Annotated in this window: 49 protein-coding genes and 3 pseudogenes; 31 read left to right on the top strand and 21 right to left on the bottom strand. The window is 72.1% G+C overall.

What is annotated here, in order from left to right:
* A partial coding sequence (locus ACYQ77_RS44270; protein ID WP_459723500.1) for a transposase occupies window positions 1-155 on the bottom strand: 155 nt, incomplete at its 3' end.
* 1340 nt (window positions 156-1495) lie between these two features.
* Window positions 1496-2323, bottom strand: a complete 828-nt coding sequence (locus ACYQ77_RS44265) for a metallophosphoesterase family protein (RefSeq protein WP_459723497.1) — start codon at window positions 2321-2323, stop codon at window positions 1496-1498.
* A gap of 137 nt (window positions 2324-2460) precedes the next feature.
* Between ACYQ77_RS44265 and ACYQ77_RS44260 the strand changes: the two genes are divergently transcribed.
* Window positions 2461-3477 carry a C40 family peptidase gene (locus ACYQ77_RS44260; RefSeq protein ID WP_459723496.1) on the top strand — a complete coding sequence of 339 codons (1017 nt, stop codon included), beginning with the start codon at window positions 2461-2463 and terminating at the stop codon, window positions 3475-3477.
* A gap of 41 nt (window positions 3478-3518) precedes the next feature.
* Here the strand turns inward: ACYQ77_RS44260 and ACYQ77_RS44255 are convergent, their stop codons facing one another.
* Window positions 3519-5285 carry a BCCT family transporter gene (locus tag ACYQ77_RS44255; protein WP_459723495.1) on the bottom strand — a complete coding sequence of 589 codons (1767 nt, stop codon included), beginning with the start codon at window positions 5283-5285 and terminating at the stop codon, window positions 3519-3521.
* A 39-nt stretch (window positions 5286-5324) separates the two neighbouring features.
* Window positions 5325-6566 carry an MFS transporter gene (locus tag ACYQ77_RS44250; RefSeq protein WP_459723493.1) on the bottom strand — a complete coding sequence of 414 codons (1242 nt, stop codon included), beginning with the start codon at window positions 6564-6566 and terminating at the stop codon, window positions 5325-5327.
* Window positions 6567-6646: 80 nt separating this feature from the next.
* Between ACYQ77_RS44250 and pdxR the strand changes: the two genes are divergently transcribed.
* Window positions 6647-8059: a MocR-like pyridoxine biosynthesis transcription factor PdxR gene (gene pdxR, locus ACYQ77_RS44245; protein ID WP_459723491.1), complete on the top strand. Its 1413-nt coding sequence runs from the start codon at window positions 6647-6649 to the stop codon at window positions 8057-8059.
* Window positions 8046-9527, top strand: a complete 1482-nt coding sequence (locus tag ACYQ77_RS44240) for an aldehyde dehydrogenase (NADP(+)) (protein ID WP_459723489.1) — start codon at window positions 8046-8048, stop codon at window positions 9525-9527. Before pdxR ends, ACYQ77_RS44240 begins: the two co-directional genes overlap by 14 nt.
* Here ACYQ77_RS44240 and ACYQ77_RS44235 read toward each other — a convergent pair.
* On the bottom strand, window positions 9524-11269 hold the full coding sequence (locus ACYQ77_RS44235; RefSeq protein WP_459723487.1) for a gamma-glutamyltransferase family protein: 1746 nt from the start codon (window positions 11267-11269) through the stop codon (window positions 9524-9526). The genes ACYQ77_RS44240 and ACYQ77_RS44235 overlap by 4 nt on opposite strands.
* Window positions 11270-11439: 170 nt before the next feature.
* Between ACYQ77_RS44235 and ACYQ77_RS44230 the strand changes: the two genes are divergently transcribed.
* Together ACYQ77_RS44230 and ACYQ77_RS44225 are read left to right on the top strand one after the other, a co-directional pair.
* Window positions 11440-11721 carry a metal-sensitive transcriptional regulator gene (locus ACYQ77_RS44230; protein WP_396105390.1) on the top strand — a complete coding sequence of 94 codons (282 nt, stop codon included), beginning with the start codon at window positions 11440-11442 and terminating at the stop codon, window positions 11719-11721.
* 200 nt (window positions 11722-11921) lie between these two features.
* Window positions 11922-12128 carry a hypothetical protein gene (locus ACYQ77_RS44225; protein WP_459723485.1) on the top strand — a complete coding sequence of 69 codons (207 nt, stop codon included), beginning with the start codon at window positions 11922-11924 and terminating at the stop codon, window positions 12126-12128.
* Between the two features lie 64 nt (window positions 12129-12192).
* Here ACYQ77_RS44225 and ACYQ77_RS44220 read toward each other — a convergent pair whose 3' ends face one another.
* Complete coding sequence (locus ACYQ77_RS44220) at window positions 12193-12816, bottom strand: alpha-ketoglutarate-dependent dioxygenase AlkB (protein WP_459723483.1); 624 nt, start codon at window positions 12814-12816, stop codon at window positions 12193-12195.
* Window positions 12817-12924: 108 nt separating this feature from the next.
* Here ACYQ77_RS44220 and ACYQ77_RS44215 point away from each other — a divergent pair, with 108 nt between their 5' ends.
* The gene (locus ACYQ77_RS44215; protein WP_459723481.1) at window positions 12925-13473 is read left to right on the top strand and encodes a type 1 glutamine amidotransferase domain-containing protein; all 549 of its coding nucleotides are present in this window, start codon (window positions 12925-12927) and stop codon (window positions 13471-13473) included.
* Window positions 13473-14441, top strand: coding sequence for a TIGR03557 family F420-dependent LLM class oxidoreductase (locus ACYQ77_RS44210; RefSeq protein ID WP_459723480.1), 969 nt, complete (start codon window positions 13473-13475; stop codon window positions 14439-14441). The genes ACYQ77_RS44215 and ACYQ77_RS44210 overlap by 1 nt, the downstream gene beginning before the upstream one ends.
* Here the strand turns inward: ACYQ77_RS44210 and ACYQ77_RS44205 are convergent.
* Window positions 14438-15571, bottom strand: a complete 1134-nt coding sequence (locus ACYQ77_RS44205) for an L-talarate/galactarate dehydratase (protein WP_459723479.1) — start codon at window positions 15569-15571, stop codon at window positions 14438-14440. The genes ACYQ77_RS44210 and ACYQ77_RS44205 overlap by 4 nt on opposite strands.
* A 65-nt stretch (window positions 15572-15636) precedes the next feature.
* Here ACYQ77_RS44205 and ACYQ77_RS44200 point away from each other — a divergent pair, with 65 nt between their 5' ends.
* Window positions 15637-15960: a DMT family transporter gene (locus ACYQ77_RS44200; protein WP_459723477.1), complete on the top strand. Its 324-nt coding sequence runs from the start codon at window positions 15637-15639 to the stop codon at window positions 15958-15960.
* Window positions 15957-16502, top strand: coding sequence for a TetR/AcrR family transcriptional regulator (locus tag ACYQ77_RS44195; RefSeq protein ID WP_459723475.1), 546 nt, complete (start codon window positions 15957-15959; stop codon window positions 16500-16502). The genes ACYQ77_RS44200 and ACYQ77_RS44195 overlap by 4 nt, the downstream gene beginning before the upstream one ends.
* On the opposite strand, the gene ACYQ77_RS44190 is transcribed toward ACYQ77_RS44195, so the two are convergent.
* The 3 genes from ACYQ77_RS44190 to ACYQ77_RS44180 all read right to left on the bottom strand — a co-directional run bounded on the left by ACYQ77_RS44190 (window position 16499) and on the right by ACYQ77_RS44180 (window position 19066).
* Complete coding sequence (locus ACYQ77_RS44190) at window positions 16499-16618, bottom strand: MFS transporter small subunit (protein ID WP_459723474.1); 120 nt, start codon at window positions 16616-16618, stop codon at window positions 16499-16501. The two genes, ACYQ77_RS44195 and ACYQ77_RS44190, sit on opposite strands and share 4 nt — an antisense overlap.
* Before the next feature lie 27 nt (window positions 16619-16645).
* Window positions 16646-18043, bottom strand: coding sequence for an OFA family MFS transporter (locus tag ACYQ77_RS44185; RefSeq protein WP_459723472.1), 1398 nt, complete (start codon window positions 18041-18043; stop codon window positions 16646-16648).
* Between the two features lie 99 nt (window positions 18044-18142).
* Window positions 18143-19066 carry a LysR family transcriptional regulator gene (locus tag ACYQ77_RS44180; protein ID WP_459723470.1) on the bottom strand — a complete coding sequence of 308 codons (924 nt, stop codon included), beginning with the start codon at window positions 19064-19066 and terminating at the stop codon, window positions 18143-18145.
* A gap of 110 nt (window positions 19067-19176) precedes the next feature.
* Between ACYQ77_RS44180 and ACYQ77_RS44175 the strand changes: the two genes are divergently transcribed.
* The 4 genes and pseudogenes from ACYQ77_RS44175 to ACYQ77_RS44160 all read left to right on the top strand — a co-directional run.
* Window positions 19177-19452, top strand: a complete 276-nt coding sequence (locus tag ACYQ77_RS44175; protein ID WP_459723469.1) for an SAV_915 family protein — start codon at window positions 19177-19179, stop codon at window positions 19450-19452.
* Between the two features lie 3 nt (window positions 19453-19455).
* Complete coding sequence (locus tag ACYQ77_RS44170) at window positions 19456-19728, top strand: hypothetical protein (protein ID WP_459723467.1); 273 nt, start codon at window positions 19456-19458, stop codon at window positions 19726-19728.
* 9 nt (window positions 19729-19737) lie between these two features.
* Complete coding sequence (locus ACYQ77_RS44165; RefSeq protein ID WP_459723466.1) at window positions 19738-20844, top strand: hypothetical protein; 1107 nt, start codon at window positions 19738-19740, stop codon at window positions 20842-20844.
* Between the two features lie 117 nt (window positions 20845-20961).
* A pseudogene (locus ACYQ77_RS44160) lies at window positions 20962-21117 on the top strand (isoaspartyl peptidase/L-asparaginase); the annotation flags it as partial.
* Between the two features lie 219 nt (window positions 21118-21336).
* Here the strand turns inward: ACYQ77_RS44160 and ACYQ77_RS44155 are convergent.
* The 4 genes from ACYQ77_RS44155 to ACYQ77_RS44140 are packed head-to-tail and all read right to left on the bottom strand — an operon-like array spanning window position 21337 to window position 26057.
* Window positions 21337-22554 carry a M50 family metallopeptidase gene (locus ACYQ77_RS44155; RefSeq protein ID WP_459723499.1) on the bottom strand — a complete coding sequence of 406 codons (1218 nt, stop codon included), beginning with the start codon at window positions 22552-22554 and terminating at the stop codon, window positions 21337-21339.
* 58 nt (window positions 22555-22612) lie between these two features.
* Complete coding sequence (locus tag ACYQ77_RS44150) at window positions 22613-23071, bottom strand: GNAT family N-acetyltransferase (protein WP_459723464.1); 459 nt, start codon at window positions 23069-23071, stop codon at window positions 22613-22615.
* Complete coding sequence (gene recQ / locus ACYQ77_RS44145; protein ID WP_459723462.1) at window positions 23068-24891, bottom strand: DNA helicase RecQ; 1824 nt, start codon at window positions 24889-24891, stop codon at window positions 23068-23070. The genes ACYQ77_RS44150 and recQ overlap by 4 nt, the downstream gene beginning before the upstream one ends.
* 50 nt (window positions 24892-24941) lie before the next feature.
* The gene (locus ACYQ77_RS44140) at window positions 24942-26057 is read right to left on the bottom strand and encodes a winged helix DNA-binding domain-containing protein (protein WP_459723460.1); all 1116 of its coding nucleotides are present in this window, start codon (window positions 26055-26057) and stop codon (window positions 24942-24944) included.
* Between the two features lie 52 nt (window positions 26058-26109).
* Between ACYQ77_RS44140 and ACYQ77_RS44135 the strand changes: the two genes are divergently transcribed.
* The 7 genes from ACYQ77_RS44135 to ACYQ77_RS44105 all read left to right on the top strand — a co-directional run bounded on the left by ACYQ77_RS44135 (window position 26110) and on the right by ACYQ77_RS44105 (window position 33709).
* A complete protein-coding gene (locus ACYQ77_RS44135; RefSeq protein WP_459723458.1) occupies window positions 26110-27054 on the top strand; it encodes a helix-turn-helix transcriptional regulator in 945 nt (314 codons plus the stop codon).
* A gap of 90 nt (window positions 27055-27144) precedes the next feature.
* Window positions 27145-27582 (top strand): YciI family protein, encoded by a 438-nt coding sequence (locus tag ACYQ77_RS44130; RefSeq protein ID WP_459723456.1) that lies wholly within the window; start codon window positions 27145-27147, stop codon window positions 27580-27582.
* Between the two features lie 4 nt (window positions 27583-27586).
* On the top strand, window positions 27587-27973 hold the full coding sequence (locus ACYQ77_RS44125; RefSeq protein WP_459723454.1) for a YciI family protein: 387 nt from the start codon (window positions 27587-27589) through the stop codon (window positions 27971-27973).
* Window positions 27974-27989: 16 nt separating this feature from the next.
* Window positions 27990-29243 carry an RNA polymerase sigma factor gene (locus ACYQ77_RS44120; protein WP_459723453.1) on the top strand — a complete coding sequence of 418 codons (1254 nt, stop codon included), beginning with the start codon at window positions 27990-27992 and terminating at the stop codon, window positions 29241-29243.
* Entirely contained in the window at window positions 29240-30262 is a 1023-nt protein-coding gene (locus ACYQ77_RS44115) for a LacI family DNA-binding transcriptional regulator (protein WP_459723451.1), read from the top strand. Before ACYQ77_RS44120 ends, ACYQ77_RS44115 begins: the two co-directional genes overlap by 4 nt.
* Window positions 30263-30338: 76 nt before the next feature.
* Complete coding sequence (locus ACYQ77_RS44110) at window positions 30339-32360, top strand: bifunctional aldolase/short-chain dehydrogenase (RefSeq protein ID WP_459723450.1); 2022 nt, start codon at window positions 30339-30341, stop codon at window positions 32358-32360.
* Complete coding sequence (locus tag ACYQ77_RS44105; protein ID WP_459723449.1) at window positions 32357-33709, top strand: rhamnulokinase; 1353 nt, start codon at window positions 32357-32359, stop codon at window positions 33707-33709. The genes ACYQ77_RS44110 and ACYQ77_RS44105 overlap by 4 nt, the downstream gene beginning before the upstream one ends.
* A 45-nt stretch (window positions 33710-33754) precedes the next feature.
* On the opposite strand, the gene ACYQ77_RS44100 is transcribed toward ACYQ77_RS44105, so the two are convergent.
* Window positions 33755-36739, bottom strand: a complete 2985-nt coding sequence (locus tag ACYQ77_RS44100) for an AfsR/SARP family transcriptional regulator (RefSeq protein ID WP_459723448.1) — start codon at window positions 36737-36739, stop codon at window positions 33755-33757.
* A 56-nt stretch (window positions 36740-36795) separates the two neighbouring features.
* Window positions 36796-37662 (bottom strand): aldo/keto reductase, encoded by an 867-nt coding sequence (locus ACYQ77_RS44095; RefSeq protein ID WP_459723447.1) that lies wholly within the window; start codon window positions 37660-37662, stop codon window positions 36796-36798.
* 106 nt (window positions 37663-37768) lie between these two features.
* Between ACYQ77_RS44095 and ACYQ77_RS44090 the strand changes: the two genes are divergently transcribed.
* The 3 genes and pseudogenes from ACYQ77_RS44090 to ACYQ77_RS44080 all read left to right on the top strand — a co-directional run bounded on the left by ACYQ77_RS44090 (window position 37769) and on the right by ACYQ77_RS44080 (window position 39482).
* Window positions 37769-38641: a LysR family transcriptional regulator gene (locus ACYQ77_RS44090; RefSeq protein WP_459723445.1), complete on the top strand. Its 873-nt coding sequence runs from the start codon at window positions 37769-37771 to the stop codon at window positions 38639-38641.
* A gap of 36 nt (window positions 38642-38677) precedes the next feature.
* Window positions 38678-38953, top strand: a pseudogene (locus ACYQ77_RS44085) (SDR family oxidoreductase); the annotation flags it as partial.
* Between the two features lie 64 nt (window positions 38954-39017).
* Entirely contained in the window at window positions 39018-39482 is a 465-nt protein-coding gene (locus tag ACYQ77_RS44080) for a Rossmann-fold NAD(P)-binding domain-containing protein (RefSeq protein WP_459723443.1), read from the top strand.
* Here the strand turns inward: ACYQ77_RS44080 and ACYQ77_RS44075 are convergent.
* Together ACYQ77_RS44075 and ACYQ77_RS44070 are read right to left on the bottom strand one after the other, a co-directional pair.
* The gene (locus ACYQ77_RS44075; RefSeq protein WP_459723441.1) at window positions 39469-40338 is read right to left on the bottom strand and encodes an NAD(P)-dependent oxidoreductase; all 870 of its coding nucleotides are present in this window, start codon (window positions 40336-40338) and stop codon (window positions 39469-39471) included. The genes ACYQ77_RS44080 and ACYQ77_RS44075 overlap by 14 nt on opposite strands.
* Window positions 40339-40388: 50 nt before the next feature.
* Window positions 40389-40691, bottom strand: a complete 303-nt coding sequence (locus ACYQ77_RS44070; RefSeq protein ID WP_459723439.1) for a putative quinol monooxygenase — start codon at window positions 40689-40691, stop codon at window positions 40389-40391.
* 129 nt (window positions 40692-40820) lie between these two features.
* Between ACYQ77_RS44070 and ACYQ77_RS44065 the strand changes: the two genes are divergently transcribed.
* From ACYQ77_RS44065 to ACYQ77_RS44045, 5 genes are all read left to right on the top strand, one after another.
* On the top strand, window positions 40821-41285 hold the full coding sequence (locus ACYQ77_RS44065; protein WP_459723438.1) for an RNA polymerase sigma factor: 465 nt from the start codon (window positions 40821-40823) through the stop codon (window positions 41283-41285).
* Window positions 41282-41863, top strand: a complete 582-nt coding sequence (locus ACYQ77_RS44060; RefSeq protein ID WP_459723436.1) for a methylated-DNA--[protein]-cysteine S-methyltransferase — start codon at window positions 41282-41284, stop codon at window positions 41861-41863. The genes ACYQ77_RS44065 and ACYQ77_RS44060 overlap by 4 nt, the downstream gene beginning before the upstream one ends.
* Window positions 41860-42546: a 2OG-Fe(II) oxygenase gene (locus ACYQ77_RS44055; RefSeq protein WP_459723435.1), complete on the top strand. Its 687-nt coding sequence runs from the start codon at window positions 41860-41862 to the stop codon at window positions 42544-42546. The genes ACYQ77_RS44060 and ACYQ77_RS44055 overlap by 4 nt, the downstream gene beginning before the upstream one ends.
* A 22-nt stretch (window positions 42547-42568) precedes the next feature.
* Window positions 42569-43642 (top strand): zinc-binding dehydrogenase, encoded by a 1074-nt coding sequence (locus ACYQ77_RS44050; protein ID WP_459723433.1) that lies wholly within the window; start codon window positions 42569-42571, stop codon window positions 43640-43642.
* Window positions 43643-43777: 135 nt separating this feature from the next.
* Entirely contained in the window at window positions 43778-44308 is a 531-nt protein-coding gene (locus ACYQ77_RS44045) for a hypothetical protein (RefSeq protein WP_459723432.1), read from the top strand.
* On the opposite strand, the gene ACYQ77_RS44040 is transcribed toward ACYQ77_RS44045, so the two are convergent.
* The gene (locus ACYQ77_RS44040; protein WP_459723431.1) at window positions 44298-45482 is read right to left on the bottom strand and encodes a cytochrome P450; all 1185 of its coding nucleotides are present in this window, start codon (window positions 45480-45482) and stop codon (window positions 44298-44300) included. The two genes, ACYQ77_RS44045 and ACYQ77_RS44040, sit on opposite strands and share 11 nt — an antisense overlap.
* 105 nt (window positions 45483-45587) lie before the next feature.
* Between ACYQ77_RS44040 and ACYQ77_RS44035 the strand changes: the two genes are divergently transcribed.
* From ACYQ77_RS44035 to ACYQ77_RS44025, 3 genes are all read left to right on the top strand, one after another.
* The gene (locus ACYQ77_RS44035) at window positions 45588-46208 is read left to right on the top strand and encodes a TetR/AcrR family transcriptional regulator (protein ID WP_459723430.1); all 621 of its coding nucleotides are present in this window, start codon (window positions 45588-45590) and stop codon (window positions 46206-46208) included.
* 196 nt (window positions 46209-46404) lie between these two features.
* Window positions 46405-47043, top strand: a complete 639-nt coding sequence (locus ACYQ77_RS44030) for a CBS domain-containing protein (protein WP_459723428.1) — start codon at window positions 46405-46407, stop codon at window positions 47041-47043.
* Window positions 47044-47130: 87 nt separating this feature from the next.
* On the top strand, window positions 47131-48855 hold the full coding sequence (locus ACYQ77_RS44025; protein WP_459723427.1) for a GAF domain-containing sensor histidine kinase: 1725 nt from the start codon (window positions 47131-47133) through the stop codon (window positions 48853-48855).
* A gap of 609 nt (window positions 48856-49464) precedes the next feature.
* On the opposite strand, the gene ACYQ77_RS44020 is transcribed toward ACYQ77_RS44025, so the two are convergent.
* Window positions 49465-50112, bottom strand: coding sequence for a response regulator (locus ACYQ77_RS44020; RefSeq protein ID WP_459723425.1), 648 nt, complete (start codon window positions 50110-50112; stop codon window positions 49465-49467).
* A gap of 76 nt (window positions 50113-50188) precedes the next feature.
* A pseudogene (locus tag ACYQ77_RS44015) lies at window positions 50189-50675 on the bottom strand (acetate/propionate family kinase); the annotation flags it as partial.

The raw sequence follows: 50675 nt of genomic DNA, 5'->3' as shown, positions 1-50675 counted from the left end.
AGATCCCGCCAGGCGATCCCGGTCTTGGCCTTGTAAAGCATCCCGTTGATCACCCGACGGTCATCTACCCGAGGACGCCCCTTCACACCTGAGAGCGGCAACAACGGCTCGATCACAGCCCACTGCTCATCGGTTAACTCATGCCTGCGCACCACGGCTGAAGATCAAACCAGGTTATCCTCACCAACTTTGAGGACGCTCCCTAGTGCCACCATCACGCCGGAGGCGTGTGGGAACCTGGGCGAGCATGTTGCGCGGAAGTGCACCCGGCAACGTTCCCAGGCCGCCGCCGAGCGCCAGGCTGGCCATGGCCTGCTTGAGGCCGGTGTGCGCGTCGGAGACAACCAGCCGTCCTCCACCCAGCCAGCTGCGGAGTCGCCCCGCGACCAGGTCGCGAAGCCGCCAGGACTCCACACGATCGGCACGGCTCGCGACACCTTCGCCAGCGATGCACCGGGAGGCGCTGCGTATCACGGCCGCGGGCGCATCCATCGGAGCACGTCCGCCCACGCCTAGAACCTGTTTCATTGGCGTAGCCACTCGTTGATGGCGGCCCTATGGATTGGACTGTGAGTTTGTCGAACCTGGTGGCCACGGCCCGGTTGTGTTGAGTCGGTTGATCTCGCACTTGACCGCGTGTCGCAGCTGGTAGGGAGTTGAACGCTGGTGGTCGCCCGCCGGTTCGGACGCCCCGAATCGCGGCTGGCGCTGTCTGGAACTGTGGTGAGTCGCCGCGTTGCCCGGCGGTGATCAGCAACGGCAACGGTCTGTGGCCTTGCTCGGTGGCCAGATGCAGCTTGGTGGTTCAGCCACCCCGCGACCGCCCTCACGTGTGATCGGCCGGTCTGGGTTCGCCAACACCACCCGGTGGTTGTTTCTGCCCTCTGCTGTCGTTGCGGGCACCAGCCGCGTTCTGATGCACCCGGTTGATCGTGGAATCCACACCCACCTCCCAGGTGATCAACCCCGCGATCTGTTACTCGATCAGCTTGGTCGTTGATCGCTCCACCGGAGACCTCATCCCATTTTGATCCACGACACGCCGAGCCCGCAGTCTCGACGTCCCTAGGCGGTGACCAGCAGCGACCATCAGTGGCAACGTCGGCGTCCTTGCTCGCAGGCCCGGTGCAGCTTGCTGGTCCACCCGCCCGCAACTGCCCCAAAAGCGTGATTCGACGCGCACCAGCGGCATGCTGATGCGCGGGCCTCCATCCGGTCAGGATCGCTCGCCACGTTCTGGTGCGCTGCCAACGGCGGAACCGGAGGCCCCGGCGATGCGGTGGATCAGGCGTGGGCCAGGGCCGAACCGTAAAGCCGGGTGCCTGTGCCGGTGGTGATGCTCGCTTCGCCCCAGGTGGCCGAGTCGCCGAACTCGTCTCCGTGACGGCGAGGCCGTTCCATGACGCCGGGCGGTCCAGGAGCTGTGTCCTGTCTCCAACGCCACCACGATCGAAAAGGGCGGGCACCGTGACGAGTGTCGGAGCCGACCCGCTGGTCAGGCGCTCGGCAGGATGCGGCGGGGGAGGCCGTGCGGACGGGTCCTGGGCTGCCACTCCCTCGGGTAACCCAGGGACACCTCCTCGAACGGCACGCCGTCGTACACCGTGCTCCTCGGGATGTGCAGGTGCCCGTACACCATGGCGGCGGTGTTGAACCGGGTGTGCCAGTCGGCGGTCAGCTCGGTGCCGCACCACTGGGCGAACTCCGGGTACCGCAGGACGCGCGTCGGTTCGCGGACCAGGGGGTAGTGGTTGACCATGACCAGCGGCACCGCCGGGTCGCACTCCTTGAGGCGCTGCTCGGTCTCCGCGACGCGGGCGCGGCACCAGTCGTCGCGGGTGGGGTACGGGTCCGGGTGCAGCATGTACTCGTCGGTGCACACGACGCCGGTCTTGTGCGCGTAGGCGAGGCCGGCCTCCTTGGTGTCGCAGCCGTCCGGGCGCCAGGTGTAGTCGTAGCCGAGGAACAGCGGGGCCACCGTCACCGGGCCTGCCGGGCCGTGCCACGTCGGGTACGGGTCCTCGGGCGTCAGCACGCCGAGGCCGCGGCACATCTCGACCAGTGCCTCGTACCGGGCGACGCCGCGGCGGGTGTCCGGGTCGTCGGGCATCGTCCACAGTTCGTGGTTGCCGGGGACCCACACGACCTGCGCGAAGCGCTCCTTGAGCACCGACAGGGCCCACTCCACGTCGGTGACGCGTTCGCCCACGTCACCGGCCACGAGCAGCCAGTCCTGGGGCGTCCGCGGCTGTAGTTGCTCCACGACCTCGCGGTTCTCCTTGTAGGACACGTGCAGGTCGGAGGCGGCCACGAGGTTGCTCACGTGATCCACCCTAACGGTCGTGTTATGTCCGCTGCCCTAGCGTGCAGACGTTGGTGCCCGCTTCGCGGGATTCGGGTGGTGATCCGCGATCTTTGTTGAACAATGGACACCGACGACCGAACGAGAGGGGAGCTCGGGTGCGTGCACTGCCCGCATCGCTGGCCGGCATCGGGGCCGCGGTGCTGCTGACCGCGACGCTCGTCGTCGCGCCCGCGTCCGCGCAGCCGACGACCGTCGCGGGGCTCCTCGCGCACTACTACGACCTCTCCGCCGAGGCCGAGCTCGTCAACGAGGAGCTGCTGGTCGTCCAGGAGGAGCTCGCCGCCCACAAGAAGGCGTCCGCCGCCGCCGTCAAGGCCGCCGCCGACGCCAAGGCGGCCGCGGACGCGCTCCGTGACAAGGCCACCGCCGCGCAGGACCTCGACCGGGTCGCCGACGCGCTCTCCGCCCGCCGCGACCTCGACGGGCTCACCGCGCTCGCCACCAGCACCAGCCCCGACGACCTGGTCGGCAAGCTGGAGGCGGCGACCCTCGCCGCGCACCTCACCGGCGGGCCCCGCCAGGGCGACGCCGCCCTCGAGGCCGCCGAGGCGGCCGAGGACAAGGCGGTCGCCGCCGAGTCACGCGCCCACACCCTCGAGGCGAAGGCCGCGAGCACCGCCTCCGAGGTGCGGCAGCGCCGCTCCGCGCTCGACGCCCAGATCGCGGAGGTGCGGGCCGCGCTCGACAACCTCACCCCCGAACAGCGGTCCCTGCTCGAGGGCATCGAGGACTACGACAGCGACGTCGTCCTCCCCGGCGGCAACGCGGGGGAGATGCTGCGGTTCGCGCTCACGCAGATGGGCAAGCCGTACCTGTGGGGCGCGGTCGGCCCCAGCGCCTACGACTGCTCCGGGCTCGTGCAGACCGCGTTCCGGACCATCGGCGTCGCCATGCCGAGGGTGTCCCGCCAGCAGGCGCTCGTCGGCAGGCAGGTCGCGCGTGCCAACGTGCGGGCAGGCGACCTGATCTTCTACGGCAACCCGGTCCACCACGTGGCCATCGCCGTCGACGGTGTGCGCGCGGTGCACGCGCCGAGCTTCGGCGAGACCGTCAAGATCAGCGGCATCGACAGCATCGGCACGATCGCGGTCATCCGGCGCGTCGTCGAGTGAACCAAGGGGGTGCGGCCCCGGAGAAGCCGCACCCCGGCCGGTCACCTGCGGCCGATGCGGAACCCGTGACGGCGCAGCTCGCCGACGTCGGCCGCCCGCAGGGCCTTCAACATCTCGTTCTCCTGGACGATCAGCGGGTCGGTCCGCAGGTCCTTCCACAGCGACCAGCACAGCCCCACCATGACGAGCGCGAACGGCGCCGCCACGATGATCGTCAGGTTCTGCAAGCCGGACAACGCGTTCCCGCCGCCGTCACCCACCAACAGCATCACGATCGCGACCGCGCCCATCAGCACGCCCCAGAAGATCACCACCGGCTTCCTCGGGTGCACCGAGCCGCCCTGGGACAGCGTGCCCATCACGACCGACGCCGCGTCCGCACCGGACACGAAGAAGATCGACACCAGCACGATCACCAGTATCGCGGCCACTGTGGACAGTGGCAGGTGGGTGAGGAACGAGAACGTCATCGCCTCGGACGTCGCCGCCGGGTCGTAGACCCACCTGCTCGCGTCGAAGAAGTCCGCGAGCGACCCGCCCGCCAGGTCCTGCGACGAGACCCCTTGCGCGGCAAGGGCTTCCCGCTGCGTCTGGATCGCCGCACCACCGAAGATCGCGAACCAGAACAGGCTCACCACGCTCGGCACGAGGATCACGCCCGCCACGAACTGCCGGATCGACCGGCCGCGGCTGATCCGCGCGATGAACATGCCGACGAACGGCGTCCACGAGATCCACCACGCCCAGTAGAAGATCGTCCAGCTGCCGAGCCAGCCGCGCATCTCGTCGCCGCCGGTCGCGCCGGTGCGGCCGGACATCTCCGCGAACTCCCGCACGTAGTCGCCGATCGCGCCCGGCACGAGGTTCAGGATCAGCACGGTCGGGCCGACGATGAAGACGAACGCGGCCAGCACGAGCGCGAGCACCATGTTGATGTTCGACAGCCACTGGATGCCCTTGGCCACCCCCGACACGGCCGAGGCCACGAACGCGATCGTCAGCACCGCGATCACCGCCACCAGCAGGACCGTGCCCGCCTCACCGACCCACCCGACGTAGGCCATGCCCTCACCGACCTGCAGCGCGCCGAGCCCCAGCGACGCCGCCGACCCGAACAGCGTGGCGAAGATCGCCATGATGTCGATCGCCCGGCCGATCGGGCCCTCGCTGCGGCGCTTGCCGAGCAGCGGCGCGAACACCGAGCTGAACAGCTGCGTGCGGCCGCGGCGGAACGTGCTGTACGCGATCGCGAGGCCCACCACCGCGTAGATCGCCCACGGGTGCACGGTCCAGTGGAACAACGTGGTCGCCATCGCCTGGTGCACGGCCTCGTCCGACGCGGGACCGGCGGTCCCCGGCGGCGGCGACATGAAATGCGTGAGCGGTTCGACGACCCCGAAGAACATCAGGCCGATGCCCATGCCCGCGCTGAACATCATCGCGACCCACGACGCGGTGCGGAACTCCGGTTTCTCCTTGTCCGCACCCAGCGGGATCCGGCCGTAGCGGCTGATCGCGAGACCGATGGCGAACAACACGAACCCGCTCGCCACGAGCACGAACGCCCAGCCGCCGTAGGGGATGACCCCCTCGTTGAGCACCGTGCTCGCGACCGTGATCATCGAGTCGGTGCCGAACACGCCCCAGCCGAGGAAAGCGACCGTCAGCGCCGCCGAGATACCGAAGACCCACTTGTCGGTCCGAGGTGGCCGGTCAGCGGCCACCTCGATTCTTTCTCCCGTGTCTTTCAGGACTTCCGTATCTTGCCGCGGACCTGTCTCCGCCAATTCTCGAGCGTCCGTATCCATACCAGCGCATGCTAACCGCTTGGTCAATGTGGACACGCGTCACGGGACGCCCGCGAGCAACGGTTCGGTATCGACTCGGTCGCTCCGGGTGCGCTCCGCCCAGCGCACGGCCGGTCCGAACGCGACGCCCGCCGTGACGAAGACACCACCGAGGAGCAGCCAGCCCGCGGTGCCCCAGCCGAGCACGACGGTGGTCACGAGCAGCGGGCCGAGCATCCTGGCCACGGTGAAACCGGACCCGAAGAACCCCTGGTACTGGCCGTGCTTGCCCTCCGGCGCGAGCCCGAAGCTCAGTTCCCACGCGCCGCTCGCCTGCATCATCTCGGCGGCGGCCTGCAGAGCGGCCGCCACGACGAGCACCGCGATGGCGGCCCACGCGGGCGCACCGAGGCCGGACAAGGCGAACACGACGCACGCCGCGAGGAGCGTCACACCCGCGAACCGCATGAATCGTAAGGCGCTCGCAAGGTTGGTGACCTTGCCCGCCACCCGCACCTGGAACAGCACGACGGACACGGTGTTGAGCACCAGCAGCAGCGAGACCGTCCACCCGGGCGCGTTCGTCCGCTCGACGATCCACAGTGGAATGGCGAGCGTGATCAGCGGGATGTGCAGCTGCAGCACCATGTTCAGCGTGGCGACGAGCGCGTAGGGTCGGTCGCGCAGCACCGACAGCATCGGCTCGCCGCGACCGGTGGCCGTGCTCGGCGCGACAGCGGGCAGGCGCAGCAGCACGAGCGCCGAGAGCACGAGGCTGAGCGCGTCGAAGGCGAGCACGGTGAGGTATGCCACCTCGGTGTCGACCTGCAGCGCGAGCCCGCCCATCCCGGCGCCCACCGCGATGCCGCCGTTGATCGCCGTCGCCAGCACGGCACGGACCGTCGTCCGCTCCGCCGCGGACACCAGCCCGGCGAGCAGCGCCTGCCGCGCGGCGGTGAGTCCACAGAGGGCACTCGAGTACAGGCACGCGACGACCACGAACGGCACGAAGTCACGCACGAACAGGAACAGCACGAGCGCGGCCGCCGTGCACAACGCCAGCAGCACCGCGATCCCGCGCGGCCCGCGCCGGTCCGCCAGGTGTCCCAGCGGCACCCCGGCGAGGAACCCGGCCGCCCAGCCGACCGTGAGGCCCAGCCCGACCTGCGCGGGCGACAGACCGACCACGCGGGTGAAGTACAGGGCGGAGCACACGAGGTACCCGCCGAGTCCGATCGAGTCGGCCAGCTGCGCCGCGGCCAGGCCGCGAGCCGGGCCGGGTGGTGGGACGAAGCGTGTCATGACCTCAACCTAGGAAGCGGATTGGCCGCATGGAAGAGCCAATGGTGACCAGTTTGATTGGGCCAATGTAGGGTGGACCGGTGGAGTTCCACGTCAGCCTGGCCGGGCGCGGCGACCTGTCCGCCCGGATCTACCGGCAGCTGCACGACGCGGTCATCGACGGCCGCCTGCGCTCCGGTGAGAAACTGCCGCCGACCAGGGAACTCGCCCGCCAGCTCGCCGTCTCCCGCAACACCGTCGCGCTGGCCTACGAGCGGCTGACCGCGGAGGGCTTCCTCGTCGGCCGGGTCGGCGCGGGCACGTTCGTGTGCGCCACGCCGCCCGCGCCCGCCACCGCGACGACGACCGGCGCGGGCGCGGTGCCGCCGAGGCCGGTGTGGCAGGAACTGGCCACCCCACCCGCCCGGGCCGCGGAACCGCCGCCGTACGACTTCGGTGTCGGCGTGCCGGACACGAGCCGCTTCCCGATGGCCGCGTGGCGCAGGCAGGTCACCCGCCAGCTCCGCGACCTCACCGCCGCCGACACGCTGTACGGCGACCCGGCCGGGCACCCCGGGCTGCGCGCCGAGATCGCGCGGCACATCGGCCTGTCCCGGTCCGTGCGCGTGCCCGCCGAGCAGGTGCTGATCACGAACGGCACCCAGCAGGCGCTCGACCTCGTCGCGCGCGTGCTCCTCGCGCCGGGCGACCGGGTGGCGGTCGAGGAGCCGGGCTACGCACCCGCGCGCGAGCTGTTCGCGTCGCACGGCGCACGGTTGACCGGCGTACCCGTCGACGCCGAAGGCCTTGTGGTGCGGGCACTTCCGGCAGACACCCGCCTGGTGTACACGACGCCGTCGCACCAGTTCCCGCTCGGCCCGCCGATGTCGCTCGACCGGCGGACGGCGCTGCTCGAGTGGGCCCGCGACGCGGGTGCGGTGGTCATCGAGGACGACTACGACAGCGAGTTCCGCTTCGCCGACCGGCCACTCGAACCCCTGCACAGCCTCGACCGCGGCGACCGCGTGCTCTACGTGGGGTCGTTCTCCAAGACCATGCTGCCCATGCTGCGGCTCGGCTTCCTGGTCGCACCGCCCGCACTGCTCGACGCGCTGCGTGCGGCGAAACGGCTCTCGGACCTGCAGACCGAAACCACGAGCCAGGGCGCCATGGCGGGGTTCATGGCGGAAGGGCTGTTCGTGCGCCACCTGAGGCGCGCGACCCGCGAGTACGCTGCCCGGCGCGCGCGGATCCTGACCGTGCTGCGGCGCGACTTCGCGGACCGGCTCGAGGTGGTGCCGTCGACGGCCGGGCTGCACCTCGCGGCGTGGCCGAAGGGCGACGTGGACGTGGCGGGCCTGGTCGACCGGGCCGCCGCGGCCGGGGTCGGGATGGCGGACCTGGCCGAGTACCACGGTTTCGGCCCCGGCAGACCGGGTATCGCGCTCGGCTACGGCCGGATCGGCCAGGACCGGATCGACGAAGGCTTGCGATTGCTGGATGAGGTGTGGTGAGCGGAGCGTGCGGAGCGAACAGGAAAACACAGGGAACGTGGCAGTGGAGACCGTGCTGAGCGGAGCGGCGGCCGCGCGGGCGCCGTTCGCGGCGACGTCGGCGGAGCTGCGCGCCACGGCGCTGCGGCGCGTGGCCGACGTGCTGGACGCGGCGGCGGGTGAGCTGGTGGCGCTCGCGCACCGGGAGACGAACCTGCCCGAGAAACCCCGGCTGTACGCCGAGCTGGAGCGCACCACGTTCCAGCTCCGGCTGTTCGCGGAGACGATCGTCGAGGGCGGCTACCTGTCGGTCACCCTCGACTCGCCCGACACCTGCTGGCCCGCAGGCGGGCGCCCCGACCTGCGGCGAATGCTGGTCCCGGTCGGGCCGGTCGCGGTGTTCGCCGCGTCGAACTTCCCGTTCGCGTTCAGCGTCGCCGGTGGCGACACGGCCGCCGCGCTCGCCGTCGGCTGCCCGGTCGTGCTCAAGGCCAACCCCGGGCACCCGCTGCTGAGCGACCGGGTCGGCGAGCTGGTGACCGACGCGCTGGCCGCGGCGGGCCTGCCGGACGGCGTGTTCGGGGTGGTGCACGGGCTGGCGGAGGGCCGCGCGCTCGTGCTCGACCCGCGGATCAAGGCGGGCGCCTTCACGGGCTCGCTGGAGGGTGGCCGCGCCCTGTACGACCTGGCCTGCTCGCGGCCGGAACCCATCCCGTTCCACGCGGAGATGGGCAGCGTGAACCCGGTGTTCGTGACCGCGTCGGCGGCGCGGGAGCGGGTCGAGGGGATCGCGGAGGGCTACGTCGCCTCCTACACGCTCGGCGCGGGCCAGTTCTGCACGAAGCCGGGCCTGGTGTTCGTGCCCACGTCCGCCGCGGCGGACTTCGAGGCGTGGGTCGTGCAGGCGTTGTCCGGGTACGTCGCCGAGCCGCTGCTGAACGACGCCGTCGCTGCCAGGTACGCGTCGAGTCTCGACACGCTGCGGTCCCACCCGGCGGTGCGGGTGATGGAGGCGGGGTCGGGCGTCGCGCCGACACTGCTCGGCTGTGCCGCGGCGGACTTCCTCGCCGCGCGGGACGAACTGCTCGTCGAGTGCTTCGGGCCGACGTCGATGATGGTGTGGTATTCGTCGATTGAGGAGCTGATGGCGTGCGCGGCGGCGTTCACCGGCGAGCTGGCCGCCGCCGTGCACGGCTCGCTCGAGGACGAGGAGGTCGAGCCGCTGATCGCGCTGCTGACCGAACGCGTCGGCCGGGTGCTGTGGAACGGCTGGCCGACGGGCGTGTCCGTGACCTACGCGATGCAGCACGGCGGCCCGTACCCGGCGACCACCATGCCGGGCCACACGTCGGTGGGCACCACGTCGCTGCGGCGGTTCCTGCGGCCGGTCGTCTACCAGAACATGCCGCAGGCGCTGCTGCCCGAGGTGCTGCGCGACGGCAACCCGCTCGGCGTGCCGCGCCGCGTCGACGGGGTGCTGGGCCGCTAGCGGCCCACCGCGTAGCCCTGCATGCCGCGCGGGTTGGCGGCCGCGCGGAGCAGGCCGGTCTCGGTGTCGCGGGCGATCGCGGACATGCGGCCGAGCGACCAGCCGTCGACGACCTCGACGTCGTGGCCGCGCCGCCGCAGCTCGTCGGCCGCACCGGCGGCACGCGCCTCCAGCAGCAGCTGGGTGCCGGTCTGCCGCGGGTAGAACGACGACGCGAACGACGAGGTGTGCCAGCTCGGCGAGTCGATCGCGGCCTGCAGGTCCATCCCGTGCACGGCGTGGTTGAGGAAGAACACCAGCTGCCACTGGTCCTGCTGGTCACCGCCCGGGGTGCCGAACGACAGCTGCACGCCGTCCCGCGTCGCGAACGACGGGGACAGGGTGGTGCGCGGCCGCTTGCCGGGCGCGAGCGTGGCGGACAGGCCGTCCTCCAGCCAGAACATCTGGGCGCGGGTGCCCAGGCAGAAGCCCAGCTCGGGGATGGTCGGCGAACTCTGCAGCCAGCCGCCGGACGGGGTCGCGGAGATGATGTTGCCCCACCGGTCGGCCACGTCGAGGTGGCACGTGTCGCCGCGGGTCGTGCCCTGCGGGGAGACCGCGAGCGTGGGTTCACCGATGCCGGCGCCGGCCGGGGCGGCGGGTTCGGCGCGGTCGAGGACGTAGCGGGGGAGCCGCCCGAGACCGTTGCGCCCGGCGGCACCGGCCTGGCCGGTGACGAGCCGGGCCCGCTCGGCGACGTACGCGGGGTCGAGCAGTGCGGTGAGGTCGGCGCCGTCGCCGAAGTTGGCGTCCCGGTCGGCGAAGGCGAGTTTGGCGACCTCGACGACGCGGTGGATCTCGTCGGCGGAGGCCGCGTCCGGGTGGTCGCCGAACGACTCCAGCATCGCGAGCTGCTGCAACAGGACCGGTCCCTGGCTCCAGGCGCCGACCTTGTGCACCTGCCAGCCGAACACGTCGTGGCTCACGGTCGGCTCGTAGCTCGGGCGCCACGCGGCGAGATCGGCGCCCGTGAGCAGCCCGCTGTGCGGCCTGCCGGACTCGTCGACGACCGCGGTGCGGCAGAACGCGTCGATGGCCTCGGCGACGAACCCCTCGTACCAGGCGGTGATGGCGGCGTCGAGCTGTCGTTCGCGGTCCCCGCCCGCGGCCTCGGCCTCCTCGACCAGGCGCCGGTAGGTGGCGGCGAGCGCCGGGTTGCGGATCAGCCCGCCCGCGGTGGGCACGGGCAGCCACAGGTCGGCGGAGGTGGGCCAGTGGGTGCGGAACAGCTGCTCGACGACGGTGATCACGTCGACGACCGCGGGGGCCACGGGGTGCCCGTGCTCGGCGTACCCGATGGCGTAGCTGAGGACGTCGCGCAGCGGCATGGTGCCGTGGTCGCGCAGCAGCGTCAGCCAGGCCCCGACCGCACCCGGCACGGTGGCGGCGAGCAGCCCCGTGCCCGGCACGAGGTCCAGCCCCAGCTCACGGAACCGCTCCGGCGTCGCCGCCCCCGGCGCGACCCCCTGTCCACACAGGACGCGCGGGGTGGGGTCGGCGGCGGTGGCGAAGATCGCGGGGACCTCGCCGCCGGGCCCGTTCATGTGCGGTTCGCAGACGTGCAGCGTGAAGGCGGCGGCCGCGGCCGCGTCGAAGGCGTTGCCGCCGCGCTCGAGGACCGCCATGCCCGAGGAGGACGCGAGCCAGTGGGTGGAGGCAACCATGCCGAAGGTGCCGGCGAGCTCCGGCCGCGTGGTGAACACGGGGCCACGGTAGCGGGGCCCCGGGGGCGGAAGGCAAGGACGTGCGAGTGCGATTCATGCCTCGCGTGGGACTCTGCGCAGGTTAGGCTGACGAGCGACACATCGACGCCGGTACCCCCTGCGGGTATGCTTGGTGGTCGGACCGGGTCACAGCGGAAAGGGTACGGCGGATGCGGGGCTACACCAGCGACAAGGACGGCTACCTCAAGCGCCTCCGCCGCATCGAGGGCCAGATCCGCGGCCTGCAGCGCATGGTCGAGAACGACGAGTACTGCATCGACGTGCTGACCCAGATCTCGGCCGCCACGAAGGCCCTGCAGGCGGTCTCGCTGGGCCTGATGGACGAGCACCTCAAGCACTGCGTGGCCCAGGCACTGGCCGACGGCGGCAAGGACGCGGACGAGAAGGTCCGCGAAGCGAGTGAGGCCATCGCCCGCCTGGTCCGCTCGTAGCGGCCGCGTCGAATCCGCTGCGCCGACGACCCGTCAGGACCAACCGGCGGCGAGGATGATCGCGGTGCCGACGGCGTGGAACTCCACATCGGACGGCGGATCGCCGGTCATGCCCCCCGAGCGCGTAGCAGGCCCGGTAGCGGGTGCACGCGCACATCGCGTCATCGGCGCGGTTCTACCACCAGAAAGTGCACGCGGACATGACGGCCGAACCGGCCACCGTGCCGCTCGGGCTCGTCACGTTCGCCGACACGTCCGTCCGCCGGTTCGTCGACCGTGACCACAAGAACGTGGTGTGGTGGCACGGATACACCGTCGACGGGCACCACGTGCCGCGCCAGGCGACGGACGTGCTCGTCGCCGACCTGCGCGGGTTCTGCGGAGACCTGCGCGCCGGAACCCCGTGACGGGGCGCGTGGTTCCGGGACGCCAGCGCCACACGTCAGCGGTGGGACGTGGCCCACCCGCGCGTCAGCGGACGCCACGTGGCCGGAACTGGATGCTGATCCTCGGCCCGACCGGTTTGGCCGTTTTCGGCACCGCGTGTTCCCACGTGCGCTGGCACGAGCCGCCCATGACGATCAGGTCGCCGAGCCCGAGCGCGTAGCGGAGGGTCTTGCCGCCTCCGCGCGGCCGGAGTAACAGCGCCCTGGGCGCGCCGACGGAGACGATCGCGACCATCGTGTCCTCGGTGCTCCCGCGGCCGATCCGGTCGCCGTGCCACGCGACGGAATCCCGGCCGTCGCGGTAGTAGCACAGGCCGGCGGTGCGGAACGGCTCGCCGAGTTCGGCCGCGTAGTGCCTGCTCAGCTCGGCCCGGGCCCTGGTCAGCACCGGATCGGGCAGCGTGGCGTCCTCGTCGTAGAAGCAGAGCAGCCGCGGCACGTCGACGCGCCGGTCGTACATGCGCCTGCGCTCCGCCCGCCACGGCACGCCGGCGGCCAGCCGCTCGAACAACGTCCCCGCGCCCGTCAACCACCCCGGCCGCACGTCCACCCACGCACCGTCGGACAGTTCGGTGCGGCGGATCGGGGACAGGGAGCGGAGCCCGACCTCGTCGAGGTCGTCGAGCAGAGAGCCTTGGAGCGCGGACATGCCGACCACAGTACACCGCTTTCGAACACGTGAGCGAGATGATTAACCCGAAGGTGGCGGGGTAGCCGCGTGGTCGGGGACGAACACCGGACGAAAGGGTGAGTGAGCATGCCTGCGATAGAAGGCAAGAGGGTTGCCTTCCTGGCCACTGACGGCGTCGAACAGGTCGAACTGGACCGGCCCTGGCAGGCGATCACCGAGGCGGGCGGGCAGCCTGAGCTGGTGTCGCTCGCGGCGGGTGACATCCAGGCCTTCAACCACCTCGACAAGGGCGACAAGAAGCACGTGGACAAGGTCGTCGACGACGCGAGCCCGGACGCCTACGACGCGCTCGTGCTGCCCGGCGGTGTCGCCAACGGCGACTTCGTCCGCGGCGACGAGCGGGCCGTGCGGTTCGTCCGCCAGTTCGTCGACGCGGGCAAGCCGATCGCGGTGATCTGCCACGGTGGGTGGGTCCTGGCCGAGGCCGACGCGGTGCGCGGGAAGACCATGACCTCGTGGCCGTCGCTGAAGACCGACCTGCGCAACGCGGGCGCCACGTGGGTCGACCAGGAGGTCGTGACCGACAACGGCCTGGTCTCCAGCCGCAAGCCCGACGACCTCGACGCGTTCTGCGCCAAGGCCGTCGAGGAGATCGCCGAGGGTGTGCACGTCTGATGGCCCGCTTCGGCTACACGCTCATGACCGAGCAGGCCGGGCCCCGTGCGCTGGTGCGCCACGCGCACGGGGCCGAGCGGGCCGGCTTCGACTTCGAGGTGATGAGCGACCACTACTTCCCGTGGCTGGACGAACAGGGCCACGCCCCGAACGCGTGGGCGACGCTCGGGGCTGTCACCCAGTCGACGGAACGGGTCGAGCTCATGACCTACGTGACGTGCCCGATCATGCGTTACCACCCGGCCGTGGTCGCCCAGCAGGCGGCGACCGTGCAGCTGTTGTCGGACGGGCGGTTCACGCTCGGGCTCGGCGCGGGGGAGAACCTGAACGAGCACGTCGTCGGCCGTGGCTGGCCGCCCGTGAACATCCGGCACGAGATGCTCACCGAGGCCGTGGAGATCATCTCCGCGCTGTTCGACGGCGGGTACGTCAACTTCACGGGTGACCACTTCCGGGTGGACTCCGCGAAGCTGTGGGACCTGCCGGAGGTGCGCGTGCCGATCGCGGTCGCGGTGTCCGGCGACCAGTCCGTGCACCGGTTCGCGCCGCTCGCCGACGCGATGATCGCCGTCGAGCCGGCCGCCGAGCTGTGCGAGGAGTGGGACCGCACGGCCTCGGAGGGCACGCGCAAGATCGCTCAGCTGCCGGTCTGCTGGGACGAGGACCGGGACGCCGCCATCACCCGCGCGCACGAGCAGTTCCGCTGGTTCGCGGGTGGCTGGAAGGTCAATGCCGAGCTGCCGGGGCCCGCGGGCTTCGCCGCGGCCACCCAGTTCGTGACCAAGGACGACGTCGCGGAGAACATCCCGTGCGGCGCCGACCCGGACGCGGTCGCGTCGGCCGTGAAGCCCTTCCTCGACGCCGGGTTCACCGACGTCGCGCTGGTCCAGATCGGCGGCGAGCACCAGGAACCGTTCCTCGCCGCGGCGAAGGAACGGATCCTGCCCGCGCTGCGTGCCCTCGGTTAGACCGACTCGGCGAACTCGATCCGGTCGGTGGTCCACACGCGGGAGCGCTCGCTCAGCGTGAGGCCGATGCCGGGCTGGCCGGGGACGAGCACCGCGCCGTTCTCGACGGTCAGGTTCTCGTTGAACAGCGGCGCCACCCAGTCGACGTGCTCGACCCACGCGGGGCCGGGGTAGGCGGCGGCGAGGTGGACGTGCAGCTCCGTCGTGAAGTGCGGGGCGAGCGTCAGGTGGTGCTGGTCGGCGAGCGCCGCGACGCGCAGGAACGGCGTGATGCCGCCGACCGCGGCCGCGTCGGGCTGGAGCACGCCCGCGGCCCCGGCCGACATCAGCTGCCAGTGCTCGTCGACGCCGGTGAGCGCGGCGCCCGCCGCGACCGGGGTGGCGAGCGCGGCGGCGAGCGCCGCGTGGCCCCGGGTGTCCCGCGGGTCGAGCGGGTCGGCGAGCCACGCCAGGCCCACCTCGTCGAGGAGGCGACCTGCCCGGGCGGCCTGGCCGCGGGTCCAGTGGTGGTCCGCGCTCGCCATGAGCGGCACCTCGTCACCCACCGCGTCGCGGACCGCGCGGACCTTCTCGACGTCCGAGGCCGCGCCGGGGGCGCCGACGGCGATCCGCAGGCCGCCCGCGCCCTGCGCGAGCAAGCGCCGCGCGTTCTCGACGACCTGGTCGACCGGCACCGAAAGAGATCCGCCGGTCGTGGCATAACACGGCACGGCGTCGCGGTGCGTGCCCAGCAGCTTGGCCAGCGACAGGTTGGCGCGCTTGGCCTTCAGGTCCCACAGGCCGACGTCGACGGCGCCGATCGCCTGCGCGGCGAGCCCGGTGCGGCCCGCCGACGACCCGGCGGCGACGAGCTTCTCCCGCACGCGGCCGATGTCGTTCGGGTCCTCGCCCAGCAGCAGCGGCACGATCTCCTTGGCGTGCGCGTACAGGCCGGGCCCGCCCGCCCGGGTGGCGTAGCTGAAGCCGAGGCCGGCGTGACCGTCGGTGGTCCCCAGCTCGGCGAAGAGGAACGCCACCTCGGTCACCGGCTGGCGGCGGCCCGACGGCACGTGCTCGTCGCTGATGGGGGAGGACAGCGGCAGATACACCAGTGATAGGCGGACTCGATCTATTCGGTCTCCTGTGCGCACCCGGCTAAGCCTATCGTGGTGTACATTCGTACTAGTACAGATGTACACCACTGGGAGTAGCACCGATGCCGTACGTGTTCCTGCTCGCCGCGATCAGCTTCGAGGTCGTCGCGACGAGCCTGCTCAAGTCCACCGAGGGGTTCACGAGGCTGTGGCCCACCGTGCTGTGCCTGACCGGCTACGCGGCCTCGTTCGCGTCGCTGGCGTGGGCGGTCAAGCAGGAGCTGCCGGTCGGCGTCGCCTACGCCATGTGGTCCGGCCTGGGCACCGCCGCGATCGTGGCGATCGGCGCGGTGTTCCTGAACGAGCCGGTCACGGTGCAGAAGATCGCGGGCGTGCTGCTCGTCGTCGGCGGTGTCGTGGTGCTCAACCTGGGTGGTGCGCAGTGACCGCGCGGCGCGACCCGGAGGCGCGGCGCCGCACGATCGTGACCGCAGCGGTGCGGGCGATCGCGGAGGTCGGCGTCGGCAACGTGACCCACCGCAGGATCGCCCAGCTCGCCGGGGTGCCGCTCGGGTCGACCACCTACTACTTCCCGACCCTCGACGACCTCGTCGCCGCCGCCCTGCGGGAGGCGATCGAGTACGCGCGGGCCGACCTCGAGGCGTGGGCCGAGGAACTGACCGTGAGCGGGGACGTGACCGGCACGTTCGTCGACCTGACCGCCCGCTGCCTGGACGACCGGGAGCAGGTGCTGCTCGCGTACGAGCTCTACCTCGCGGCGGCCCGTTCGCCGGAGCTGCTGCCGGTGGCCCGGCTGTGGATCGACGGGCTGCGCGGCATCTGCGCCCGGTTCGCGGGCAAGGACCGCGGGTTCGCACTCGCCGCCCTGATCGACGGCCACCTCATGCAGGCGCTCGTGACCGGGGAACCGCTCGACGCCGTGGCGTTGCGCGCCGGCGTCGAGCGGCTCGTCGGCTCGGTGCGCTAGCCGCCGAACAGGGGCAGGATCGACTTGATGGTCTGGTACAGGGCGTAGACGATCGGGATCCCCACCACCAGCCAGGAGATCACCAGGCGCGGGGTCTGGTTCTGTGCCTCGGGCATCGCGTCATCCCTTCGGTTCCGGGGGAGTCACTTGTCCGCCTCCGCGAACGCGTCGGTGTGCTCGGCCTCGTGGAACCTCGCCGCCACCGGGCGGACCAGCAGGTTGGCGACGAAGCCGACCGCGAGCACGCCGATCATGGTGAACAGTGCGGGCCGGTAGTCGCTGTAGACCAGCTCGCCCGGTTTGCCCTGCGCGTCGAGGAAGCCGTTGATGATGAGCGGCCCCGCGATGCCCGCGGCCGACCACGCGGTCAGCAGCCTGCCGTGGATGGCGCCGACCTGGTAGGTGCCGAACAGGTCGCGCAGGTACGCCGGGACGGTGGCGAAACCGCCGCCGTAGAAGGAGATGATGACGCCGGCCAGCAGGACGAACACGGCGGTGGCGCTGTGCCCGGCCACGGCGAGCAGGAAGTACAGGACCATGCCGACGCCGAGGTACATCACGTACGTCGGCTTGCGGCCGATGAAGTCCGATGTGGACGACCACGCGAACCGGCCGGCCATGTTGAAGATGGAGAGCAGGCCGACGAACGCGGTCGCCGCCGTCGTGGCCACCGAGGACGTGCCGCCCTCGCGGAAGAAGTCCTGGATCATCGGGCTGGCCTGCTCGAGGATGCCGATGCCCGCGGTCACGTTGCAGAACAGGACCGTCCACAGGAGCCAGAACTGCGGGGTCTTGATCGCGTTGGCCGCCGACACGTGCGAGGTGGTGACGAGCGGCTTCGCCTTGAGCTTCGACGGGTCGAAGCCCTCCGGCCGCCAGCCCGGCGCCGGCACGCGCACGTTGAAGACGCCGAACATCATCACGATGAAGTAGACGATGCCGAGCGTCAGGAACAGCAGCGCCACCGCGCTGCCGGAGGCCACCGACTTCGAGTCGGACGGGTGGTAACCGCTGTCGTACAACGACATCAGCTGCCGCGACAGCGGGGACGCGACGAGCGCGCCACCGCCGAAGCCCATGATCGCCATGCCGGTCGCGAGGCCGGGGCGGTCCGGGAACCACTTGATCAGTGTGGACACCGGCGAGATGTAGCCGATGCCCAGGCCGATGCCGCCGATGAAGCCGTAGCCGACGTACACCAGCCACAGCTGCGTGGTGGCGATGCCGAGCGAGCCGATGAGGAAGCCGGACGCCCAGAAGCAGGCGGACGTGAACATCGCGGCGCGCGGGCCGACCCGCTCCACCCACGTGCCCATGACCGCGGCGGAAACGCCGAGCATCACGATCGCGATGGAGAAGATGATGCCGACGGCCGTCAGGCTCGTGTCGAAGTGCTTGACGAGGGCGGTCTTGTAGACGCTGGTCGCGTAGGCCTGCCCGATGCAGAGGTGGATCGCCAGCGCAGCGGGCGGGATCAGCCATCTGCTGTAGCCGGGCTTCGCCACGGTGTGTTCGCGGTCGAGGAACGACAAGGCAGCCAAGACGCACCTCCGTGTGCCGTCTGGACGATCGTGGCGAAACCTACTGACGAAAGTGATTGAAGGTCAAAGTAATCTGATTGATGGGCCGATAATTCACATCTATCGAACGTACCTGGTGAGTAGTTGGTCCAATTTGTCCTGGAGGTCGACGCGGCTCGTGGCGTCGAGCAGCGCGCGGGCCAGCATCGGTTCCGGGTCGCGGTCGGCCAGCACGAGCCCGACCTGGTTGGTGACGTGAGGTCGGTCGAGCGGCACCACCTTCAGTCCTTCGGGGACCCCGAACAGGTGAAGCCACGCGTGCGCGATCACGCTCGACCACCGGCCGGTGGCGACGTGCCCGTAGATCGCCGAGACCGTGTCCGCCTCCACCGACGGGGTCACCGCCACCCCCGCCTCCGCGAAGTTGCGGTCGAGGATCCGCCGGTTCTGCATCACCGACGACAGCAGGCACAGCGGGGTCTCGACCAGCTCGCCCCACCCGACCGAGTCCCGCCCGGCGAACGGCCCGTCGGCGGGGGTCAGCAGCAGGTAGCGCTCGCGGTAGAGCGGCACCACGCGCACCGTGCCGAGCGGTTCACCGTCCACATAGGTCAGGCCGATGTCGAGGTCGAACTCCGCGAGCCGGTGCACGATCTCCCGCGACGACAGCGACTCGATCGACACCCGCACCTGCGGGTGGTCCTCGAACATCGGTGTGGTCAGCAGGGACGCGATGGTCTGCGCGGTCGGGATCGCGCCGATGCGCAGCACGCCGGACAGGCCGCCGCGCATGCTGGCGAGCTCGTGGCGCAGCGCGTCCTGCTCGGCGAGGATGCGGTGCGCCCAGAGCAGCACCTGCTTGCCCTCGGGCGTGAACCCCTCGAACCGCTGGCCGCGCTGCACGATCTGGACGTCCAGCTCGGCCTCCAGCTTGCGGATCGCCGCCGACAACGCGGGCTGGGACACGTGGCACGCCTCCGCCGCCCGCCCGAAGTGCCCTTCGCGTGCGAGCGCGCTCAGGTACTCCAGCTGGCGCAGCAACATGACCAAAGCGTAGCCGTGTCCGTTGTGGGTTGAACGACCGTCGTGACCGGATGCGGTGCCGTCCTAGCGTGGTCGCACGGACGGGAAATCGTGGACCAGGGGAGATCGCCATGGAGCCGGACCTGCTCATACCACCGGTCGTCTACGTCGCGTGCGACATCGCCGACGAGAAGTCGTTCGTCCCGGATCTGCTGCGCACCGCGGACGGGCGCGTCGCGATCCTGGCGTACTCGGCGCTCGACCGGCTGATCGAGTGCTGCGGAGAACACCAGCCGTGGGCGGTGATGCCGACGTCGGGGCTCGAGGCGGTACGTGCCGAGGTGGCGTTCGACGTCGTCGCGCTCGACGTGGCGATGCCGGAGGCGCGTCGCAGGACGGTGGTGTGAGCCATGCCGGACGGCTTCCGGATCGACCCGGAGACGGTGGCGCAGGCGGGTTCCGCGCTGACCAAGGCGGGCACCGAGCTCTCCACCGCGAAGGCGGGGCCCGAAGGGGTCGACGCGGGCAACCTGACCGATGTGTTCCAGCGCCTGGCCGGGAAGCTCGCCGTCGACGCCAACCAGGTGGCCATCGGGCTCGAAGCGGCGGGCGCGGAGCTCGCGAAGACGAGCAGGGACTACGTCACCCAGGACCAGCGCGAGAAGAACCGGTACCCGGACTAGGGGGAGACGATGCTCGACACGAAGATCAAGGGGAACCCGGGCAGCCTCCACGCGCTCGCGGACTGGCTCCGGGACACGCTCGCCGACGAGGTGCACACCGCCGTCACCCAGGCCTTCCGCGCCCGCACCAACACCGAGGCCGACTGGACGGGGCCCGCCGCGGAGGCGTTCCGGGGCCGGATGACCACCGGCGGCAAGAAGGCGGACGAGGTCGCCGACGACGCCAAGACCGGGTTCAAGTGGGCCGAGCGGGCGGCGGCGGACCTCGAGTCGCACAAGCGGCGGATGGACGCCGTCCGCGCCGACGCGCAGAAGGCCGGTCTCACCGTCGTCGCCGACGGCATCGTCGAGCCCGGCGCGGCGCCTGCCAAGCCGCAGGCGGGCGCCACGCAGCAACAGGTGCAGGACTACAACACCGCGGCCGCCGCGCACGGCAGGCAGGTCGCCGCCTACAATAAGGCCAAGGCCGACATCGACAAGATCAGGAACGACATGTCCGCCAAGGAGATGACCGTCCGCAACTTCCTCGACGACCTGATCGGCAAGGCCCCGTTCAACGCCGCCGCGCTCGCCAACGACAGCTACATCGGTTACGTCATGGGCAAGCGGGCGCAGAAGTACCTCGGCAGGCAGCAGAGCCTCATGAACATGGCCGAGAAGTACGCGCGGTCGCACCCGACCAACGGCAGCACATACCGCGGCCACGGCGGCGACCTGCAGCGCGACATCCGCGTCAAGCAGGGGCTCGCCCACCAGGTGCGGAACGCGGGGGGCAAGGCCATCCGGGCGGGCCGGGTCGTGCCGGTCGTCGGCGCGGCCATCAGCGCGGGCGTGCTGTGGTGGGACCTCGAACACGGCAAGCCGCCCACCAAGGCGATCACCTCGGCCGTGGTGAGCACCGCGGCCGGGATGGGCGGCGGCGCCATCATCGGCGGCGCGGTCGGCGGCACCTTCGGCAACGTCCCCGGCGCCATCGCAGGCGGCGTCGGCGGCATGGTCGTCGGCCTCGGCGCCGGCGCTCTCTACGACACGTGGTGGGACAAGAACGTCAAGGGCAGCGACTTCGAGAAGTCGTCGGACAAGTGGATCAAGGACACGTGGCACAAGATCTTCTGAGGGCGGCGCGGTCGCGGCCGTGCACAACACGAAGAACCCGACCTCGTTGGCGCGCATGGTGATGAGCGGTCCCGGCGTGCCCTACACGACCCAGGACTACTTCTTCACCCAGCGGCGGTGGGACGCGTTGATCGACGCCAAGGAGAACGCGACCGTGGACAGCGGTGGCACGGTCGGGGCCGTCGCCGTCGATCGCGGTCGTGGGTCACCGCCGCCACCTCCACCGGTGGGCTCACCGACAAACTCGTCGGCCGGGTCGGGGACTCGCCGGTCGTGAGTGCGGGCACGTACGCGAACAACCGGACCGTCGCCGTGTCCTGCACCGGCGCCGGTGCAGCGGGCCGCGGCCACCGTGATCAACGAGAAGATCCCCGCGCTGGGCGCCACCGGCGGCACGATCGCCCTGGACCCCAAGGGGGAACCTCGCCACGCCGCACAGCACGGCCGGGCTCATCAACGGTTACGTCACCCATCTGTACAACGACGAGACACCTACTGGGTGAGTCTGATCGGGTTCACGATGTCGGCGGTGACGGTCAGCAGGAGGACCGCGCCGCCGATAATCACCAGTACCATCGTGATGCCGGAGAGCCTGGTGTAGTCGACCGGTGCGGCGGCGGTCTTGCCGCGCCGGTCGCGCAGGCGGTTGCGGACGTGCTCGAACCACGTGACCGCGATGTGCCCGCCGTCCAGTGGCAGCAGTGGCAGCAGGTTGAACACGCCCATGAAGAAGTTCAGGCCCGCCAGCAGCAGCAGGAACACCTGCCACAGCCCGGCCTCGACCGCCTCGCCGCCGATGCGGCTCGCGCCGACCACGCTCACCGGGGTGTCCGGGTCGCGTTCGCCGCCGAAGATCGCTTCCACGACCGACGGGATGCGTTGCGGGAACTCGATCAGCTTCTGGAAGGTCTGGGCGAACATGTCACCGGCGAACGTGGCCGTGCCGCCGACCGCCGACCACGCGCCGTACTCGAACGACCGGGTCGCCATCACCCCGGCCACGCCGACCTGTGCCACGGCCGCCTCGCCGTCGGTGTTCGTGACCGGCCGGTCCACGCGGGGCACGTCGACGGTCAGCCGCACGGTCTCGTCACCGCGCTGCACCACGAACGGTGTCGGCCCGTCGGCGCGCTGGATCTCCTCGACCATCGCGGTCCACGTCGGTGTCGGCACCCCGCCGACGGACAGCACCTCGTCGCCGGGCCGCAGCCCCGCCGCCTGCGCGGGGCCGGTCTCGCCCGGGGCGCACGCCGGGTTCGCGAGCTGTTCGGTGGTCGTCGCGTCGTGCACGCAGGACGACACCTGCGACACCACCGGCTTCTCGGCGAGGTTCGGCAGCCCGAACGTCACCGCCATGACGTACAGCACGACGAAGCCGAGCAGGAAGTGCGTGAACGGGCCGGTCGCCATCACGACCGTCCGCTGCCACGTCTTCTGCCGCCACATGGCGCGCGGCTCGTCCTCGGGGTCGACCTCGTCGAGCGCGGTCATGCCCGCGATCTCGCAGAACCCGCCGACGGGGATGGCCTTGAGCCCGTACTCGGTCTCACCACGGCGGAACGACCAGATGCGGGGACCCATGCCGACGAAGTAGCGGCGCACCTTCATGCCGAACGCCTTCGCGGTCAGCAGGTGCCCGGCCTCGTGCAAGGCCAGCGAAACGCCCACGCACAACGCGAAGAGCACCACGCCGATGATGTACGCGAGCACATCAGCCCCTCTCACCTGTCGTTCCGGCGACTCTACGCAGGACAGGTAAAGCGGCCGTTCAGGCCGGGCGCCGCAGGCAGACCAGCCCTGGGCGGGGGTCCCACGGCTCGACCTCGGCGAACCCGAGCCGCGCGTACAGCGCCAGCGCGGCGGTGCGCCACCGCCACACCGACAGGCGGACCGGGCGGCCACCCGCCTCGGCGACGGCCGCGAGCACGAGCGCCCTGGCGATGCCACGGCCGCGGTGCGCCGGGCCGACCCACAGGCGCTTCAGCTCGACCTCGTCGTCGCGCCGGGTGAGCACGGCGCAGCCCGCGAGCGCGCCGGCGACCGGCGCCACCAGCACGACGTCGTCCGCGAACGCGGTCTGCGGGTCGTCGACCTCCGCGCGGTAGCGGTCCGGCAGCTCGGCCGCGGTGGCGACCGGTGCGCCCTTCTCCGCTTCCGTCGCGAGGTGGTACGCGGTGAGCAGAGCGGCCAGCTCCGGCTCACCCGCCCACCGGGTCACCGTGGTCATCCGGCGAGGGTGTCCAGCACCTGCTGGCCGAACTTCGCGAGCTTGTTCTCGCCGACGCCGCTGATGCGGCCCAGTTCCGCCAGCGTGGCCGGGCCTTCCGTGGCGATCTGCCGCAGCGTGGCGTCGTGGAAGATGACGTAGGCGGGGACGCCCTGTTCCTTCGCCGTCGCCGCGCGCCAGGCGCGGAGCTTCTCGAAGACCGGCTGGGTCTCCGGCGACAGTTCCTGTTGCGGTGCCTTGGCCTTGGTGGTCCTGGGGGCTGCCGCCCGCTTGGGTTCCTGGCGCAGCCGGACCTCGCGCCTGCGGGCCAGCACCTCGCCGCTCGCCTCCGTGAGCACCAGCGTGCCGTGGTCGCCCTCCACGGTCAGCAGTCCCTGGGCCAGCAGCTGGCGGATGACACCGCGCCACACCGGCTCGGCGAGGTCGGTGCCGACCCCGAACACGGACAGCGAGTCGTGGCCGAACTGCTGGACCTTCGCCGTCTGCTTGCCGAGCAGGATGTCCACGATGTGGCCGACGCCGAACTTCTGGCGGCGTTCGCGGTCCAGCCGGTACACCGCGGACAGCACCTTCTGCGCCGGGATCGTGCCGTCCCACGCCTCCGGCGGGCTCAGGCACGTGTCGCAGTTGCCGCACGGCTGAGCTTCCTGACCGAAGTAGTTGAGCAGCTGCACCCGGCGGCACTCGACCGTCTCACACAGCGCCAGCATCGCGTCGAGGTGGATGCCGAGGCGGCGGCGGTGCGCGTCGTCGCCCTCCGACGTCTGGATCATCTTGCGCTGCTGCACCACGTCCTGCAGCCCGTAGGCGAGCCACGCCGTCGACGGCAGGCCGTCGCGACCGGCACGCCCGGTCTCCTGGTAGTAGCCCTCCACCGACTTCGGCAGGTCGAGGTGCGCGACGAACCGCACGTCCGGCTTGTCGATGCCCATGCCGAACGCGATCGTCGCGACCACCACGAGGCCGTCCTCGCGCAGGAACCGCGCCTGGTTGCGGGCGCGGGTGCCCGCGTCGAGGCCGGCGTGGTACGGCAGCGCCTCGATCCCGTTGCTGCTCAGGAACTGCGCGGTGCGTTCCGTCGACGCCCGCGACAGGCAGTAGACGATGCCCGCGTCGCCCTTGTGCTCGGTGGTGAGCAGTTCCAGCAACTGCTGTTCCGGGCGGTTCTTCGCCACGATCCGGTACTGGATGTTGGGCCGGTCGAAGCTCGACACGAAGTGCCGGGCGTCCTCGAGGTTCAGCCGGTGCGCGATCTCCCTGCGGGTCGCGGCCGTCGCGGTCGCGGTCAGCGCGATCCTCGGCACGTCGGGCCACCGCTCGTGCAGCCGCGACAGTTCCAGGTAGTCCGGGCGGAAGTCGTGGCCCCACTGCGCGACACAGTGCGCCTCGTCGATGGCGAACAGGGCGATCTTCCCCCGGTCCAGCAGCCGCAGCGTGGACTCGACCTTCAGCCGTTCCGGCGCCAGGTACAGCAGGTCGAGGTCGCCCGACAGGAACGCCTCCTCGACCTCGTGGCGCTGGCCGAAGTCCTGCGTCGAGTTGAGGAAACCGGCGCGCACGCCGAGCGCCCTGAGCGCGTCGACCTGGTCCTGCATCAGGGCGATCAGCGGCGACACCACGATGCCGGTGCCGGAGCGCACCAGCGCGGGGATCTGGTAGCACAGCGACTTGCCGCCGCCGGTCGGCATCAGCACGAGCGCGTCCCCGCCCGCGACGACGTGCTCGATGATGTCCTGCTGGTTCCCCCGGAACGCGTCGTAGCCGAACACGCGGCGCAGCGTGTCCAGCGCGGGCTGGGTGGCGGTCTCCGGGAGGGTCACGCGGCGATTCTAGGGGCGACGGCCGACAACGCCGGGGAGTTGTCCACAGGCTAGGCGTGTCCACCCACCGTGACCTCGCCGATCGTGAGGTCCGGCGTGGCGCCGAGGATCGTGCCGACCCGCTCGGCCTGCTCGTCGAGTTCCGCGCGCCGGGCCCGCGTCATGCGGACGAACGGCTCCACGGTCAGCACCACGCGCCTGCCCGACCGCTTCTGGTGCCACAGGCCGCCGACCACCCCGTCGGCGAGCAGCACCTGGAAGTTGCCCTTGGCGCGGGTGGCCGCGACGCCGGGGTTGAGGCGGGCGCGGTCGTTGCCGACGGCGTAGGCGTAGGTGTCGAAGTAGGGGAGGAGCCGCAGGCCGCTCGGCGGCTCCTCGGGCACCGCGGTGTCGCCCGCCGAGACCCACGCCTCCTCGCCGTCGACCACCACCGGTGACAAGTCAGCTGACTGGAAAACCTGGCGGGCCCACGCGTCGGGGACGTTCAGCCAGTTCGCGAACCGCGCGGGGGTCGACGGGCCGAACGCGTGCAGGTAGCGGCCCAGCAGCCACGTGACCGGGTCGGCGGGTGGGCGGCCCCCGGGCGGCGGTGCGGTGTAGGTGACCGTCCTGCCGCGGTTGGGGCCGAAGCAGACGAGGCCGCGCATCCCGGCGAGCGGCAGCGCCTGCCGCCACCGCGGCCACTTCCCCTGGAACGCCTCCATCACCGGGTCACCCGCCCACGACCCGGTCGCGGCGACCACCGCGTCCGACAGCTCGTCGATCGTCAGCTCCGCGGCGCGGACCGCGTCCTCGACGGCGGCGAGCACCTGCTCGGTCTGTTCGCAGGTCATGTGTATGGGATCCGACGCCGCGGGTGACCGCACCGGTACCGCCGTCAGCGCCGCGGTCCACGCGGGCAGTTCGGCGGCGGGCAGCAGGTGCACGGTGCCGCGCGGACCGAACGTCTTCACCAGCTCACGGGTCTCCCACAGGGCGGACTGGACGGTCGCGCGGGTCGCGTCCGGCAGCCGCAGCGCGATCGACAGCTCCGCCGCCGACAGCACCTGCCCGTGCGTGCCCGCCACCGCCGACACGACGTCCGCCGGGCCACCGGCCAGGGGTGCCGAGAGGCCGTGCCGGCCGAGTCGTCGTGCGCACACCTGCGCCCAGGTCATCTCCGTCATGCCACCACGCTAACGACGAACTAGGTCAGGATTGGTCCCATATGCTCGCGGCATGAGCGCCGCCCGTCTCCTCGCGTTGCTGTCCCTGCTCCAGACCCCGAGGGAGTGGCCGGGCAGCGAGCTGGCCCGCAGGCTGGAGGTCAGCCCGAGGACGGTCCGGCGCGACGTGGAGCGGCTCCGCGACCTCGGTTACCCGGTCGAGGCGACGATGGGCGCCGAGGGCGGCTACCGCCTCGTGGCGGGCTCCGCGATCCCGCCGCTCCTGCTCGACGACGACGAGGCCGTCGCCATGGCGGTCGGGCTGCGCGCCGCCGCGGGCCAGGCCGTCCAGGGCATCGAGGAGGCGGCGGTCCGCGCGCTCACCAAGCTCGAACGGGTCCTGCCGTCGCGGCTGCGGTACCGCGTCGGCGCGCTCTCCTCGGCGACCGTCCCGCTCGTCACCGGTGTGCAGGACACCGTGGATCCAGGTCAGCTGACCGGCCTTGCGGGCGCGATCACCAACACCGAGCGCCTGCGGTTCGTGTACCGGGACGGCGCGGACGCGGAGACCAGGCGGCACGTCGAGCCGTACCGCCTCGTCGCGGCGGGCAGGCGGTGGTACCTCGCGGCGTTCGACCTCGACCGCGACGACTGGCGGCTGTTCCGGGTCGACCGTATTGCCAACGCCCAGGCGACCGGTGCCCGGTACCGGCCGCGGGAACTGCCGGAAGGCGACCCGGCGGCGTTCACCACCAGTAGGCTCTACTCCCTCGCGCCCACCTACGAGGCCGTGGTCGTCGTCGACCTGCCCGCCGACCGGGTGCCGCCGCACCTCGGTGCGGTCGAACCGGTCGACGACCACCGCAGCCGCGTCCGCGCGGGTGCGGACACCCTCGAATGGCTCGCGTTCCGGTTCGCCACCGCGGGCTGCGAGTTCACCGTCGAGGAACCACCGGAACTGATCGACTACCTGGGGAGGATGGCGGGCCGGGTGGCGCGGGCGACGGGAGCCGGATGAGATGTCGAATCCCGGCGCCGTCGTTCGACGCGTAGTCGGCGGCCGGCCCCGGCACGAGCTCGACCAGCGAGGAACGGAAGGACTGCAGGGATGCGTTTCATGCTCATCCGCAAAGCCGACGAGGAAACCGAGGCAGGCGTGCTGCCGAGCCCCGAGCTCGTCGAAGCCATGGGCCGCTACAACGAAGAACTGGTCAGGGCGGGCGTCATGGTAACTGGCGCCGGGCTGATGGCCTCGGCCAAGGGGGCCCGGGTGCACTTCTCGGGCACCGGCAGGACCACGGTCGTCGACGGTCCCTTCACCGAGGCGAAGGAGCTCATCGCGGGGTTCACGATGATCGAGGTCGACTCGCTCGCGGACGCCATCGAATGGGTGAAGAAGTGGCCGGTCGAGGACGGCCACGGCAACGCCGAGATCGAGATCCGCCAGATCGCCGAGGTCGACGACTTCGGCGACGCGATGACGGACGAGAACCGCGAGCACACCGTGCGCCTCCGCGAACTGACCGACAGCACTGCGAAGGAGTGACGAGATGCGTTTCATGGTGTTGGTCAAGACCGACGGGGCGTCGGAGGAGGACGCCAGCCCGTCGGCGGAGGCGCTGGCGGAGATGGGCCGCTACAACGACGAGCTGATCAAGGCGGGCGTGCTGCTCGCCGGTGAGGGCCTGCTCCCGTCGGCGAACGGCGCGCGGGTGAAGTTCACCGGCGGCGAGCCGACCGTCATCGACGGCCCGTTCACCGAGGCCAAGGAGCTGGTCGCCGGGTTCTGGCTGCTCGACGTCAAATCCAAGGAGGAGGCGGTCGAGTGGGTGAAGCGGGTCCCGTGCACCGAGGGGGCCGAGTCGCACATCGAGATCCGCCAGGTCTTCGAACCCGGCGACTTCACCGCGTCCGCGACGGCGGAGGCGCGGGAGTAGCTGCTTTGATAGGCGCATGCCGACGCTGGAGACCCACCGCGCGATAGACGCCGTATGGCGCATCGAGTCGGCCCGGCTCATCGCCGGGCTGACCAGGATGGTGCACGACGTCGGTCTCGCCGAGGAGCTCGCGCAGGACGCGCTGGTCGCCGCGCTGGAACAGTGGCCGGAGTCGGGCGTCCCGGAGAACCCGGGCGCCTGGCTCATGGCCATCGCCAAGCGCCGTGCCATCGACATGTTCCGCCGCCGCGAGACGCTCGACCGCAAGGTCACCGAGATCGGCCGCGACCTGGAGACGCGCGAGCTGCCGACCGCGGAGCCCGACTTCGACGCGATCCACTCCAACATCTCCGACGACCTGCTGCGCCTGGTCTTCATCTCCTGCCACCCGGTCCTGTCCACCGAGGCCAGGGTGGCGCTCACGCTGCGCCTGCTCGGCGGGCTGACCACCGAGGAGATCGCCCGCGCGTTCCTCACCCCAGAGCCCACGATCGCGCAGCGGATCGTGCGGGCCAAGAAGACCCTCGCCCAGAAGAAGATCCCGTTCGAGGTGCCTGCGGCGAGCGAGCTGAAGGAGCGGCTGGAGTCCGTGCTCGAGGTCGTCTACCTCGTCTTCAACGAGGGCTACGCGGCCACCGGCGGCGACGACTGGATGCGCCCCGCGCTGTGCGAGGACGCGATGCGGCTCGGCCGGATCCTCGCCGAGCTGGTGCCGGACGAGCCGGAGGCGCACGGGCTGATCGCGCTGATGGAGATCCAGGCGTCCCGGTCCCGGGCCAGGACCGCGCCGGACGGTACACCTGTATTGCTCTACGACCAGGACCGCGGGAAGTGGGACCAGCTGCTGATCCGGCGGGGTCTCGCGGCGCTGGCGCGGGCGGCCCGTCTCGAGCAGCCGATGGGCCCCTACGTCCTCCAGGCGGAGATCGCCGCCTGCCACGCACGGGCGCGCACACCCGAGGACACCGACTGGGTGCGGATCGCGGCGCTGTACGCCCGGCTCGTGCAGCTCGTGCCGTCGCCGGTCATCGAGCTGAACCGGGGGGTCGCGGTGTCGATGGCGTTCGGCCCGCGGGCCGGGCTCGAGATCGTCGACGAACTCCTCGACGAGCCGTCGCTGAAGAAGTACCACCTGCTGCCGAGCGTGCGCGGTGACCTGCTCGCCAAGCTCGGCCGGACCGAGGAGGCGCGCGCGGAGTTCGAACGGGCCGCCGACCTGACCCGCAACGAGCGGGAGCGGGCCCTGCTGCTGAAGCGGGCGGCGGAATGACCGACAGCACCCCCGGGATGAAGGACGTCGCCGCGGTCGCCGGCGTGTCCATCGGCACCGTGTCCAACGTGCTGAACCGCCCGCACCTGGTCAGCGAGGCGACCCGGCTGCGGGTGCAGGCCGCGATCGTCGAGCTGGGCTTCGTCCGCAACGAGACCGCCCGCCAGCTGCGTGCCGGGCAGAGCAGGACCATCGCGTACGTGGTCATGGACGCGGCGAACCCGTTCTTCAACGACGTCGCGCGCGGCGTGGAGGAGGCGGCCCGCGCCGAGGGCATGGTCGTCTACCTGTGCAACTCCAACCAGGACGGCAGCCGCGAGCGCGAGTACCTCGAGCGGCTGCGCGAGCAGCGGGTGCAGGGCGTGCTGATCACCCCGATCGACCCGGGCGGCGAGCGGCTCGCGGAGATGCCCGGCCGCGGCATGCCGGTCGTGCTGGTCGACTGCCAGTCGGTCGACGAGCAGCAGTGCTCGGTCGCGGTCGACGACGTGCTCGGCGGCGAGCTGGCCATGACGCACCTGCTGGAGACCGGGCACGAGCGGATCGCGTTCGTCGGCGGGCCGACGAGCGTGCAGCAGGTCCGCGACCGCCACCACGGCGCGCAGCAGGCCGCGCTCGCCGCGGACCGGCCGATCGAGCTGGTGCGGATGGAGACCGAGGCGCTGACGGTGGCCGAGGGCAGGCGCGCGGGGGAGCGGCTCGTCGGCCTGCCCGCCTCGCGGCGCCCGACCGCCGCGTTCTGCGCCAACGACCTGCTCGCGCTCGGGTTGCTGCAGGCCATGGTGCGCCAGGGCCTGTCGGTGCCGGACGACCTCGCGGTGGTCGGCTACGACGACATCGAGTTCGCCGAGGCCGCCGCCGTGCCGCTCACGTCGGTGCGCCAGCCGAGGGAGCTGCTCGGCCGCACGGCCGCGCGGTTGCTGCTGGAGGAGGCGTCCGGCGAGGCGTCCCACAAGCACCAGCAGGTCCGGTTCCGGCCGGAGCTGGTCGTGCGGGCGTCGACCCGGATCCAGCGCTGAGTCCTTGACACCCTTTCGCCGCTCCACCATGCTGAAGCCCGAATTGAAACGTTTAACTCCAACGGCTGAGGGCAGCATGACGGACCAGGTCGAGGCGTTGTTGCGGCGGAGCAACCGGCTCGGAGCCGACCCCCGCAACACCAACTACGCGGGCGGCAACACGTCCGCCAAGACCACCGCCACCGACCCGGTCACGGGCACCGACGTCGACCTCCTGTACGTCAAGGGGTCCGGCGGCGACCTCGGCACGCTGACCGCGGACGGGCTCGCCGTGCTGCGGCTCGACCGGCTGCGCGCGCTGACCGGCGGGTACCCCGGGGTCGAGCGCGAGGACGAGATGGTCGCCGCGTTCGACTACTGCCTGCACGGCAGGGGTGGCGCGGCGCCGTCCATCGACACCGCCATGCACGGGCTCGTCGAGCAGGCGCACGTCGACCACCTGCACCCGGACGCAGGCATCGCGTTCGCGACCGCCGTGGACGGGCCGGAGCTGACCCGCCGCTGCTTCGGCGACCGGGTCGTCTGGGTGCCGTGGCGGCGGCCGGGGTTCCAGCTGGGACTGGACATCGCGGCGGTGCAACGGGAGAACCCGCGGGCCATCGGTGTGATCCTCGGCGGGCACGGCATCACCGCGTGGGGCGCCACGAGCGACGAGTGCGAGGCCAACTCGCTGGAGATCATCGCCACCGCGCAGCGCTACCTCGACGAGCACGGCAGGCCCGACCCGTTCGGCGCCGTCGTCGTCGAGCCGCTCGCCCCCGCCGACCGAGCGGTGCTCGCCGCCCGCATCGCCCCCGCGGTCCGCGGTCTCGCGTCCACCGATCACCCGCAGGTCGGGCACTTCACCGACACCGCGGGCGTGCTGGACTTCCTGTCCCGCGAACGGCTCGGCGAGCTGGCCGCCAAGGGCACCAGCTGCCCCGACCACTTCCTGCGCACCAAGGTCCGCCCGCTCGTCCTCGACGTGCCGCCGACCACGCCGCTGGACCAGCTGCTCGCCCGCCTCAAGGAACTCCACGAGGCCTACCGGGCCGACTACCGCGCCTACTACGAGCGCCACGCCGACGCCGGCAGCCCGCCCATGCGCGGCGCCGACCCGGCGATCGTGCTCGTGCCGGGCGTCGGCATGTTCAGCTTCGGCGCCGACAAGCAGACCGCGCGCGTCGCCGGCGAGTTCTACGTCAACGCCATCAACGTCATGCGTGGCGCCGAGTCGGTGTCGCGCTACGAGCCGATCGAGGAACGCGAGAAGTTCCGCATCGAGTACTGGGCGCTCGAGGAGGCGAAGCTCCAGCGGCGCCCCAAGCCCAAACCTCTCGCCACCCGCGTCGCGTTCGTGACCGGCGGCGGCTCGGGCATCGGCCGCGCCACCGCGCTGCGGCTCGCCGCCGAGGGCGCGTGCGTGGTCGTCGCCGACCGTGACCCCGACTCCGCGAAACAGGTCGCGGAGGAGATCGGCGAGACGGCCGTCGCGGTGACCGTCGACGTGACCGACGAGAACGCCGTCGCCGAGGCTTTCCGTACCGCTGTATTGGCATTCGGCGGGGTCGACCTCGTGGTCAACAACGCGGGCCTGTCGATCTCGAAGCCGTTGCTGGAAACCACGGAGGCCGACTGGGACCGCCAGCACGACGTGATGGCGAAGGGTTCCTTCCTCGTCTCCCGCGAGGCCGCGCGGATCATGGTGGAGCAGGGCATCGGCGGCGACATCGTCTACATCTCCAGCAAGAACTCCGTGTTCGCGGGCCCCAACAACGTGGCGTACGGCGCGGCGAAGGCCGACCAGGCGCACCAGGTCCGGTTGCTCGCCGCCGAACTGGGGGAGCACGGCATCCGCGTCAACGGCATCAACCCCGACGGCGTGGTCCGCGGGTCGGGAATCTTCGCCGGTGGCTGGGGTGCCCAGCGGGCGGCCGTGTACGGGGTGCCGGAGGAGGAACTGGGTGCCTTCTACGCCAAGCGCACGCTGCTGAAGCGCGAGGTGCTGCCGGAGCACGTGGCGGCCGCGGTCGTCGCGTTGTGCGCCGGGGACCTGTCGCTCACCACGGGGCTGCACGTGCCGGTGGACGCCGGGGTGGCAGCGGCCTTCCTCCGGTGACGCCGACACAGCGGGTCGCGGCCGCGGACCTCGGCGCCGCGAGCGGGCGGGTGATCGTCGGCGAGGTCGGCGCGGACACCCTGGAACTGCGGGAGTGCCACCGGTTCCCCAACCGTCCCGTGCGGACGGCCGGCACCCTGCACTGGGACATCCTGGCGCTCTACCAGGGAGTTCTCGACGGGCTGCGGGCGGCGGGGCCGGTCGACGGCATCGGCATCGACTCGTGGGCGGTCGACTACGGGCTCCTCGACGCCGACGGTGCGCTGCTCGGCAACCCCGTGCACTACCGCGACGAGCGCACCGCCGGGGCGAAGGACAACCTCGAACGCCTCGGCGCGCGGGAGCTGTACGCCACGACCGGCCTGCAGTTCCTGCCGTTCAACACCATCCACCAGCTGGCCGCCGAGCCGCGGCTGCGCCTCGCGCACCGGTTGCTGCTGATCCCGGACCTGATCGGGTACTGGCTGACCAGCGAACAGGGCGCGGAGGTCACGAACGCGTCCACCACGCAGCTCCTCGACGTGACGAAGCGCGCCTGGGCGACGGACCTGATGGCGAAGGCGGACATCGACGCGGCGCTGTTCCCGGAACTGCGGGAACCCGGCACGGTGATCGGGGAGACGGACGGCACCCCGGTCATCGCGGTCGGTTCGCACGACACGGCGTCCGCGGTCGTCGGGGTGCCGGCGGCGCACGAGCGGTTCGCGTACATCTCGTGCGGCACCTGGTCGCTCGTCGGGGTGGAACTCGGCGCCCCCGTGCTCACGGAAGCGAGCAGGGCGGCCAACTTCACCAACGAACTCGGTGTCGACGGCACGGTCCGCTACCTGCGCAACGTGATGGGCCTGTGGCTGCTGCAGGAGTGCGTCCGCGAGTGGGGTGCGGACGTCGCGTCGCTCCTCGCCGGGGCGGCGAAGCTGCCGAAGGGCGCGGTGATCGACCCGGACGACCCGGTGTTCCTGCCGCCCGGCGACATGCCGGCCCGCATCGTCGCCGCGTGCGAGCGGGCGGGCGGCCCCGTGCCAGGAGACCGCGCGGCCATCGTCCGGTGCATTGTGGACAGTCTCGCCGACGCGCACCGCCGGGCCGTCGAGGACGCGCAGCGGCTGTCCGGCACGGCGGTCGACGTCGTGCACATCGTGGGCGGCGGGGCGCGGAACGCGCTGCTGTGCCAGCTGACCGCGGACGCGTGCGGTCTGCCGGTGGTGGCGGGCCCGGTCGAGGCGACCGCGATCGGGAACGTGCTCGTGCAGGCCAGGACCCTCGGCGCACTGGACGGCGACCTGACCCGGCTGCGAGCCCTGATCCGGGCCACGCAGCCGGTCACCCGCTATCAGCCGAGCGCGTAGCCCCGGGCCGGACGGCCGCGCTGGGCAGCGCCAGGGCGGGGGCTCCTACCGGAGGCGCAGGCACACCCGAGGCAGGCCGAGGTCGGCCAGGATGGACGACCACCCCGCCTCCGAGACGCGCGCGGCGGCAGCGTCCCCGGCCGCCTCCTGTGCGCGGGCCAGGCGGGCCAGCAGCCGTGCCTCCTCCAGCGGGGCACGGAGCTGGTGCCACGTCTCGAGCGCCGCCCGCAGTGGTTCGACCGCCGCGTCCGGGGAGCCACTGGCCATGGCCAGCTCGCCGAGCGTGCGGTGTGCCTCGGCCGACCCGTCGGCGTTGCCGAGTGCGGTGAACACCGGCAGCGCGCGGTCGAGCCTGCGCCGGGCCGCCGCGAACCGGCCGCGGCGGACGTCCACGTCGGCGAGGGTCTGCTCGACGTACGCCGCGTGCAGCTCGTCGTCGATCGCCTCGGTCAGGCGGCCCGCCTCGGTGAGCGCGGCCTCGGCGTCGTCGAGGCGGTCGGAGTCGATGAGCGCGTACGCGTAGATGATCAGGTTCATCGCCTGCAGGCGGCGGTTGCCCTGCACGCGGCGGATCGCGAGGGCCTCCTCGACCAGCGGCAGCGCGCGGGCGGGCGCGCCGAGGTCGCGGTGCACCTCGGCGCGGTTGATCAGCAGCGACGGCAGCGCGGATCCGGGCGCGTCCGGGTCGCACTCGCGGATGGCCTCGTCGAGCATCTCGGCGGCCTCGCGCAGCCTGCCGAGCCTGCGTGCGGCGACCCCGGCGTGCAGCAGCGCGCGCATGGTGCGGTCGTGGTCGCCGAGCTTCGTCGCGAGCGCCAGCGCCTCGGCCGCCAGCGCCGGCATCTCGCCGCAGCGGGCCCGTTGCGCGTACACCGCGAACAGCGCCTGCAGGATCTTCAGCAGCAGGTCGTCGGGGCCGGTGGTGCGCAGCGCGTTCGCCGCCACCTCGAGCGCGTGCTCACGCTCGTCGTCGTAGGCGCGCAGCGCGAGGAACCCGGACATGCGCAGCGCGAGCAGGCCCGCCAGCTCGGCGTGCCCCTGCGCGCTGGCCTGCTCCAGCGCGCTCGTCAGGTTCGCGCGTTCGACCTCCAGCCACGCCCTCGGCCGGTCGCGGGTCGCCCGTACCGCGACCTGCGGCGCGGCGACGGCCTCCAGCCCGCTGGAGTAGATGGTGTGGTGGTCGGCGCGCTGGTCGGCCTCGGTGGCGAGCGCGAGCCACGACGACAGGACCTTCCCGACGGCCTCCGCCCGCTCGTCGGCCGGGTCCTCCGCCTCGGCGCGTTCCGCCGCGAACGCGTGGATCAGGTCGTGCAGCCGGTAGCGGTACTGGCCGACGGCGTCACGGCCGAGCGGCTCGATGAGGTGCGTCTCGACCAGCCGCTCCAGCATCCGCTCCACGCGCGCGGTCGACGGTTCACCGGTCAGCTCCTGCGCCACCCACGTCGGCCAGTCGGGGGTGAGCAGCAGCCCGAGCCTGCGCAGCAGCAGCCGCAGGGGCTCGTCGAGCGCCTGGTAGCTCAGCTCGATGCTGGCGCGCACGTCGAGGTCGCCGACGGACAGCTCGTCGAGGCGGCCGACCTGGTCCGCGAGCCTGCCGCGGAACTCCTCGAGTGTCCACTCGGGATGGACGGCGAGCCGGGCCGCGGCCACGCACACCGCGAGCGGCAGCCGCCCGCACAGCTCGACCACCGCCTCCGCGGCCGCGGGCGCGCCGCCGACCCGCTGCTCGCCGATCACCGCGGCCAGCAGCGCGACCGCGTCCTCGGGGGACAGGACGGGCACCGACCACCGCGTGGCGCCGAGCAGCGCGTCGAGCCGCCGTCGCGACGTGACCAGCGTCTGGCTGCCGGGCGTGCCGGGCAGCAGCGGGCGGACCTGCTCCTCGCCGGCCGCGTCGTCCAGCACGACGAGGACGCGCCTGCCCGCGAGGTGGCTGCGGTACAGCGCGATCCGCTCGTCCCGGTCGTCGGGCACCTGCGCGCCGCGCACCCCGAGCGTGCGCAGGAACCGGCCGATGACCACGTGCGGGTCGGCGGGCGCCCGCTGCGCGCCACGCAGGTCGGCGTAGAGCTGCCCGTCGGGGAACGCGTGGCCCGCCCGCCGCGCCGCGGCCAGCGCCAGGGACGTCTTGCCGACCCCGCCCGGCCCGACGAGCACGCGGACCTGCCCCGCCTGGTCGGCGCGGGCCAGGTCGGCGGCGATCTCCTCGATCAGCTCGTCGCGGCCGGTGAGGATGGGGGAGCTGGCGGGCAGCTGCCTCGGCACGGTCACCGGCGGGGGCGCCGCGACCGGGGCGGGCTGCTCGCCGCGCAGGATCCGTTGTTCGAGGTCGCGGAGCGCGGGGCCCGGCTCGACCCCGAGGTCGTCGGAGAACAGCCGGTAGAGCTTGCGGTACGCGGCGAGCGCGTCGGCGCGGCGGCCGGACGCGGCGAGCGCGGCCATGCGGATCTCGTGCAGCCGTTCCCGGTACGGGTGGTCGGCGAGCACCGGCTCCAGCTCGATGAGCACGTCGTCGTAGCGGCCGAGCGCGACCTGCGCCTCCAGCCGCGCCTCCGCGGCGCTCACCCGTTCCTCGCCGAGCAGCGCCCTGGTGGTGGCGGCGAGGTCGTCGGACACGTCGGCGAGCGCGGGCCCGCGCCACAGCGCGAGCGCGTCGGCGAACAGGCCTGCCGCGCGGCCGTGGTCGCCGCCGGAACCCGCCTGCCTGCCCTGCACGACCAGCTCGCGGAACCGGACGAGGTCCAGCCCGTGCTCGCCGAGGTGCAGCTCGTAACCGGTGGGACGGGTGACGATCAGCCCGTCACCCGCGGCGCGGAGCCTGCGGCGGATGTTGCTGATGACGTTGTGCAGCTGGGGCCGGGCGGTCGACGGCGGGTCGTCCCACAGCGCGTCGACGAGCCGGTCGGTGCTGGTGAGGCGGCCCGCGTTGAGCAGCAGCGTGGCGAGCACGAACCGCTGCCTGCCGCTGCCGATGGCGATCGGGTGCCCGTCGTCCCAGACCACCACCGGACCCAGCACGCCGAACTCCACCCGGGAATTCTGGCAGAGCTCGGCGGCCGGGCACCGGGGGTGGTAGGGCGAGTGGGTCAGTGCTTGGCGTCCAAGCGGGTGAACTCCTCGGTGGTCAGCTCCAGGTGCACCGCGGCGGCCGAGTCGCGGATGGTCGCGGGGCGCGACGAGCCCGGGATCGGGATCACGACGGGCGACTTGGCGAGCAGCCACGCGAGGCACACCTGCTGCGGGCTGACGCCCCGGTCCTTCGCGACCTCGGCGAACGCGTGGAAGTGCGAGCCAAGCTCGCCCGCCTTCGCGATGCCGCCGAGCGGGCTCCACGGCAGGAACGCGATGCCGAGTTCGTCGCAGAGGTCCAGTTCCGGCTCGCTGGAGCGGAAGCGGGGCGAGAACTCGTTCTGCACGCTCACGAGGCGGCCGCCGAGGATCTCGTTGGCGAGCTTGATCTGGTCGGGGTTCGCGTTGGAGATGCCGGCGTACCGGATCTTGCCCGCGTCGAGCAGGTCGCGGATGGCGCCGACCGACTCGGCGTAGTCGACGCGCGGGTCCGGCCGGTGGAACTGGTACAGGCCGATGGCCTCCACGCCGAGCCGCTTCAGCGACGCCTCGCACGCCTGCTTGAGGTACTCCGGCGAGCCGTTGAGGCCCCAGCCGCCGCCCTCGGTGCGGGTGTGGCCGCCCTTGGTCGCGATCAGCACGTCGGACGTGTCGCCGCCGTAGCTCGCGACGGCCCTGGCGATGAGCGACTCGTTGTGCCCGATGTCCGTGTTGTCCAGCGAGTAGGCGTCGGCGGTGTCGAACAGCGTGACGCCGGCCTCGAGCGCGGCGTGGATCGTGTCGACGGACTGCTGCTCGTCCTCGGGCCTGCCCTCGATGGACATCGGCATGCCACCGAGCCCGATGGCGCTGACCTGCGTGTCGCCGATGCGACGGGACTGCATCTTCGATGCCTCCTTGGTAGACCTTGTGCGCTTCCAGCTTCCCGCGCGGTGATTAAGCTGTCCAACAGAAGTCTTCGATCGGGTTAATCGGTCAGGGTGATTAATCGTGGAGCTGCGGCAGCTGTCCTACTTCGTCGCGGTCGCGGAGGAGTGCCACTTCACGCGGGCCGCGAAACGGTTGCACGTGGCACAGTCCGGACTGTCCGCGTCCGTGCGCGCGCTGGAGCGGGAACTGGGCGCGGAGCTGTTCGTGCGGAACACCCGCCAGGTGCGGCTCACCCCGGCCGGCAACGCGCTGCTCGCCGAGGCCAGGCGGACCCTCGCCGCGTCCGACGCCTGCGCGGCCGCCGTCGCCGCCGTGCAGGGGCTCCTGCGCGGCACCCTCGCGATCGGGTCGCTGCAGTGCCTGCACGTCGTGCACCTGCCCGCCGTGCTCGCCGGCTTCGTGTCGGCCCACCCCGGGCTGGACGTGGAGCTGCGGCAGGGCGGGTCGGGCGAGCTGACCTCGTCGGTGGCGCAGGGAAAGCTCGACGTGGCGTTCGTGTCCCGGCCCGCCGTGCGCCCCGACGAGGTGGTGGTGACCTCGCTCGCCACCGAGCCGCTGGTGCTCGCGTGCGCGCCCGACCACCCGCTTGCCCGTGCGGACCGGGTGACGCCGTCGGCGTTGACCGGCGAGCGGTTCGTCGACTTCGCGCCCGACTGGGGGACCCGGGACCTGGTGGACTCGGTGGTGGGGGCGCGGCACGTCGCGCTGGAGGTGACCGACGTGCACTCGCTGCTCGACCTCGTCGCGTGCGGGCTCGGCGTCGCGCTGGTGCCGCAGTCGTTCTCGGTGAAGACCGACCGGGTGCGGTTCGTCGGCCTCGCCGACCCGGTGCCCCGGTGGGAGACCGTCACGGTGACCGCGAACCCGCCGAGCGCGGCCGCGGTGGCACTGGTCGCGGACGTGCGCCGCGCGGCGGGCTTGACCTCCAGCTAGGTCGAGGTTGTTGACTCGCGGGCGTCGGAGCGTCGAGTGAGAGGCCCTGCCGTGATCCTTGTCGTCGGAGCCACCGGGAACGTCGGGCGCGCACTGGTGTCCGAGCTGGTGGCGGGCGGGCACCGCGTCCGCGCGGTGAGCCGGGATCCCGGCAGGGCCCGTGCCGTCCTGCCGTCCGGAGTGGACGTCCAGGCGGCACCCGGCTTCGCGGAGGTGCGTGCGCTGTTCCTGTTGCAGGGCATCGTGGACACCGAGACCGTGCTCGCGGCCGCCGCTCGTCGAGGGGTCGAGCGGGTCGTGTACGTGTCGTCGATGGTGGCCGCCGCCTACCCGGGAGTCCGACATCGGGCGGCAGATCCTGGCGGGGGAGCGGGCCGTGCGCGAGAGCGGGCTCGACTGGACGCTCGTGCGGCCGTGGGAGTTCCAGTCGAACACCCTCGACTGGGCGCCCTCGGTGCGGGCCGGCGGCGTGGTGCGGGTGCCGGCGCTGGGCAAGCCGTCCCCGGCGGTGGCGCCCGCCGACATCGCGGCCGTGTCCGCCCGGGCGCTCGTCGAGGACGGGCACGCCGGCGCCGTGTATCCGCTGACCGGGCCCGCCGAGCTGACCGTCGAGGACAAGGTGCGCGTGCTGGGCGAGGTGCTCGGGCGGCCGGTGTCGCTCGTGGTCGCGGGGGAGGTGCCCGCGCACGACGACCCGGTGGTGCGGGCCGCGCTCGTGTCCGGCGTGTGCGGCATGGACTCCCCGGGCGTCCTGCCGACGGTCGCCGAGGTGACCGGCCGCCCGGCCCACGCCTACGTGCGGTGGGCGATGGCGAACGCGGCCGCGTTCAGCCCTGCTTGATCCCCGCCAGCTGTTCGAGCACCAGCAGCAGCGCCGAGTGGTCGAGGTCGCCGTGCCCCTGGGCGCGGGCCGCGGCCATCAGCTGTGCGACGACCGCGCCGATGGGCAGCGGCACCCCCGCGTCCCTGGCCGAGCCGAGGACGATGCCGAGGTCCTTGTGGTGCAGGTCGACGCGGAAGCTCGGCGTGAAGTCGTGGGTCAGCATCGCGCCCGCCTTGCGGTCCAGCACCGTGCTGCCCGCGAGCCCGCCCGACAGCACCTCGACGGCCGGTGCGAGGTCGACGCCCTGTGCCCGCAGCATCGTCAGCGCCTCCGCCACGAGGCCGATGGTGCCGGCGACGATCAGCTGGTTCGCGGCCTTCACCGTCTGCCCGGCCCCGGCCGGTCCGACGTGGACGATCGTCTTCCCGAGCACGTCGAGCACCGGCCGCGCCGCGTCGACGTCCGCCGCCGCGCCACCGACCATGATCGACAGGGTGCCGTCGACCGCGCCCTTCTCGCCGCCGCTGACCGGCGCGTCGAGCGCACGCAGCCCGGCCTCGTGCGCGCGTGCGGCGACGGCCCGCGCGGTGGCGGGCGCGATCGTGCTCATGTCGATCCACAGCGCACCGGCGGCGGTCAGCACGTCGTCGGCGACCGCCTCGACGTCCGGCGAGTCGGGCAGCATCGTGAGCACGACCTCGGCGCCGTCCACCGCCGCTCGCGCGCTGTCGGCGGCCGTGCCGCCCTGCTCGGCGAGGCGGGCGGTCTTGCCGGGACTCCGGTTGAAGCCGGTGACGTCGTGCCCGGCACGGACGAGGTTGACGGCCATGGGCAAGCCCATGATCCCGAGCCCGATGAACGCGATCCTCGCCATGGCCCGACCCTACCCACCCCGCGGGGCGCGGCCCGGCGCCGCCGGGTGCGTCAGGCCACGCCGAGACCGCCGACGATGTCCACCTCCTGCCCGGTGAACTCGCCGGTGAGCAACGGCATGGTCGTCGCGATCGCGGCCTTCACCTCGGGTAACCGCAGGGACGCGTCGTGCGCCTCCTTGCTGACCCAGATCTCGTTGACCCAGATCAGGTCCTTGTCGCTGTCGGACACCCCGACCGCGTACAGGTCGCACCCCGCCGCCTTCAGGCCCTCCTGCCCGCTGACGAGCGCCGCCACCACCTCGTCCCGGTGTCCCGGCTTCACGCGCATGGTGCCGAAGTATCCGTACCGCACTGTTCCTCCTGGTCGATCGCTGTGGCCGGGATACTCGCACGGACCACCGACAATTCCGCCGGACGAACGCGACAGCGTGCCCGCCGCCTGGCAATCTCACGTTCCGTGGGGTCGCGGCGTCTTCCTGGTGTGAGACCTTTCGAGCGGATCGTGGACCAGTACGGGGCCATGGTGCTGCGGGTGTGCCGCGCGGCGCTGGGGCCCGTCGACGCCGAGGACGCGTGGTCGGAGACCTTCCTCGCGGCGCTGCGGGCGTACCCCGGTCTGCCCGCCGACGCGAACGTCGAGGCCTGGCTCGTGACCATCGCGCACCGCAAGGCGCTCGACGGCTGGCGGGCGGGGCGGCGGCGGCCGGTCGCGGTCGCCGAGGTGCCCGACCGCGGCACGACCGACGCCTGGCACGGCGACCTGTGGGCCGCGCTGGAGCGGCTGCCGCACAAGCAGCGGCTGGCCGTCGCCTACCACCACCTGGCCGGGCTGCCGTACCGCGAGATCGCGGCCATCACCGGTGGCACCGAGGCCGCCGCCCGCCGCGCCGCCGCCGACGGCATGAAACGTCTCCGCGAGCTCTACACGGAGGAGGAGACCGCATGAACTTCGACGCGCTACCCCTGGAGGAACCCGGCGCGCGGCTGCGTGCCCGGCTCGTCGCGGACGCCGAGCGGGACGGCCTGCTCGACGTCGCCTACCGCACCGTCGACACCCCCGTCGGGTCGCTGCTGCTGGCCGCGACCCCGGTCGGGCTGGTGCGGGTGGTGTACGAGAACGTCGGTCACGACGCGGAGCTGGCGCGGCTCGCCGAGGCCGTCAGCCCCCGGGTCCTGCACGCACCCGCCCGGCTCGACGCCGTTGCGCGGCAGCTCGACGAGTACTTCGCCGGGCGCAGGACCGCGTTCGACGTGCCGCTCGACCTGCGGCTCGCCCGCGGGTTCCGGCGGGCCGTGATCGACCACCTGCCCGCGATCCAATACGGCCGTACTGAAACGTACGCCCAGGTCGCGGCGGCTGCCGGCAGCCCGAAGGCGGTGCGGGCGGTGGGCACCGCGTGCGCCATGAACCCCGTGCCGGTCGTCGTCCCGTGCCACCGGGTCGTGCGCACCGACGGGTCGTTCGGCGGGTACGCGGGCGGCCCGGACGCCAAGCGGACCCTGCTCACCATGGAGGCGGCGTGACCATCGACTGGACGGCGGTCGCCGAGGAGGTCGACGAGTACGGCTGCGCGCTCCTGCCCCGCCTGCTGACGAAGCGGGAGTGCCAGGACCTCGCCGCGCTCTACGACGAGCCGGACCGGTTCCGCGCCACGATCGACATGGCGCGGCACCGGTTCGGGCGCGGCCAGTACCGCTACTTCCGCGAACCGTTCCCCGAACCCGTCGCCCGGCTGCGGGGCGAGCTGTACCCGCACCTGCTGCCGATCGCCCGCGACTGGGCGGCGCGGCTGCGCCGCGACGAGCGCTGGCCGGACACGCTCGACGAGTGGCTCGCCGAGTGCCACGCCGCGGGCCAGACCCGGCCCACGCCGATCCTCCTGCGCTACGAGGAGGGCGACTGGAACGCGCTGCACCGGGACCTCTACGGCGACAAGGTGTTCCCGCTGCAGGTGGTGATCAACCTGAACGAGCCGGGCGTCGACCACACGGGCGGCGAGTTCCTGCTGGTCGAGCAGCGGCCACGCGCGCAGTCCCGGGGGACGGCGACGTTGCTGCCCCAGGGGCACGGGCTGGTGTTCACCACGCGTGACCGGCCGGTCCGGTCCGCGCGTGGCTGGTCGGCGTCGCCGGTGCGGCACGGGGTGTCGGTGATCAGATCCGGACGACGGCACACTTTGGGCTTGGTGTTCCACGACGCGGCATGAGGCCATGTGATTAAGTCCCACCATGGTGCGTGCAGCGGTGCTGACCAAGCAGGGTGGCAGGCTCGAGGTCCGGGACATCTCCCTCGGTGAGCCGGGTCCGGGACAGGTGAAGGTGCGGGTCGCGGCGGCGGGGGTCTGCCACTCCGACCTGTCGCTGGCCAACGGCACCCTCATGCAGGAGGTCCCCGCGGTGCTCGGGCACGAGGGCGCGGGCGTGGTGCTCGCGGTCGGCGACGGCGTCGACCGGGTCGCCGTCGGTGACCACGTGGTGCTGAACTGGGCGCCGGCGTGCCGCGAGTGCTGGTTCTGCCTGCAGGGCGAGCCGTGGCTGTGCGTGCACGCCGAGGAGACCGCACGCGCGCCGTACGCGTTCCTCGACGACGGCACCCCGGTCTACCCGGGCCTGGGCACGGCCGCGTTCGCGGAGGAGACCATCGTGCCGGCCGCCGGGGTCGTGAAGGTGCCGGACACGGTGCCGATGGAGCAGGCCGCCGTGCTGGGGTGCGCCGTGCAGACCGGCGCCGGTGCCGTGCTCAACACGGCCCGCGTGCAACCGGGCGAGTCCGTGGTGGTCGTCGGCCTCGGCGGCGTCGGCCTGTCGGCGCTGCAGGCCGCGCGCGCGGTCGGCGCGGGCCCGATCATCGGCGTCGACGTCAGCGAGGCCAAGGCGGACCTGGCGGCCCGGCACGGCGCGACGGACTTCATCGTGTCCGGCGAGACCACCAGCAAGGCGATCCGCAAGCTGACCGGCGGGCGGGGCGCCGACCACGCCTTCGACTGCGTCGGCCTGCCCGCGACCATCCGCACCGCGTGGTCGGCGAGCCGCCGCGGCGGCGCCGTGACCGTCGTCGGCGTCGGCAGCAAGGCCAACATCGTCGAGTTCAACGCGCTGGAGCTGTACTGGTTCGGCCGCACGCTGCACGGGTGCGTGTTCGGGTCGAGCGACCCGGACGTCGAGATCCCGCGCCTGCTCGGCCTCGTCGAGGAGGGCAGGCTCGACCTCGCCGCCCTGGCCACGGCGACCACCGACCTCGACGGCGTCAACGACGCGTTCGAACAACTCGGCCAGGGCGCGCGGACGATCGTCACCTTCTAGCGGTCACCGGCCTGGTTCGCCCGCGCCACGGAGACACCAGCGGTTGCAACGGGAGGCCGCCGAACTCGGCGAGGTGTCCCCGCTCCGGCCCCGCCGCCGGCGGACCGGGTGAGAGCGGACCCGGAGAAGGCCGCGGTGGAACTGCAGGCCATGAGTGTCGACCAAGCAGCACGGGCGCTCGAGGCGATTGCCTGGCACCGGGACGGGCGGCGACCCGCGGCGATTGTGGTCGCCTGCCTGCCGGCCGACTTCGCCGCGCAACTGCTCGACCGGGTGCCGACCATGGAGGCTGCCCGAATTCTCGCTGAATGCCGAACGCCGGGAAAGACGGCGGCAACACTGCCGGCCATGACGCGGCGCCGGGCCGTCGCGGTGATGAGCGACACCAGCGTCGGCGGCAGGTGGTGGTATGGGCCGATAACACAGGACCTGGAATCCGCCACCGCTGTCGCCTTTCTGGAGGATGTCGGACTGGTCGAACCGGTGACCCACGTTCTCGGCCTGCTCGAACCGGCCGCGGTCGTGGCGATCGTGTGCACCTTGGCCCCGCAACGCCAGAAGGACATCCGGGCCCATTTCGCCGCGCGCAAGCAATACGACCCGCACGCCAAGAGCATCCACGTCGCGCTGCGGAGGGCGCGTCAGGGGTGGGCGGTCACCAGCTGACCGGGAGGCTGTGCAGGCCGTACACGGTGGCGTCGTCCTTGAACGGCAACTCCGCCACCGGCACGTCGACGCGCAGTGTGGGGACCCGGGCGAAGAGGGTGTCGAACACGATGCGCAGTTCCACGCGCGCCAGGTTCTGGCCGAGGCACTGGTGGGCGCCGTAGCCGAAGGCGATGTGGTTGCGCGCGCCGCGGGTGACGTCGAGGCGGTCCGGGTCGGGGAAGACGGCCGGGTCGTGGTTGGCGGCGTTCCCCAGCGTGAGCACGCCCTCGCCCGCGCGCACGGTCACGCCGCCGACCTCGGTGTCCGCGACGGCCACCCGGGACGTCACGAACTCGGCGATCGTGAACTGCCGCAGCAGTTCCTCGACGGCGTCCGGGGTCCGCGCCGGGTCCGCCTTGATCAGCGCGAGCTGGTCGGGGTGCTCGAGCAGCGCGACCGTGCCCAGCGAGATCATGTTCGCGGTCGTCTCGTGCCCGGCGATCAGCAGCAGCACGGCGAGGCTCACGAGCGCGTCGTGGTCGTAGGTGCCGTCGGCGCGGTGCTTGGCGATCTGCCTGCCGATGAGGTCGTCGGTCGGTGCCGGTTCCTTCTCACTGACGAGCTTGTCCATGTACGCGCGCAGCTCGTCGGCCGCGGCGCGGATCTCCTCGACGGCCGCGGACCGGGACAGCAGCGTGCGGGACCGGGACTGGAAGAACTCGTGGTCGTCGTACGGGACGCCGAGCTGCTCGCAGATCACGAGCGACGGCACCGGCTGCGCGAGCGCCTCGACCAGGTCGGCGGTGCGGGACGGCGCCGCGAGCATCGCGTCGAGGTGCTCGTCGACGATCTGCTGGATGCGCGGGCGCAGCGCGGCGAGCCGCTTGACGGTGAACTCGCCGAGCACCGCGCGGCGGGCGGGGCCGTGCTCCGGCGGGTCGAGGGTGATCAGCGACGGCTTGAGCCTGCGGTCCTGCTGGACCCGGCGGCCGGTCGGGTTCGGGAAGTGCGGGTTGGCGCGGTCGGCGGAGAACGCCGGGTCGGTGAGCACGGCCCGGACGTCGGCGTGCCGGGACGCCGCCCACACCTCCTGGCCGCTGCGCGGGAGCGTCACCTTCGTCATCGGCCCCGGCGAGGTGATCGAGGCGTCGCCGTGGAACGGGCAGGCGCGGGGCGGGAAGGCGTCGGGCATCGGTCGAACCCCCAAGATGATCTGGAAGAAAGTCGTCCACTTGTCATCGACCGTAGTCATCCGGACGCGCTCCGTCCACTTTCGGGCGAATGTGATAATTCGCGGGTGACGAAAGCCCTGCGTGCGGACGCCCGCCGCAACCGCGACCAGATCCTGGTGGCGGCGCGGGACATCTTCGCCGAGCGCGGCGCCGACGTGCCGATGGAGGAGATCGCGCGCCGCGCCTCGGTCGGCGTCGGCACCCTCTACCGGCGCTTCGTGGACCGCGAGACGCTGATCCGCGCGGTCTTCCGCGACACCTTCCAGGCGGTCGCCGACGAGACCAGGGCCGCGCTCGCCGAGGAACCGACCGCGTGGGCGGCCCTGATGCGGATCATGCGGCAGTCGGCGTGGCTGCACGTGAGCGTGCAGGCCAAGTCGCCGCGGGTCACGGCGGTCGTGCGGGCCGACGAGGAGACCTCCCGCGTGCGCGACGAGCTGCTCGACATGCTCGACCAGGTGGTCCGCCGCGCGCAGGACGAGGGCACCCTGCGCCGCGACGTCGGCGTCGGCGACCTCGCGATGCTGTTCATCTCGGTCGTGCACCAGACACAGGCGGTCACCCCGGACGTCGCCGGGCTCGTCCCCGGTCGCGTGCTGGCGATCATGATGGACGGCCTGCGCGCCCCCGCACCCGGCGAACTTCCGGGTCGCCCGCTGACCCGCACCGACCTCGAGTTCGACTGATCCGTCCTCAGTGGACGGTCGCGCGCCCTGGCCCCCACGACCACGGCGTGCCGGTGGTGCGGGCAGGCCGAAAGTCCCGGTGGGACGGGGACTTCGAGCGGGACGTTGGTCCGGCCGGTCCGGTGCCTCGGCCTCTGATCACGCGCGCCGTGCCGGGGAATGCTGGCGGTACGGGGATCGCAGAGGAGGAACCGAGATGACAACAGCGGTGCGCGCACCGACGGTCGCGGACGTGATGACCCGGTGCCCGCTGTCGGTCCGCCGCGACACGCCGTTCCGCGCGATCGCCGCGCTCCTGGCCGGCAGCCAGGTCAGTGCGGTGCCCGTGGTCGACGACCGCGGCGCGCCCGTCGGCGTCGTCTCCGAGATCGACCTGATCGACGCCCGGCCGCGGGCCGGGCACGGGCTGACCGCGCGTGCGCTGATGTCCAGCCCCGTCGTGACGGTGACGGCCGACGAGTCGGTGGCGTCGGCGACGCGGCGGCTGACGCGCACCGGGGTGCGGCGGCTGTTCGTCGTCGCGGACGGCAAGCTCGTCGGCGTGCTCGCGCGGCGGGACCTGCTGCGCGGCTACCTGTGCCCGGACGACGTGCTCGCCGGCCGCGTCGAGGACGCCGTCGCCCCGCTCGCCGCCGGGCGCGGCGAGTTCGTGAACGTGACCGTGGCGGACGGTGTCGTGACGCTGCTCGGCCGGGTCCAGTGGCGCAGTGCCGTCGCGCCGGTCGGTGCCGCGGCCGCCGCCGTGCCCGGCGTGGTCGAGGTCCGCAACCGGCTCGGCTGCTTCTGGTACGACAAACCCAGGCGGGCCGGGAGAACACGTCCCGGCGATTCCTGACAGTGTTCGCCGCGCCGGATACCCTGAGTTCGTTCAGCGGTGGCCGAACTGCCCGGCGGCCGCCGGATCGCAGAGCGGAGTGTGTGGATGCCGGACGGCACAGGGGCAGCGAGACCGAAGCGTTCGGCCGTCGGTGTGTCGCTCGCCGGGTTGCGCCTCGACGAGCTGCTGAACGAACTGCAGGACCGGCTGACCGAGATCGGCAAGACCCGCGACCGCCTCCAGGGGCTCCTGGACGCGGTCGTCGCCGTGGGTGCCGGTCTCGAGCTGGCCGGCACGCTGCAGCGGATCGTGCAGACCGCCGTCGAGCTGGTTGACGCCCGCTACGGCGCGCTGGGCGTGCTGGGGGACGAGGGCCTGTCCGAGTTCGTGTACGTCGGCATCGACCCGGAGATCCGCGCGCGGATGGGGCACCTGCCCGAGGGCAAGGGCCTGCTCGGGCACCTGATCGAACACCCGTTCCCGATCCGGTTGCCGGACCTCACCGAGCACCCGTCGTCGGTCGGCTTCCCGGCCAACCACCCGCCGATGCGCAGCTTCCTCGGCACGCCGGTCCGGGTGCGCGACGAGGTGTTCGGCAACATCTACCTGACCGAGAAGAAGGGCGAGACCGAGTTCAACGACGACGACGTGGTCGTGCTCGAGGCACTCGCCGCCGCGGCCGGTGTGGCCGTGGAGAACGCCCGCCTGTTCGAGCAGGCCAGGCTGCGGGAACGGTGGCAGCACGCGTCGGCGGAGGTCAACGGTCTGCTGCTGGGCGGCGGGACGAGCGAGGAGGCGCTGGCGCTGATCGCGCAGCGCACCCGTGAACTGTCCGGATCGGACTCCGCGCTGATCCTGCTGGCCGACGAGGCGGGCGAGACGCTCACCGTCGAGGCGGGCGCGGGCGCGCGTGGCGAGGAGATGATCGGCCACCGCCTGTCGGCGACCACACCGGCGGTCGCGTCGGTCATCAACGACCGCGAGCCGACCGTGTACGTGGACTTCGCGCAGACACTCGGTTCCGAGGCCGACATCTTCGGCGAGTTCGGTCCCGCGGACGCCGTGCCGTTCGGGTCGGCCGCAGGGGTCAGCGGCCTGCTGCTGGCGCTGCGCAACAAGGGCGACATCCAGTTCGGCCACGACCAGCTGCCGATGCTCGCGTCGTTCGCGGCGCAGGCCGCGCTGGCGCTGGAGCTGGCGGACAAGCAGCGGCAGCAACGGATGCTCGACCTGCTGGCCGACCGCGACCGGATCGCGGGGGACCTGCACGACCACGTGATCCAGCGGCTGTTCGCGGCGGGCATGAGCCTGCAGGCCATCGTCGGCCGCATCGCCGACGGCGAGGCGCGGGGTCGCGTGACCCGCGTGGTCGGCCAGCTGGACGAGACGATGCGCGAGATCCGCACGTCGATCTTCGACCTCCACACGGCGGGGGAGGAGAGCTCGACCAGCCTGCGCAGGCGCATGCTGGACCTGGTCGCCGAGGCGAGCGCGAACACCGACATGTCCCCGTCCGTGCGCATCTCCGGGGCGGTGGACACCCTGGTGCCACAGCACGTGGCGGAGCATGCGCTGGCTGCGCTGCGCGAGGGCGTGAGCAACGCCGTCCGGCACGCACACGCGTCGGACATCGTGGTGACGGTCGAGGCGGGCCCGGACCTGGTGGTCGGGGTGACCGACAACGGGGTGGGCATGCCCCCGGACGTGGCGCGAAGCGGACTGCTCAACCTCGAACGCCGGGCAACAGAATGCGGCGGCGCGGTGTCGGTGTCCCCCAACCCGGACGGCGGCACCCGATTGGTGTGGCGGGTTCCCCTGGCGACGGCCTGACCGCGGCGACGAACCTTCATACGCCCGAAGTGATGAAGGACGCCCGCATCAACTGGGCAGCCGCCTCGTCGAGAAGCCGAACCTGCGGGATGCCCCGGAAAGGTTCGGTGGTGGCGGCGGGCAATGGGGTGGGCAGGTGTCAGCCTGCCCGTGAGGGCCTGTCTTGGGGGAGGTTCGCGGGTAAAGGGTTTGGCGGCGCCGGCCGGTCAGATCCCGCGTCCAGGCCCGGCGCCGGATCATGCAGATGCCACCGCAGCTGACAGATCGCCGCATGGCCCGGCCGTCTTCCACCGCCCACCGCCGCGCCCCGGACCTGGCCGGGCGGACACACCTCAGTCGAGTTGATGGAACGCGTCTCGTCCACGCTTCTGTTATGTCACGCCCAGCCGGTCCGGGCCTTCGGCCACGCTGGACAGTTCGTTGCCAAACCAACCCATAAAACACACACGTGGCCGCGCCCGCCCGCGCAATCCGCCGCCACCACCTAACGGGAACCCCGGAAACCACGGCACCCCGTGCCCAAGATCAACCACTGCCTCCGTCCCCCGGAATCCAGCCTACAAGCGGCCACCGGCACAACAGACCGCGCGAAGCGACCTGTCCACAGCCTCACCCGTCCTGCCGGCGGGAGCGAAGCTCCGCGGCGAGGACAGCGGCCTGCGTGCGCCGCTGCATGCCGAGCTTGTTCAGCAGGTGCGACACGTAGTTCTTGATCGTCTTCTCGGCGAGGAACAGCTTCTCCCCGATCTGCCGGTTCGTCAGCCCCTCCCCGATGAGGTCGAACACGGCCCGCTCCTGCTCCGTCAGCGCGTTGAGCGGGTTCTGCTCCTCCCGCTCGCGCCGGATGCGGTTCATCAGCGCGGCCGTCGTCTTGGGGTCGAGCAGTGAGCCGCCCGCCCCGACGGTGCGAATCGCGTCGAGCAGGTCCAGGCCCAGCACCTGCTTCAGCACGAACCCCGACGCGCCGGCCATGATCGCGTCGAACAGGGCGTCGTCGTCCGCGTAGGACGTCAGCATGAGACAGTTCAGCTCGGGTAGGCGCGACTTCAGCTCACGGCACAGCTCGATGCCGTTCCCGTCCGGCATGCGGACGTCCAGCACCGCCACGTCCGGCGCCGCCTGCGGGGTTCGCGCCAGCGCCTCCTCGACCCCCGCCGCCTCGCCGACGACCTCCAGGTCGTCAGCCGTGCCGATGAGGTCGGCGATGCCGCGCCGCACGATCTCGTGATCGTCCACCAACATGACCCGGATGGTCACCACGCCTCCTCGGCACAGTTGTTTCTCGCTCAACCAACCGTAGGCCCTCGGATAAGGGGAACGCCCCGGGATCTGGTCACCGGTCACCAGGGACGAAAGTCCCTCGGACCTGGCGGGCGATCTCGACGTCCTCGCGCGCCGTGAGCACGAACGTCCGCACCGCGGCGCCCGGCGCGGTGATCTCCGCGTCGCCGTCGACCGGGACGTCGGGGTCCACGGCGACGCCGAGGAAGGCGAGGCCTGCCGCGGCCTCCGCCCGGACCACCGGCTGGTGCTCGCCGACGCCGCCGGTGAACACCAGCACGTCGAGGCCGTTGATGGCCGCCGCCATCGCCGCGATCTCCGTGCGGAGCCGGTGGAGGTACACGTCCAGCGCGGGCCGCGACCCCGGGTCGTCGACGATGTCGCGCAGGTCGCCGCTGCCGCTGGTCAGCCCAGCGAGCCCGCTGTGGTGCTCGAGCACGTCGGACAGCTCGTCGGGGGACACGCCGCCGTGGTGCAGCAGCCACAGCACCAGGCCGGGATCGACGTCACCGGATCTGGTGGCCATGACGAGCCCCGCC

Source organism: Actinophytocola sp. KF-1 (assembly GCF_054661535.1).
Note: the sequence above shows the minus strand (reverse complement) of the source record. Positions and strands in the feature narration are given on the sequence as shown.

Bases quoted from the DNA above. Each gene is read 5' to 3' on its own strand.
- ACYQ77_RS44255 (WP_459723495.1), bottom strand. From the start codon at position 5,285: ATGGATACGGACGCTCGAGAATTGGCGGAGACAGGTCCGCGGCAAGAT.
- ACYQ77_RS44250 (WP_459723493.1), bottom strand. From the start codon at position 6,566: ATGACACGCTTCGTCCCACCACCCGGCCCGGCTCGCGGCCTGGCCGCG.
- ACYQ77_RS44240 (WP_459723489.1), top strand. From the start codon at position 8,046: ATGAGGTGTGGTGAGCGGAGCGTGCGGAGCGAACAGGAAAACACAGGG.
- ACYQ77_RS44230 (WP_396105390.1), top strand. From the start codon at position 11,440: ATGCGGGGCTACACCAGCGACAAGGACGGCTACCTCAAGCGCCTCCGC.
- ACYQ77_RS44225 (WP_459723485.1), top strand. From the start codon at position 11,922: ATGACGGCCGAACCGGCCACCGTGCCGCTCGGGCTCGTCACGTTCGCC.
- ACYQ77_RS44220 (WP_459723483.1), bottom strand. From the start codon at position 12,816: ATGTCCGCGCTCCAAGGCTCTCTGCTCGACGACCTCGACGAGGTCGGG.
- ACYQ77_RS44215 (WP_459723481.1), top strand. From the start codon at position 12,925: ATGCCTGCGATAGAAGGCAAGAGGGTTGCCTTCCTGGCCACTGACGGC.
- ACYQ77_RS44210 (WP_459723480.1), top strand. From the start codon at position 13,473: ATGGCCCGCTTCGGCTACACGCTCATGACCGAGCAGGCCGGGCCCCGT.
- ACYQ77_RS44200 (WP_459723477.1), top strand. From the start codon at position 15,637: ATGCCGTACGTGTTCCTGCTCGCCGCGATCAGCTTCGAGGTCGTCGCG.
- ACYQ77_RS44190 (WP_459723474.1), bottom strand. From the start codon at position 16,618: ATGCCCGAGGCACAGAACCAGACCCCGCGCCTGGTGATCTCCTGGCTG.
- ACYQ77_RS44180 (WP_459723470.1), bottom strand. From the start codon at position 19,066: ATGTTGCTGCGCCAGCTGGAGTACCTGAGCGCGCTCGCACGCGAAGGG.
- ACYQ77_RS44175 (WP_459723469.1), top strand. From the start codon at position 19,177: ATGGAGCCGGACCTGCTCATACCACCGGTCGTCTACGTCGCGTGCGAC.
- ACYQ77_RS44170 (WP_459723467.1), top strand. From the start codon at position 19,456: ATGCCGGACGGCTTCCGGATCGACCCGGAGACGGTGGCGCAGGCGGGT.
- ACYQ77_RS44165 (WP_459723466.1), top strand. From the start codon at position 19,738: ATGCTCGACACGAAGATCAAGGGGAACCCGGGCAGCCTCCACGCGCTC.
- ACYQ77_RS44150 (WP_459723464.1), bottom strand. From the start codon at position 23,071: ATGACCACGGTGACCCGGTGGGCGGGTGAGCCGGAGCTGGCCGCTCTG.
- ACYQ77_RS44140 (WP_459723460.1), bottom strand. From the start codon at position 26,057: ATGACGGAGATGACCTGGGCGCAGGTGTGCGCACGACGACTCGGCCGG.
- ACYQ77_RS44135 (WP_459723458.1), top strand. From the start codon at position 26,110: ATGAGCGCCGCCCGTCTCCTCGCGTTGCTGTCCCTGCTCCAGACCCCG.
- ACYQ77_RS44130 (WP_459723456.1), top strand. From the start codon at position 27,145: ATGCGTTTCATGCTCATCCGCAAAGCCGACGAGGAAACCGAGGCAGGC.
- ACYQ77_RS44125 (WP_459723454.1), top strand. From the start codon at position 27,587: ATGCGTTTCATGGTGTTGGTCAAGACCGACGGGGCGTCGGAGGAGGAC.
- ACYQ77_RS44120 (WP_459723453.1), top strand. From the start codon at position 27,990: ATGCCGACGCTGGAGACCCACCGCGCGATAGACGCCGTATGGCGCATC.
- ACYQ77_RS44115 (WP_459723451.1), top strand. From the start codon at position 29,240: ATGACCGACAGCACCCCCGGGATGAAGGACGTCGCCGCGGTCGCCGGC.
- ACYQ77_RS44110 (WP_459723450.1), top strand. From the start codon at position 30,339: ATGACGGACCAGGTCGAGGCGTTGTTGCGGCGGAGCAACCGGCTCGGA.
- ACYQ77_RS44095 (WP_459723447.1), bottom strand. From the start codon at position 37,662: ATGCAGTCCCGTCGCATCGGCGACACGCAGGTCAGCGCCATCGGGCTC.
- ACYQ77_RS44075 (WP_459723441.1), bottom strand. From the start codon at position 40,338: ATGGCGAGGATCGCGTTCATCGGGCTCGGGATCATGGGCTTGCCCATG.
- ACYQ77_RS44060 (WP_459723436.1), top strand. From the start codon at position 41,282: ATGAACTTCGACGCGCTACCCCTGGAGGAACCCGGCGCGCGGCTGCGT.
- ACYQ77_RS44050 (WP_459723433.1), top strand. From the start codon at position 42,569: ATGGTGCGTGCAGCGGTGCTGACCAAGCAGGGTGGCAGGCTCGAGGTC.
- ACYQ77_RS44040 (WP_459723431.1), bottom strand. From the start codon at position 45,482: ATGCCCGACGCCTTCCCGCCCCGCGCCTGCCCGTTCCACGGCGACGCC.
- ACYQ77_RS44030 (WP_459723428.1), top strand. From the start codon at position 46,405: ATGACAACAGCGGTGCGCGCACCGACGGTCGCGGACGTGATGACCCGG.
- ACYQ77_RS44025 (WP_459723427.1), top strand. From the start codon at position 47,131: ATGCCGGACGGCACAGGGGCAGCGAGACCGAAGCGTTCGGCCGTCGGT.